We start from the raw sequence: 57,553 nt of genomic DNA on the forward strand, positions 1-57,553 counted from the left end.
GCCGGTCCACCGTCGAGAATCAGACAGAGCCGTCGGCATACCTGTACCTGCTCGGCCTCTACCTGGGCGACGGACATCTCGCCTCGGCCTGCTCGGCATCGCCTGGCGAATGAACCGGCGCAACTGGCTTCGGTGGCGCGGCGAGGAGCTGTCGCCACACTGGACCGGCACGTGGGCCCGAAGTCCTGACGGCCGCTCCCTACCTCGGTGCTCAGGTCGGCCGTGACAGCCTGGTTGCGGTGCGGCGGGACAGCCGGTGGCGAGTTACGACAGGGGTGGGAACTGATGCGAGTGGTCATCTTCGGTGCGACCGGCATGGTCGGCCAGGGCGTGCTGCGCGAGTGCCTGCTCGCCGACGACGTGCGGGAGGTGGTGACGGTCGGCCGGAGGCCGACCGGTCAGACGGATCCGAAGCTACGTGAGCTGACGGTCGCGGACGTGGGCGAGTTGGACTCGCTGCGATCCGAGTTGACCGGTGTCGACGCCTGTTTCTACTGCCTGGGCGTCTCCTCGTTGGGAATGGACGAGGCCGCGTACACCCGGATCAGCTACGACTATCCGCTCGCGGCGGCGCGGTTGTTGGCCGAGGTGAGCCCGAGCGTCACGTTCATCTACGTCTCCGGCGTCGGCACCGACTCGACCGGGCAGGGCCGGGTGATGTGGGCCCGGGTCAAGGGTCGTACCGAGAACGCCGTCATCGAGCTGCTGCCCAACGGCTTCGCGGCGCGGCCCGGGTACATCCAGCCGACATACGGGGCGGTTTCGCGGACCCGCGCATATCGGATCGGGTACGCGATCACCCGTCCACTCTTTCCGGTTCTGCGCCGGCTGCTGCCGAACCAGGTGACCACGACCGACGGGATCGGCCGGGCGATGTTGCGGGTGGCCCGGCAGGGCTCACCCACCCGGGTGCTGGGCAATCGCGACCTGAGCTGACCAGGCGTCCGTCAGGCGATCGTGTCGAGCGCGCGGGCGAGGTCGGCGCGCAGGTCTTCGGGATCCTCCAGGCCGACCGAGATGCGCAGCAGCGCGCCGACGGGCTTCGCGTCGCCCTCGACGGGTCGGTGGGTGAGCGAGGCGGGGTGCTGGATCAGGGTGTCCACGCCGCCGAGGGACACCGCGTGGGTGATCAGTTGGCAGGCGCCGGCGACGGCGGCCGCGGCGGTTGCGCCGCCGCGTACCTCGAAGGCGAGCAGGCTGCCGGGTCCGGCCATCTGGCGGCCGACCAGCGCCGCCGGGTCGTGCACCGAGGGGTGGTGCACCCGGTGTACGGCGGGGTGCTCGGCGAGCCAGCCGGCGAGTTTCTCGGCGCTGGCCTGCTGGGCGCGGACCCGCAGCGGCAGGGTCTGCAGGCCGCGGTGCAGCAGGTAGCCGCCGAGCGGGTGCAGGATCGCACCGGTGACCGCGCGGACCTGGCGTAGCCGGGCGCCCCAGTTGGCGTCGCAGGCGACGACGCCGGCGAGCACGTCGCCGTGCCCGCCGATGCTCTTGGTGGCGCTGTGCAGCACGAGGGCGGCGCCGTGCCGGGCCGGCTGTTGCAGGACGGGGGTGGCGACGGTGTTGTCGACCAGCAGCGGGATGTCGCCGGCCGCGGCGGCGAGTGCGGCGATGTCGACCAGGTCGAGGGTGGGGTTGGCGGGCGTCTCGACGATGACCAGTGCGGTGTCGGGGCGGATGGCGGCGGCGACCTCGTCGGGGCGCGCCCAGGTGACGGTGGTGCCGAGCAGGCCGGTGGCGAGCACGTGGTCGGTTCCGCCGTAGAGGGGTCGGACGGCGACGACGTGCCGGCGGTCGTCGCGGGCGGCGGCGAGCAGGGTGGCGGTGAGGGCGGCCATGCCGCTGGCGAAGGCGACCGCCTGCTCGGTGCCTTCAAGCTCCGCGAGAGCGGTCTCGAAGCGTGCCACGGTGGGGTTCCACAGCCGCTGGTAGACCGAGCCACCCTCGGCTGGGCGGAGGCCGCCGGTGGCGAGCTGCTCGTAGGCGTTCCCGCCGTCCTCGACCGAGGGCAGGGGGTTGGTGGTGGACAGGTCGATCGGCGGTACGTGCACGCCGAGCGTCCGCAGGTCGTCGCGGCCGGCGTGCACGGCCCGGGTGTCCACCGTTGTCATGGCGGTAGCGTCGAACATCCGCCGGCGACGAGGCAATAGGATGGAAGATAATTCTGGCCTGCGGGCTGGTTTTGCTGACGGATTCGGACGAGGATGGCGGGATGCGCCCTGAGCCGAACGATGTGCGGTCCCACCCGGCCCTGGACGAGGTGGACCGCGCGATCCTGACCGAGTTGGCCGCGGACGGTCGCCTGCCCAACAACGCCCTCGCCGACCGGGTGGGGGTGGCGCCGTCGACGTGCCTGACCCGCACCCGGGCCTTGCGCGAGCGTGGCGCGATCCGCGGTTTTCATGCCGAGGTGGATCCGGCCGCGCTCGGTCTGCCGTTGCAGGCGCTGGTGTCGGTACGGCTGACCGCGCACGAGCGGGCGGCGGTGGACGCGTTCCGGGCCCGATCGGTGCGGCTGCCCGGGGTGGTGTCGGTGTTCCACGTGGCGGGTGCGGAGGATTACGTGCTGCACGTGCGGGCGGCGTCCGGTGACGCGTTGCGCGACTTCGTGCTGGACCATCTCGCCGTCGATCCGGTGGTGCAGCACACCCAGACCAGCCTGATCTTCGAACAGGCCCGCGGGATGGGCTGAGCAGCGGGTGAACTGGCCAACCAATGACCACATCGCGGAACAAAACCGGCCGTCGACGGGTTGGCAAAGCGTGTGATTACCGTACCGTTGTCTGTTCTTGATCTTGCCCCGGTCGCCAAGGGCACCACTGTCGGCGCGGCCCTGGAAGCCACCACCGAGTTGGCCCGGCGCACCGAGGAGCTGGGCTACCACCGATTCTGGGTGGCCGAGCACCACAACATGCCGGCGATCGCCAGCTCCGCCCCCGCGGTGCTGCTGGCGCACCTGGCCGCGAACACGTCAACGATCCGCCTCGGGTCGGGCGGGGTGATGCTGCCCAACCACGCGCCGCTGGTCGTGGCGGAGCAGTTCGGCACCCTGGAGGCGCTGCACCCAGGCCGGATCGACCTGGGCATCGGGCGGGCGCCGGGCACCGACCAGGTGACCGCGCTGGCGTTGCGCCGCACCATGGAGGGCCTGTCGGCGGAGGGCTTCCCGCGCGAACTGGACGACCTGATGAACTACTTCAGCGGGGAACGGCCGGGGCAGATCATCGCCACGCCGGGTCGCGGTGAGCAGCCGGCCGTGTGGCTGCTGGGCTCCAGCGGTTTCAGCGCCCAACTGGCCGGCCTGCTCGGTCTGCCGTTCTCCTTCGCGCACCACTTCAGCTCGGCCAACACCCTGCCGGCGTTGGCCCTGTACCGGCAGAACTTCCGGCCGTCGCAGTGGCTGGACAAGCCGTACGCGATGGTGGCGGTCAACGCGGTGTGCGCGGAGACCGACGAGCGTGCCGAATGGCTGACGGGGCCGAGCGCCTTGTCGTTCCTGAAGCTGCGCTCCGGCCGGCCGGAGCCGCTGTCGACGCCCGACGAGGCGGCGGCGTACCCGTACTCCGAGATCGAGCGGGAGTTTGTGCTGCAGCGCCGCGACGGTCAGGCGATGGGCTCACCGGAGACGGTGCGCCGGCAGCTGACCGATCTGGTGGAGCGCACCGGCGCGGACGAGCTGATGCTGACCACGCTGGTGTACGACGTGAAGGACCGGGTGCGGTCGTACGAGCTGATCGCCGAGCAGGTGGCGGGCGGTCTACACCGGGCGGCGTGAAACACGATCTTCACGTCGGCGTCACCCCCGCGACCCGCGGGGTGCCTAATGTTGGTGCCGGTGGTGGTACGGCATTCCCGATCGGGACGGGTCGGGAATGCCGCGGTGTGGCGCACCGGGCCGGAGCTGAGCGGATTCCGCGGCTGCGGCCCGGTGCCTGCCACCCTAGGCGACCCCGCTCGGGCCCGCCAGAGTCAGATCAGCGTAGGTAGATGTTCGGGGTGGGTGGGCTGGCCATCTGATCGCCGATGAAGAACCCCGGGTGCGGCGGCTGGTTGTAGGCGGTGTTCTGCCACGCGATCGCCACCCGGTACTGCGGGTCGTGCATCAGGGTGTGGATCCGGGTGCTGGTCGGTGTGGGTGTGCTGTAGATGCGCAGCGCCCGACTGTCGGTGGTTCGCCAGATCACCTCCTCGCGCCAGTCGCCCAGGATGTCTCCGGAGAGCGCCGGCGTGGACTTGGTTCCGTTGTTGGAGGCCACGTCGCTGCCGGTGAGCAGCCGGGTCTCGCCGCCGGTGCCGTACTTGTCGATCTTGGTGCCGTCGAGCAGTTCCCGTACCGGGTCGCCGTCCCACCAGGCGAGGAAGTTGGCCGACGACGGCTTGCGGCCGATGTTCTGCCCTCTGGTGTTGGCCAGTCCGGCGACCGCTGACGACCACGACTCCGCACCGGGGCTGCCCGCCCAGATGTCCGCCGAGACGCCCCGGCCGTTGTCTCCGGAGGCAGGCGTGGACCAGAGGATCTGACCGGTACGGGCGTCAGCGAACCAGGAGCTGGGCTTGCTGCCATCCTCGTCGACCTTGAACACCTCCAGGCCGGCGCGGCCCGGGTCGAGGTCCCCGACGTGCAGGGCGTCGCCGTGCCCGTTGCCCGTCGAGTAGAGCAGCCGACCGTTGTCGTCGATGGTGGCGGCGCCGTAGACGATCTCCTGACGGCCGTCACCGTCGACGTCGGCGACGGAGAGCTGATGGTTGCCCTGACCGGCGGCGGCGCCGTTGCCGGAGGCGTTCGAGTCGAACGTCCAGCGCTTGCGCAGCGTGCCGTCGCGGAAGTCCCAGGCCGCGATGACCGCCCGGGTGTAGTAGCCCCGGGCCATGATCAGCGAGGGGCGCTGCCCGTCCAGGTACGCGGTGCCGGCGAGGAACCGGTCCACCCGGTTGCCGTACGAGTCACCCCAGGAGGAGACGGTGCCGCGCGGCGGGTCGTAGTTGACGGTGGAGAGCACCGCGCCGGTGCGTCCGTCGAACATGGTCAGGTACTCCGGCCCGGCCAGCACGTAGCCGCTGGAGTTGCGGTGGTCCGCCGACGACGACCCGATGAGCTGACCGGTGCCCGAGCGGGTGCCGTCGGCGGTCTTCATGGCCACCTCGGCGCGCCCGTCGCCGTCGTAGTCGTACACCTGGAATTGGGTGTAGTGGGCGCCGGCCCGGATGTTGCGGCCCAGGTCGACCCGCCACAACCGGGTGCCGGTGAGGGTGTACACGTCGACGTAAACGGGGCCGGTGTAGCCGGACTGGGAGTTGTCCTTGGCGTTCGACGGCTCCCACTTGAGCACGATCTCGTAGCTGCCGTCGCCGTTGAGGTCACCGACGGAGGCATCGCTGGCGCTGTAGGTGTAGCTCTCGCCGCTGGGAGTGCTGCCGCCGGCCGGGACCTGCAACGGCACGTCCAGGTAGCCCGCGCCGAACTGCAGGGCCGGCGCCGACGCCGCCTGCTCGGCACCGCCCACCACCGCCCGCACGGTGTACGCCGAGCCGGCCGCCGCACCGCTGTCGAGGTAATTGGTGGCACCGGTGATCGGGCTGGCGTTGACCCTGGTCGACCCCCGGTACAGGTTGAACGCCACCCCGGACGTCTCGGTGCCGAGCAGCCGCCAGGAGACCAGGTTGCCGCTGCCGGAGCGGACGCTGATGAGCCCTCGGTCCAGGTCCTCCATCTGCATCCCACCCCCGGTGGGCGGTGGGGTGGTCGGCGGTGGGGTGGTCGGCGGGGGCGTGGTCGGGGGCGGCGTGGTGGGCGGTGGGGTGGTCGGTCCGTTGGTGGGTGGGGCGCCGGTGCAGGTGACGCCGTTGAGCGCGAAGCTGGTTGGCGCCGTGTTGCTGCTGGTCCACGATGCGTTGAAGCCGAACGTGGCGGTGCCGTTGGTGGCGATGGTGGCGTTGTAGTCGACGTTGCGTGCGGTGACCTGGGCACCGGACTGGGTGACGACGGCGTTCCACGCCTGGGTCACCTGTTGGCCCGCGGCGTACGACCAGGTGAGGGCCCACCCGGTGACCGGGTCGCCGAGGTTGGTGACGGTGACGTTGGCGCCGAAGCCGCCCTGCCACTGGTTGGTGACCTGATAGTCGACCCGGCAGCCGACGGCGGCGGCCGAGGCGACCACCGTGCCGAGGGTGCCGGCCACGACGGCGGCCACCGTCGTACCTGCGAGCAGGATCAGCCGATGTCTGGACGAGTGCATGGACTGCCTCCGGGGATCCGGTGGTGATCGCCGCGACCCACCGGCCATGCCCGGAAAGCACAGTGGACGCATCCTGCCGCGACGGCGGCGGACGGCGATCTGATCGGGGGGTGAACGCCCTGGAACTCACGGATCCGACTCACCGCGCATCGTATGGCAAGCGCTTTCCACGGCGCAACATCGATGACCGTTGTTTGCTCTCGACAAAGCCGACGACCACGCCTGGTCTTGCCCCGATGATCGATGCCTGATCAACTCGTTCGGTGAACGCTCCCCACATGGACCCCGCCGAGTTCCGCCGGGCCGGCCACACCGTCGTCGACTGGATCGCCGACTACTGGGCGACGGTGGAGCAACGACCGGTCGCCCCGGCCCATCCTCCGGGCACGGTGGCCGCCGCTCTCCCCACCGCGCCGCCCACCGCCGGCGGCGAACCGGTCGAGGCGGTCCTCGCCGACCTGGACTCGATCGTCGTACCAGGGCTGACCCACTGGCAGCACCCGGGCTTCTTCGGGTACTTCCCGGCCAACACCTCCGGCCCGAGCGTGCTCGGCGACCTGGTCAGCTCCGGGCTCGGTGTGCAGGGCATGTTGTGGGCCACCAGCCCGGCCTGCACCGAGCTGGAGACGGTGATGATGGACTGGCTGGCCCAACTGCTGGACCTTCCGCAGCGGTTCCGCTCGACCGGCCCCGGCGGCGGGGTCATCCAGGACTCGGCCTCCTCGGCGACCCTGGTGGCAACCCTGGCCGCACTGCACCGGGCGAGCGGGGGCCGCTGGCGCGACAGCGGCATCGACCGACGCTACCGCGCGTACACCTCCGTCCACGGGCACTCCTCCATCGAGAAGGCCGTCCGGATCGCCGGGCTGGGCACCGACGGGGTCCGGCCGATCGAGGTCGACCCGGACACGCAGGCGATGCTGCCGGGTGCCCTACGCGCGGCGATCGAGGCCGACCTGGCCACCGGAGACGTTCCCGCCATCGTGGTGGCCACCATCGGCACCACCTCCACCACCGCCATCGACCCGCTGCCGGAGATCGGGGCGATCTGCGCCGAGTACGGGATCTGGCTGCACGTGGACGCCGCGTACGCGGGCGCTGCCGCCGTCTGCCCCGAGCTGCGGTGGTCGCATGCCGGCCTGGAGTACGCCGACTCGTACTGCTTCGACCCGCACAAGTGGCTGCTCACCGGCTTCGACTGCGACGCGTTCTGGGTGGCCGACCGCGCCGAGCTGATCGAGGCGCTGACCGTGCTGCCGGAGTTCCTGCGCAACGCGGCCTCCGAGTCCGGCGCGGTGATCGACTACCGGGACTGGCAGGTTCCCCTGGGCCGGCGGTTCCGGGCCCTGAAGCTGTGGTTCGTGCTGCGCTGGTACGGCGTCGAAGGGCTGCGGGCGCACATCCGCTCCGGGGTGGCGCTGGCCGCCCGGTTCGCCGAGCGGGTCCGCTCCGACGACCGGTTCGAGGTGGTGGCGGCGCACCCGTTCTCGCTGGTCTGCTTCCGACTGCGCGCCGACGACGACGCCAACGCGGCACTGCTGGCCGCGGTGAACGACACCGGGCGGGTGCACCTGACGCACACCCGGGTCGCCGGCCGCTACACGCTGCGGTTGGCGATCGGCTCGCCGCAGAGCACCGAAGCGCACGTGGACGAGGCGTGGCGGCTGCTGACCGACAAGGCCAACACCCTGCCAAGCCCCTGAGGCCCCGCGCCGCGCGGCCCGCGCCCCCGCGGCAAGATCGTGCTCGATCCAGGAAGTAGTGGCATCCGCGCGCCACGCAAGCCACTACATCCATGTTCGTGCGCGATCTTGCGGCGCGATGAGGCTCTCGGCGTCACGGGGACCGGCGTCACGGGGAGCGGGATCACGGGGACCGGGGTGGTGGGGACCGGGGGCGACGAGGGTGAGGCCCTCAGGGCTAGCGCGGGTTGGACGTACCCGTTGCGGCCAAATCAGCCGGGATCGCGTCGGCGGGAGCGGCGGGGGAAGCGGGAGCGGCGGGGGAAGCGGGAGCGGCGGGGGAAGCGGGAGCGGCGGGGGAAGCGGGAGCGGCGGGGGAAGCGGGAGCGGCGGGGGAAGCGGGAGCGGCGGCGGTGGCGCGGGCCCGGCGGGTACGACGCAGAGCCCGCACGGCCAGCACCAGCGCGGCCAACCAGCCGACGGCGAGCAGGGCATACACGGCGGGACGGACCGGGCCGTCCAGCTCTGCGGAGCGGAGCAGGGTGCGGGCGTTGGTCAGCACGATCACGCCGCCGACCGCCGCGCCGAGCAGTTGGGCGGGCACGATACGCACCAGCCAGGCGGCCAGCGGGGCGGCGATGAGCCCGCCGATCAGCAGCGCGGCGACCGTGGGCAGCAGGAACCCCTCGGTGCCGAGCCCGATCAGGAAGCCGACGCTGGCCGCACCGGCAACCACGAACTCGGCGGTGTCCACCGAGCCGATCACCTTGCGTGGCTCCAGGCGACCGGAGACCAGCAGGGCCGGGGTGGCCACCGGGCCCCACCCGCCGCCGCCGGTCGCGTCGACGAAACCGGCGACCAGACCCAACGGGCCCAGGAAGCGACCGCGTAGCCGCCCGCCGATGCGATCGGTCCGCAGCGGTCGGGCGAAGCGGACCAGCAGGTACGCGCCGAGCGTGAAGAGGATGCCGGCCATCCACGGCGCGGCCGCCTCGGTGGAGATCGAGCTGAGCAGGGTGGCGCCGGCGAAGGCGCCGATCGCGCCGGGCAGGGCGATGCGGGTCACCACTCGCCAGTCGACGTTGCCGAACCGCCAGTGCGCGACCCCGGCGGCGAGCGTGGTGCCGATCTCGGCCAGGTGCACCGAGGCCGAGGCGGCGGCCGGGGCGACCCCGGCGACCACCAGCAGAGTGGACGAGGTCAGCCCGTACGCCATGCCGAGCGAACCGTCGATCAACTGCGCGACGAGCCCGACCAGAGCGAGGACCAGCAGCTTGCGCACGAGCGCCCCCTTGCTTTTCGGCATCTCCTATCGACTTGGTCGACAATGCGGCACGGGGCTGCCGGGGTCAAGCCCCCGATCGGTGGATGGGACGCCTTGCCCCGGCCGGCAACGGCTGCACGGCGAAGCCGGCAACGGCTGCACGGCGAAGAACGCGCGGGTGACGCGGGGCCCGAGAGCGGGCCGGCGCTCAGATCCAGGCGCGCGGGTCGGCGACCAGCTCGGTGACGCGCGCGGGCAGGGTGCCCGCGGCCACGTCGGCGACGCTGACCAGCTCCAGGATCTCCCGCTCGCTCGCCCGCAGCGCGATCCAGACCTCCTGGAGTGCGCGTGCCGGGCCGTGGTAACCGAGCTGCTCCGGGCGTTGCCCGCGTACGTGGGCGAGCGGCCCGTCGATCACTCGGATCACCTCCGCGAGGGAGATCTCCTCGGCGGGGCGGGCCAGCCAGTAGCCACCCTCCGGGCCGCGTTGGGCGTGCACGATGCCGCCCCGGCGCAGCTGAAGCAGGATGCTCTCCAGGAATTTCGGTGGGATCTCCTGGGCGCGGGCGATCTGGTCGGCCGTGACCGGCCGGCCGCGCCCAGGGCCGCTGGCCGTCGCGGCGAGTTCGGCGGCCGCACGGAGGGCGTAGTCGACCCGAGCGGAGAGGCGCATGACGGCAAGGTTAGCCGCTGGTCAGCCGGCCGGGCGGGCGACCCTCGGCCGATCGGTCACGCATCGATGGGAACGCTCGCCATTCGCGCCCGTTCCGGCGGCCGGCACGAAGTAGTGAAGTGCGTCATGATCCACCGTCCGGTGGGGGCGGAAAAGCCGTTCTGGAGCGTCCTTATGCTGGGCGGGAGTACGAATGTCTGACCGTTGACGCGGCCTCCAGCAGCATATTGATAAACACCCGAGTTCGCTCGGGGGGAAGGCAAGACGATGACCGATATCGCCACACGCACCTGGGATGGCCTGACCATCCCGGTCGCCGGCACCTATCTTCTCGATCAGGCGCACAAGCGGATCGGTTTCCTGTCCCGACACATGATGGTGAGCCCGGTGCGCGGCGAGTTCGCCGAAGCCACGGCGCAGATTGTCGTGGCGGAGGACCCGCTGCTCTCCTCGGTGACGGCGACCATCGTGTCGGCGAGCATCACCACTGGGAGCGTCGACCGGGACACGCATCTGAAGAGTGCCGACTTCCTCGACGTGGAGAGCTACCCCACCCTCGAATATCGAAGCACCGGCATCAAATGGCAGGGCAACGAGGAAGACCCGATCTTCCAGTGGGCCCGGCTACGCAGCCATCGGCTCGGCGGACGAGGCCGGAGTCACATTCTCCCGCCGCAGTCCGACGGTGCACCCGGACGATTCACGCTCACCGGCGAGTTGACGGTGAAGGGAATCACCCGAGCTGTCGATCTGGAGGTGAATTTCGGTGGCGCTCGCCCTGATCCATACGGGCAGAACATCTTCGGATTCAGCGCGACGGCCGAAATGAACCGCGAGGACTACGGCCTACTATGGAACGTCATCCTCGAAAGCGGTGGGGTGCTGGTTGGAAAGACGGTGCAGATCGAAATCGCCGGCGAGGCCATCTACCAGACCTGACACGCTTCATCCCCGCCACGACGCATCCGGTACGGGTGCGTCCCTGGCGGGGATGATCGACAGCCCTCAGGCACCGACGCGGCGCAGCAGACCCTCCTGGACGGCGCTGGCGATCTGCTGGCCGTCCGTGGTGAACATCCGGCCGGTGGCCAGCCCACGCGCGCCGGACGCCGACGGGCTCAAGCAGTCGTAGAGGAACCACTCGTCGGCACGGAACGGCCGGTGGAACCACAGCGCGTGGTCCAGGCTCGCGCCGACCAGCCCACCCGGCCCCCACACCTCGCCGTGCGCGGAGAGCACCGAGTCCAGCAGGGTGAGGTCCGAGGCGTAGGTGAGCGCGCAGGCGTGCAACAGCGGATCGTCCGGCAGTTTGCCGTCGATGCGCATCCAGACGCGCTGGTGCGGGTCGGCAGGACGGTCGCCGGGACGGACCCAGCCGGGCTCGCCGACGTAGCGCACGTCCATCGGACGGGGGATCTGACCCCAGATGCCCAGCCGCTCCGGGTAGCGCGAGAGCCGGTCCGTCATCGTCGGCACGTCCTGCGGCAGCGGGACGTCCAGCGGGGCCGAGGCCTGGTGGTCCAGACCCTCCTCGGCTCGCTGGAACGACGCCGACATGAAGAAGATCGGCTTGCCGTGCTGGAGGGCGACCGCTCGGCGGACCGAGAAGGACCGGCCGTCGCGGATGTTCTCCACCTGGTACTCGATCGGCTCGACCGGGTCGCCGGGGCGGACGAAGTAACCGTGCAGCGAGTGGACGAACCGCTCCGGGTCGACCGTGCGGCCGGCGGCGACCAGGGCCTGACCGGCAACCTGGCCGCCGTACACCCGCTGTGGGCCGACCGGGGGGCTCATCCCCCGGAAGGTCATCTCCCCGGTCGAGTCGAGGTCCAGCACCTCCAGCAGCTGGTCCACCGCCGCCTGGCCGACCGCGACCCGACCGTCGCTCACTGCAGCGCCCGCGCCGACGCCGCGTCGACCAGCGAGCCGAGCTGGTGGACGCGCAGCGTGTTGGTCGAGCCGGGGGTGCCGGGCGGGCTGCCCGCGACGATCACCACGTAGTCGCCCGGGTTGGCCCGGTTGAGACCGAGCAGCGCCTGGTCGACCTGACGGAACATGTCATCAGTGTGCTGCACGAACGGCATCAGGAAGGTCTCCACGCCCCAGGTCAGGGCGAGCTGGTCGCGCACCTCGGGCACCGGGGTGAAGGCCAGCAGCGGCAGGTCGCAGTGCAGGCGGGACAGCCGGCGGACGGTGTCACCGGTCTGGGAGAAGGCAACCAGCGCCTTGGCGTTGATGGCCCGGGCGATCGACGAGGCGGCCACGGTGAGCGCGCCACCGTGGGTACGCGGGTCGTGCTGCAGCCGGGGCACCCCGATCGAGCCGGCCTCGGTGGTCGTCACGATCTTTGCCATGGTGCTGACGGTCAGCACCGGGTACTTGCCGACGCTGGTCTCGCCAGAGAGCATGACCGCGTCGGCGCCGTCGAGCACCGCGTTGGCGACGTCGGAGGCCTCCGCCCGCGTCGGGCGGGAATTTTCGATCATGGAGTCGAGCATCTGGGTGGCCACGATGACCGGCTTGGCGTTCTCCCGGCACAGCTGCACAGCGCGCTTCTGCACCAGCGGGACCTCGTCCAGCGGCATCTCGACACCGAGGTCACCCCGGGCGACCATGACGCCGTCGAAGGCCAGCACGATGGCCTCGAGGTGGTCCACCGCCTCCGGCTTCTCGACCTTGGCCAGCACCGGCCGGAACACACCCTCCTCGGCCATGATGGTGTGGACGAGCTTGATGTCCTCGGCCGAGCGGACGAAGGACAGCGCGACCAGGTCGACACCGAGGCCCAGGGAGAAACGCAGGTCCTCGGCGTCCTTCTCCGACATGGCGGGCACGCTGACCGCCACGTTGGGCAGCGAGACGCCCTTGTTGTTGGAGACCGGGCCGCCCTCGGTGACCAGGCAGCGGATGTCGTTGCCGGTGATGTCGGTGACCTCGACGGCGACCCGGCCGTCGTCGATCAACAGCCGGTCACCGGGCTTCACCTCCTGCGGCAACTTGCGGTACGTGCAGGAGACCCGCTCCTTGGTGCCGATGATGTCGTCACCGGTGATCACGACCGAGTCACCGGTGCGCCACTCGTGGGGGCCGTCGGCGAACCGGCCGAGCCGGATCTTGGGGCCCTGCAGGTCGGCGAGGACGGCCACCGGCTTACCTGCCGCCGCGGACGCCTCCCGGACCAGTCGGTAGACCGCCTCGTGGTCGGCGTGGCTGCCGTGGCTGAAGTTGAGCCTCGCTACGTTCATGCCCGCCTCGACGAGACCCCGGATGCGCTCTGGGGACGAGGTGGCGGGACCAAGAGTGCAGACGATCTTAACGCGGCGTGTCACGCCCATCAGGCTAGTCTCTCCTTCAGGTCGGACTCGGGGCCGACCCCTTGCAGGCAGCGGAACATGTGTCCAACGACGCGCGGTGCGCGTCGGGCCGGCGGGCGGAACCACACCGGGAACGTTGTGGCGACGGGCATCAGCGACCGCGCGCCGGGAATCGTACGCCTCCGCTGGCACGCGTCGTCGGGGTGCTCCCGGCGGCGGCTCACCATCAGTGCCCCGACGGCGGCAGGGTGGGCACTGCGGTGATCAGGTCACGGGGGTCGTAGTGGCGCTTGGCCCGGCGCAGCCGCGCCCAGTTCGCGCCATAGGCGAGGCGGACCCGGTCGGTCTCCTCCGGGGCGAGCAGGTTGGGGTAGCCACCGGGCAGGGCGAGCGGGGCGAGCGCTGCCGAGGTGCGGTCTGCCCACTCCCGGTGCGGCCCGGCCGGCTCGCCGGGCGCCCAGGCCGCGATGATCTCGGTCATCAGGTGGTCGGTGCGCAGGCCGAACGCCGTGTCGGCGAGCCGGACCCGGGTGGCCGCGCCGTGGAAGTGGTGCACGGCCACCGCGGAGAACGGCGAGCTGACCTGCCGGGCCGCGGCGACGAGCGTGTCGACCGCGCCGTCGGTGAGAGCGGGCAGCCAGCGGGTACGCAGCAGGTAGTGGTTGCCGTCGACCATCCCGCCGTCGAACATCCGCATCGCGTCCGCGTACGGCATCGGGTTGATCTGGTCGACCAGCGGGGTGCCCAGCGCGCGTAGCCGGTCCATCCACGGCAAGCCGGCGTCCAGGTCCGGGCCGCTGTAGAACGGGCAGATGAAGATCACCGGCTCGCCGGCCGGGCCGGGCAGGAAGCCGGTCATCACGGTCAGCTCGTCCGGGGCCTCGGCGACCAGGGCGCCGTAGCCCCGCAGCACGGCCGGCGCCTCGGCCAGCGCGAACATGATCATGCCGGCCAGCACGCCGGGCAGCCGGTGCGCCCGGTAGCGCAGCTCGGTGACCACGCCGACGTTGCCGCCGCCACCGCGCAGCGCCCAGTACAGCTCGGCGTCGTGCCGGGCATCGGCGGTGACCCGGCGGCCGTCGGCGAGGACCACCTCCGCGCCGAGCAGGTTGTCCAGGGTCAGACCGAACCGGCCGCACAGCGGGCCGTACCCACCGGCGAGGGTGAGCCCGGCAATGCCCACGTCGCCGACCGTGCCGGTGGGCACCACCAGGTCGTACGGGCGGGCGGCGGCGAGCATCTCGGCCGCCGTGGCGCCGCCACCGATGGTCACCGTGGCCGCGTCCGGATCGACCCGGACGGCGCGCATCCCGGTCAGGTCGAGCACCAGACCACCCTCGCGCAACGCCCGCCCGGCCCAGTCGTGCCCTCCGGAGCGGACCGACAGGGGCAGGTGACACCGGGCCGCGATCCGGACCGCGTCGGCCACCTCGTCGGCGTTCAGACAGGGGGCGACCAGCGCGGGCGTGCGCTCCACCGCACCGTTCCAGAGCCGGGTGGTGGTGGCGAAACCGGAATCGCCCGGCTCGTGGAGCCGATCGCCGAGCAGGGCGCGCAGCCGGGCGACGGCCGTCGCGACATCGGGGGTGGCGGCGGAGATCATGGCGACTCCTCGACCGGGGCCGACCGATGGCGCCGGGTGCGCCCCGGCGGCGGCCCTCGCAGGGCGCGACGGTAGCACCGGCATGCGGCCGAGCGCCGTCGCCATCACGACAGCCGCCGATGCGCCGGCCGCTCAGCTCTCGGTCTTGACCAGTGGAAACTCCAGGGACCCGGCCGGGCAGAGGAAGGTCAGCACGTCGATCCGGTAGAGCCCGGCCTGCACCGCCGGGTCGGCCTCCAGCACGCTGCGTACGTCGTCGACGCTGCCGGTGCGGGCGAGCCCGAAGCCGATCGGCGGCTCCGGGTTGCTGGTCGTCCCGTCGATCGAGCCGGCGACCAGGATGATGCCGCGTCGCTGCAACGCCTGCATGTGCTCGGCGTGCTCCGCCTGCAACCGCTGCACGGTTTCGGCGGGCAGGACCCGTCCGGCCGCGCCGGGATAGATCACGATGCACTCGTACGTGTCGAGCGCGAAGTTGACCTGCGGCACTCCCGCCATGGGTGCTCCCTCCGCCGTCGCGCCGGACGCACCGGCCCCGGTCAGCGTCGCACGTACGCGCGGGCCGTACCGGGCGCTTCCGGGCAACTGCCCTGGGCGGGCGGGTGACGTGTCCACACACACAGTCGGCCGACGAGCGGCATGACGGTCGAGTTCGGGGGGATGATCTACCCGGTGGCGGGTGGTCTTTTCCACGCCCGTCACGACGAGACGATGGGGGATCCGGCAATGGCGACCAATATCAGTGAGCAGCCCGCGAAGGCGTCCGGCACGTACCAGATCGGTGGCGACGTCACCGTCAACCGGCTCGGCTACGGGGCGATGCAGATCACCGGCCCGGGCGTCTGGGGTGATCCGAAGGACCCGGCGGAGGCGGTGCGGGTGCTGCGCCGGGCGGTCGAGCTGGGCGTGACGTTCATCGACACCGCCGACTCGTACGGGCCGTTCGTCTCGGAGTTGCTGATCCGCGAGGCCCTGCACCCGTACGCCGATGATCTGGTCATCGCCACCAAGGCCGGGCTGAGCCGCTCCGGCCCTGGCGACTGGCGTGCGCTGGGCCGCCCGGAGTACCTGCGCCAGCAGTGTGAGCTGAGCCTGCGCCACCTCGGCCTGGACAGCATCCCGCTGTACCAGCTGCACCGGATCGACCCGCAGGTGCCGCTCGCCGATCAGCTGGGTGAGCTGGCGCTGCTGCGGCAGGAGGGCAAGATCCAGCACATCGGGCTGTCCGAGGTGAGCGTCGCGCAGATCGAGGAGTCCCGCGCGATCACCACGATCGCGTCCGTGCAGAACCTGTACAACCTCGCCAACCGCAGCGCCGAGGACGTGCTGGAGTTCTGCGAGCGAAACGACCTCGCGTTCATCCCGTGGTTCCCGATCGCGACCGGTGAGCTGGCCCGCCCGGGCGGCCCGCTGGACGCCATCTCCACCGCACACGGCGCGTCGCCCGCGCAGCTCGCGCTGGCCTGGCTGCTGCGCCGCTCGCCGGTGATGCTGCCGATCCCCGGCACGTCGTCGGTGGCGCACCTCGAGGAGAACGTGAGCGCGGCCGACGTGCGGCTCACCGACGACGAGTTCGAGGCGCTCGCCAAAGCGAGCTGACCCACCGGTGCGGACGCCGTCGGTTCAGCCGGCGGCGTCCGAACCGGACTCCCGGGCGGCCCGCAGCGCCTCGGTCGCCTGGGCGAGCAGGCGGGCCGAGTCGGTACGCCCGGAAACCTGAAGTTCCACCTCGGTGTCTCCGGCCTGGATCCGGATGCTGGCCTCGGTGCGCTGCTGGTCGACCCAGGACTGCAACAGGTTGAACAGCCCCGGAAGCAGCCCCTGGGCCAGCACCGCGATGATCACCGCGTCGCTGAAGCCCGGCCGGCCCCCGCCGCCACCGCCGGCCTGGCGGACCACCGGGCGGTATTCCGGGCGGCGGTGGATCCAGGCCAGCAGCTCGACCGACGGGGGCTGCCGCTGCCGGGGGTTGATGGTCAGCCGGACGGGCAGCCGGGCTGCGGCGTCGCCGTCGGTCACGATTCCTCCCGGTCAGTTGGCGGCGGGGCGGAAGGCGACATTGTCGCCGTCGGCGGTGGCGACGCCCGCGACGGTGAACGCGTCCTCCTCGGTGAACGGTGAGCTGGTGCCGAAGTACGTGGTGGTCCCGCTGACCTGCACCTTGCCCTGGGTCTCGTATGGGGTGGCGACCTCGGCGCTGGCCGGGCCGGTCAGTTCGACGGCGAGTTTCGGGTACTCCAGGATCTTCCAGGTGACCTTCTGCGCGGAGCCGCCGTAGTAGCGGAACGGGCAGCCAGGTGGCGCGGCGACCGTCTGCTTGGCGCACTCGTCCAGCCAGGTCCGCACCCGGGCCTCGACGGCCTCGATTGCCGCCGGCTTGAGCACCGGAACCAGTTGCAGGGTGGCCGCACTCTGCCCCGGGCCGACCGTCACGGTCTCGGTGGGCGTCTCGCTGAGCGCGCTGGACGGGCCGATCGCGGTGTAACGGCCGGGCAGCAGCACCAGCGCAGGACCCTCGGTGGCGGCGGGCAGCTCCACCCCGTTGAGCCGCACCCCGGGGCCGGCGACCGGGGCGTCGAGTGGGATCAGCCCGCCGCTCAGCTGCCAGCCGTGGAACAGCCCGGCGGTGGCGTCGTCGTCGCGGCGCAGGGTGAGGGTGGCGGTGTTCCGCTCGCCGGCCAGCCGGTACGCCACGGTGGCGGTGGCGCTGTCGCCGTCGCGCTCCAACGCACTGATCTCGACGTCGGTCGGTGGTTGGTAGCCCTTGCCGCGCAGCAGTTGGGCGAGCAGCTTGCGATCAGTGACGCTGCTCTGATCGCTCAGGAAGCCGAGCGCGGCGTCGCTGTCCCGGTCGGCGAGCGCGGAAAAATACCCGCCGACCGCCGCCTGGGGGCGGAAGAACGCCCACTGCGCCACGCCGAGCCCGCCGGTGCCGACGCAGGCCACCAGCACGAGGGCGCCGACCAGCAGCCAGGTGCGTCGAGTGCCGACCGGGCCGGTGTGGCCAAACAGCCGCTCGACGGTCACGGGCTCGCTCACGCCGGCGGGCACGCCGGCCACCGTCGCCCGCTCCAGCACGTCGAGCCGGAGTTCGTGCGGCGGGTGAGTGGCGCAGACCGCCTCGTCCCAGCCGCTGCGTCCACTCTCGAACGACAGCCGCCGCTCCAGGATGCGCCGCATCCCGTCGACGTGCCCGGTGAGTACGGCGCCGAGGTCGGCCCGGTACTCCGCCGCGCGCACGTCGCGGGCGTGCAGGGGCAGCACCACGTACCGCATGGTGAGCAGCACCGGCCAGAAGAACAGGAAGACCACGAGGTTGGTGGCCGGGTGCGGGAAGGTCCGCATCAGCCAGGTCGGCAGCGCGTGCGCGAGGGTCAGCGGCAGACCGACACCGCGGACGAAGGCGCTGGTGATCTCGTCCCCGGTACGCCAGTGCACCAGCTCGTGGCTGAGCAGCGCGGCGATCTCGTCCTCCGGTTCGCTCAGCACGGCGGTGGTGACCACCACGTGCCGGGCGTACGTCCGGGCGTTGCTCAGGACGGGGTCGTCCTCCATGAGGAGCCGTGGCACGCTGGGCAGGCCGAGCCGTCGGGCGCAGTCGTCCAGCACGGGGCGCAGGCGCGCGTCCTCGCGGCGGCTGGGCTGGCGCGCACCGGACACCACCAGCAGGCGCGGTTCGAGCAGCACCCGGTAGAGCGTGTAGAGCACTCCGATCAGCGCCGCCGCGACGACCGTCCCGACCAGCCCGGTGACCAACGCGAGCGGCTCGTCGGCCGTGCCCAGCCAGGGCAGCACCAGCACGGTCAGGAAACCAACCAGGAACCCGACGACGAAGCCGACCACACCGCCGAGCACCCCGCCGGAGCGGGTCAGGAACGCCTCCAGCAGCGGGCCGATCAGCGGAGCGTCGCGTAGCACCTGGGGCACCTGGTCGTCGGCGCCGAACCCGCCGGCGAAGAGACCGAAGGCGGCGAAGCTGAGGCCACCCCAGAACGCCAGCAGCAGCGCGATCGGCAGGTAGAACCAGGTGGCGGCGAAGGCCCCGAGCACGCCCCGCCAGTCCCGCAGGATCCCGGCGCGCAGCCAGACCAGGGCGCTGGGATAGCCGGGTGGCCGGTCGGCGAACCCCCCGGTGGGCGGCGGTGTGTCGGCTACCGGCGGTTCGGCGGCCCGGACGTCGAGCTGCGGCACGGTCGGCGGAGTGCCCTCCGGCGACACGGGATGCGGCTCGGTCATGGGCGCGGCTCCTTCGGGGAGAGTTTCTGTCCCGAATGGACAGCCGGAGCAGGCTATCGAGAACATCTGATGCCTGCCACACCGTTTCGCCGCACCGTCGCCCAACCGACACTCACCGTCGCGCCCGTGGAGGTGGTCCCGCCGGGACCACCTCCACGGACCGGGTCAGAGCGCGAGGCAGTTGGGTCGTACCTGGCCGTCGACCAGGGCGCCGCGCACGATGGTGTACGCCGTACCGTCGAGCACCAGGCCGAGGTGCCCCACCACCCGCAGCGGGCAGTACGCCTGGATCAGCACGTTGGTCGCGCCGTCGTTGACGGTGGCGTTCCCGGTCGGCCGGACCAGCTCGTCCTGCAGCGTGCGGACGGTGGTGTAGCGCACCGCGCCCGGGGTGTCGTCGCCGTCGTTGAGGTCGGCGAGGAACGTCGAGCCGATGGTCATCTGTTGGCAGGCCACGATGCCGGCGCAGCTGCCCAGGCCCAGGAACGCCACGATGTTGGCGACGTAGGTGCCGTACTGCGGTGTGCCCAGGCTGACGTACCGGCCGACGGTGGCGGTGCCGCCGAGCCGCTTGAGGTAGTAGCGGCTGACCAGGCCGCCTTCGGAGTGGGCCACGACGTCCACGGTCGCCGCGCCGGTGCTGGCGCGCACCTGGTTGACGTAGGTGGCGAACGCGCGAGCCGAGGTGGGGATGTCACCGAGGCCCAGCCCGGGCAGTTGGTAGATGAAGGTGCGGTAGCCGTCACCGCGCAGCCGGGCGGCGATCGGCTCGTACGCGACGGCGACACCGCTGAGCCCACCGACCACGATCACGGGGTTGGCCGCGGCAACGGTGGCGGCCGGGGCCGGGGCGGGATCGGCGGGGGCGGCGGTCGCCGTGGCGGTGGACGCGAGCAGGGCGACGGTGGCGAGGGCCAGGACGAGGGCGGTCTTTCGGAGCAGCATGGCTGCACCTCCGGGGGGAGGCACCCGGCGAACCGGGCAGGTGGGTGGGGTGTCCGGTCGACCGTGCGACGATGATGCGCGCAACAATTTAGAAACGTCAATGACTTGTTACGCGTCGGTAACCCGTTGTTCCGGCGAGTGTGCAAACGGGCATACCGCCGCGCTCCATATCGGACACCAGCGGTGACTGGCATGCTGTGGCCGTGGCTGTCGACAAACCCACCGAGCACCACCTGCGGGTGATGCCGTGGTGGCTGGTCCTGATTGGCCTGCTGGTCGCCGCCGCCCTGGGCTGGCTGGTGCTGGACCTGCTGCTCACCGAGGCCGACCGGGCCAGCCAGCCGGACACCCGCGCCGCACTGCGCATCGACGCGATCCGTACCGGCCTGACCGTGGTCGCCGGCACCGGTGGCGGCCTGGCGCTGCTGCTGGCCGCCCGCCGGCAGTGGATCACCGAGCGCGCGCAGCGGCACCAGGAGAGCGTCGCCACGCGGGATCAGGCACACCGGAACCGGGTGCAGGCGCACGCCGAGTCGGTGGCCGAGGCCGCGCAGCGCCACCAGGATCGGCAGTCCGGAGCCGCGGAGCACGACGCGGCGGAGCGTCGGCTGACCGAGCTCTACACCCGGGCGGTCGAGTTGCTCGGCAACGACAGCGCGGCGGTACGCCTCGGCGGCCTGCACGCGTTGGAGCGCCTCGGTCAGGACAACCCGGGGCAGCGCCCGACGATCGGGGCGGTGCTCTGCGCGTACCTGCGGATGCCGGCACCCGACGACGAACCGCGCGAGACGGAGGTCCGGCGCACCGCGCAGCGCGTGCTCACCCGGCACCTGCGCGCGGACGACGCGGCCCACTGGCCGGAGGTCACGCTGGACCTGGCCGGTGCCCGGCTGATCGACTTCGACGCCGCCGGCTGCACGCTGGTCGACGCGGACTTCACCGGCGCGGTGTTCGCCGGCGCCACCAGTTTCGCGGGTGCGAGCGCGCGCGGGCGGCTCCTGCTCGGGGCGGTCTTCGGCGACGTCGTCCTCGACGACCTGAGCGCCGACGACGAGGTCGTGCTCGACGGCGCCCACGTCGGCGGGGAGGCAAGCCTGGATCGGGCCGCGTTCCACGGCGGCCTGGCCTGCCGGCGCGCGAGCTTCGACGGCCCGGTGTCGTTCCACGGGGCACGCTTCGGCCAGCCGGCCAACTTCGACGCGACACGCTTCGCGGACGCGGCGACCTTCGGCGAGGCCACCTTCCTCAGCGGCCTGTCGATGCAGCACACCGAGTTCGCCGGGCGCGCCGGGTTCCGCGCGGCACGCTTCGCGGACATCACGCACTTTCGCTGGACGGTGTTCGGCGCGGAGGCGGTGTTCGACCGGGCCCGACTGGAGGGCCCGACGAACTTCGGGCGGGCGCGCTTCTGCGGCCCGGCCAGCTTCGACGGCGCCTGGTTCAGTCAGCCGCCGCAGGTCGACCAGGCGCGCGCGACAACCGAGGGCGGGCACGTGTGGCCGTCCGGTGCGACCGTGCGGCCACTCGACGACGAGTGGCTGCTGCTGGTCGACCCCTGACCGCGATTCGGCAGGCCGCCGTGGCGTCGGCGGCGTGGGGGCACGCCACCCCCGCCTTCAGCAGCCCCGAGGCGCGGGCCGTCAGCGGGCGGCTCCGGCGCGCAGGCCGTCGAGGGCCACGCCGAGCACCCGGTCGCGCTGCTCGGGTGACGGGAACTGGGCCATGGTGAGACCGCTGATCAGCCGCACCACGTCGTCGAAGCCGATGTCGTCGCGGACCGCACCGGCGGCCTGGGCGCGTTCCATGAGCGGCTGGCCGGCGGCGTAGATCTCCGTCCGGCAGCTCTGGAAGATCTCGGAGTCGTGCAGCAACTGCTCGGCCAGGGCCCGCTTGGTGGCGACGTACGCGACGAACCGGTGCAGCCAGGCGACGAGGGCGTCCCACGGGGGCAACTCGGCCAGGTCCTCCGCGGAGCGGCTCAGCGCCCGGACCTCCTCGACGTACACGGCCTCGAACAGGTGCCGCCGGCTCGGGAAATTGCGGTAGAGGGTGCCGATGCCCACCCCGGCCCGCCGGGCCACGTCCTCCAGGGAGGCGGCGGCGCCGTTCTCGGCGAACGCGTCGCGAGCCGCAGCGACCAGGGCGTCGTAGTTGCGCCGCGCATCGGCCCGCTTGGGCCGCTGCGTGAAGACCTCGGGCATCCCCGCGCTGGTCATGACGTGCGTCACCTCACCCTGGTTGCATCCGGAGGCACCCCTCCGCTAGCTTAGTGGAGGCACCCCTCCAGAATCCCGGAGGCCTGCCTCCGGTTAGCTTACCTCGGGACCCGCCCGATCGCCGCCTGGCCACCCGATCGCCCGGACCCGACAGACCAGCCCATCGCAGACGACGGGCGACAAGCCTTCTTCCGTACGTCATCAGGAGTTTTCTCTCGTGGCAGTGACCTCCCGACGCAGCTCGCGTCGACTCACCTTCACCGTGCTCGCGGCCGGCGCCGGGTTCTTCGCGATGCTCCAGTCGCTGATCACCCCGGTGCTACCGACCATCCAGCAGGACCTGCACACCTCCCAGAACACCGTGACCTGGGTCCTGACCGCCTACCTGCTCTCCGCGTCGATCTTCACGCCGATCCTCGGACGCGTCGGCGACATGGTGGGCAAGGAGCGGATGCTGGTCGTCTCGCTCGCCGCGCTCGCCCTCGGCTGCCTGCTGGCCGCCATCGCGCCGAACATCGGCGTCCTCATCATCGCCCGGGTCGTGCAGGGCATCGGCGGCGCGGTCTTCCCGCTGTCGTTCGGCATCATCCGCGACGAGTTCCCGGCCGCGCGGGTCGGCTCCGCCGTCGCCGCCATCTCGGCGATCGTCGCCGTCGGCGGTGGCCTGGGCATCGTGCTGGCCGGCCCGATCGTCACCGCGCTGGACTACCGGTGGCTGTTCTGGATCCCCATGGTCGTGGTCGGGCTGACCGCTGTCGCCGCCCACCTCTTCGTCCCCGAGTCGCCAGTCCGTACCCCCGGACGCATCGACTGGCGGGCCACCCTGCTGCTCTCCAGCTGGCTGGTCGCGCTGCTGCTGCCGATCAGTCAGGGCGCGACCTGGGGCTGGACCTCCCCACGGGTGCTCGGCCTGCTGGCGCTCGCCGTGGTGCTCCTGGTCGGCTGGCTGGTCGCCGAGGTCCGCTCGACCAACCCGCTGATCGACATGCGGATGATGCGCCTGCCCGGCGTCTGGACCACCAACCTGGTCGCCCTGCTCTACGGCGCGTCGATGTTCTCCGTCTACGCGTTCCTGCCGCAGTTCGTGCAGACCCCGACCGTCGCCGGATACGGCTTCGGCGCCAGCATCAGCCAGGCCGGTCTGCTCATGCTGCCGATGCTCGTCGCGATGTTCGTCGCCGGCCTCGCCGCCGGCCGGCTGCAGGCCGTCTTCAGCGCCAAGGCGCAGCTCGCCACCGGTGCCGCGTTCAACGTGGCCGCCGCCGCGATGCTCACCGCCGCGCACGACACCCGCTGGGAGGTCGCCCTCGCCGGTGGCCTGGTCGGCCTCGGCATCGGTCTGGCCTTCGCGTCGATGGCCAACCTGATCGTCAGCAGCGTGCCCGCCAGCCAGACCGGCGCGGCGACCGGCATGAACGCCAACATCCGCACCATCGGCGGCGCGATCGGCGCGGCCGTGGTCAGCGGTGTGATCACCGCGAACCCGCAGGCCAACGGGTTGCCCCGGGAGGCCGGCTTCACGATGGGGTTTCTCGTCCTCACCGCGATCGCACTGGCCGCCGCACTCGCGGCCCTCGCCGTCCCGTCCGCCCGGCGGGCGTCGGCCGGTCGCCGGCCGTCCACCGCGACGATCGTCGAGTCGGAGCTAGCCGGCGAGTTCGCCACCATGCCCGCGACCCGCTGAGGGTTCGTGTCGAAGCCCGGGCGGTTCGCCGCCCGGGCTTCGGCACACCCGGGAGTACGCTGACCACTCCCCCACCCACCGTTCGTCGTCTTCAGGATGCGCCCATGTCCGAGTTGCTGACCGCCGACCGCATCGAAGAGATCGGCGCCCTGGGGTCCGAGAGCCCGGACCCGGCCGCGCTGGTCGCCGAACTGGTGGGTGCCGTCGACGAGGGACGCGTCGCCGATCCCGACGACACCGCGTACGCGCTGCTGGTCGCCGCGGACATCCTTGAGCAGGCAGGCGACCTGGCCGACGCGCTCGCGCTGGCCACCCGCGCCATCGCCGAACAGCCCGACGAGGACACGTACGCCCGGTCGGTGCGAGGCGGCCTGCTGCTGCGCCTCGGCCGCGAGGACGAGGGCCTGGCCGAGCTGACCGAGTTGCGCCCGCTGCTGGAGACCAACCCCGCCGCCACGTACCTCGTCGACGAGCTGGCCGAATCCGGCCACGCGGAGACGGCGCTGGAATGGCTCACCGGGGCACTCGACGCGATCCTGGAACGGACCCGCACCCAACAGCACGAGTCCGAGGACGCGCAGGACGAGGCCGCCGCGATGATCTTCGGTCTGACCCAGCGGCGACACAACCTGCGCGAGGAGCTGGGCCTACCGCACGACGAGTACGACAACCTCGCCGACCGGCTGCGCGCCGCGAGCAACCACGCGCTCGACGCGCTCGACGACGCCCCGGCGACGCTGCTGTACTGGTCGCAGGCGGAGTTCAACGCGCTGATGATGCGCTGGCCCACGCTCGTCGACAGCTACCCGGCCACCTGGGATGAGCACCGCGCCCAGATCGAGCGGGCCCTCGTCGAGGCCTCCCGGCTGGGCAGCGCGGACCTGGGCGTGGTCGCCGGCTCCGTCGATGGGCTGGCCGCCTTCGCCGAACGGGAGGACCGCGATCCCACCGACGAGGAAACCCAGGACGAGTACGCCGACTCGCTCACCGGCCCCGACCTCCGATCCTGGCCGCCCGGCCGCAACGACGCCTGCTGGTGCGGGTCGGGTAGCAAGTACAAGAAGTGCTGCCTGCCGCGCTCGCGCGCCTGACCCGTTCCGTACAGGGCAACACAGGCGTTCCCGCGCCGCTAGGCTCGTCGCATGACGGCGGCGGGACAGCGCGAGACGATTGAGGACAGTCCGGTCGGCTGGGTCGCCAGCCACATCCGGCGATACGTCGAGACCGACGGCGCCGACGGCGGCACCTTCCACGGCATACCCTCGCTGCTGCTCACCACGCGCGGACGCCGATCGGGCAAACTGCGTCGCACCGCGCTGATGTACGGCCGCGACGGCGACAACCACCTGCTGGTGGCATCCAACGGGGGCGCGGGCACACACCCTGCCTGGTATCTGAACCTGAGCGCCGACCCGACGGTGGAGATCCAGGTCGGCGCGGAGCGGTTCGCCGCTCGGGCCCGGACGGCGACGGCCGAGGAACGGGTCCGGCTGTGGCCGGTGATGACGAAGGTCTTCCCGACGTATGCCCGCTACCAGAAGGGCACCGACCGCGAGATCCCCCTCATCGTCATCGAACGGGCACCCCAGGAAGAATCCACGATCGATTGATTTCCGTCAGTGTCGGGCAGGGTTACGGTGACCGCAGGTAAGCACCCACTCCGGCAAGGAGGATCTTGTGCGCCGCATCATCACCACCATCGCACTGCTCGGCCTGTCACTCTTCGTGGTGCTGGCGCCAACGCCAGCGAGCGCGGCAAGTAGCGTCGAGGCCACGTCCGGGGCCCTGGTCGCGCGAGGCGTCGCCGTCGACCTCACCCTCACCGTCGTCTGCCAGGCCGGCATGTCCGGCATCTCGAACCTCACCCTTCGCCAGCGGTCGGGTGACCGGGTGGCGCACGGGACGGGCTCGGCGCCGCTCCGCTGTTCCGGTGAACCCCAGGTCGTGACGGGGCGGGTGTTCGCGGATGCGGGCGGCTTCGCCTTCAACAAGGGCGTAGCGCTCGCCAGCGGGCACTTCGAGCTGTGCGAGCAGGAATACTGCGATTTCCTGGACTTCAACAACACGGTCCGCATCACTCGCTGACCCTGGCGGGCGCCCGGCCGTCGAGGTCCACGGTGATCAGGTGATGAGAAGTAGGTCAGAAATGCTCCTGGCACCTGTTTCTCATCACCTGATCACTGCCGGCCTCTGACCGTGGCATGAGAGCTCGACCTGGCGTGGGCACGAAACTCCACACCTCAACGGACGAGCGAGCTCGGCGAGGGTGCGCAGTTGGTCGCCGGTGGTCGCGGCTGCGCCGCCGGTCCCCGCGGAGCACGTGCACTCGCACGTCGACCCGATGGCCGTCCTCGACCTGGCGCTCCCCGACTCGACTGGCTGACGCTCCTGCGAGTTGTGGGCGGCAGCGCCTCCCGATCCTCTCGGTTCCGCGCCTCGCGTCGCCCGTCGGGGTTGCGCAGCACCGGCTCCAATCTCAGAACAGCGCAAGTCGCAAGGTGATCTCGGCTCCCGCGGGTGGCTGGTGGGTTGCCGCTGCCACCACCCGTGGTCAGTTTCCCAGCGCTCGTACCTTGGCGATCGTCTCCTGCACGTGCTGCTTGGCCGGGTCGCCACCCTGCGACGCCTGCGCGAGCGCCTGGCGGTAAGCGTCGATCATGCCGACCAGCGGGCCGGCGGCCACGCCCTCCAGAGCACCGGCGACGAGCGCCCGCGCCTCGGCCGCATCCTGTGCTGCCGCTGCGGTCTTGGCCTTCGCCTCGTCCAGCTTCTGCGACGCCGCTGCCAACCTCGCGATGATCTGTGCTGCGCTCACGCGCACCTCCCCGTGGTCGACCATCTCCTCCACCACCACACCGGCGGAGACCACATGGGAGCGTACGAGATCCGCGCACCCAGCGCGACCACGCGATCGCTCAAGACCTTGAGGGCAGTGGATCCGGGAATGAAACACCGTGGACGGCAACTGGTTCCCCGGGCCGAAGCGTCAGCGAGGCAGCCCGATGACAGCTGCGCCTGCCCCGTCTTCAGCCCTTCGAGTAGCGGCGCCGAGCAGGTAGTCAGCGACACCGGACGCCTCACCTACCACACGGAGTAGCCGAGGCGTCCTACCGCGGCGGCAGGAAGATCCGGCCCCGGGCCGACTCCCGCGCGGTCCGCGACGCCACAGTCAGCCAGGCGACGACCAGCAGCACGTAGCCGGCCACCGCCGCCCACCGGAAGAACACGGCGTCGGTCCGCAGCGCGAGCCCACTCGTGCCGGTGACGACCGTGCCGAATGGGAAGGTGAAACTCCACCAGGTCAGCGAGAACGGCAGGTGGGCCCGCGCGGTGCGGACCGTCACCGCGGCGGCGATCGCCAGCCACATCATGGCGAATCCCCAGGTTGGCAGGCCGTAGAAGAGGGCGAGGGCCTGCGCGGCCGAACCGTAGGGCGCGGGCAGCGCGAGCGGCGCGGCGTTGCCGAGCAGGTTGGCGGCGGTCACCGACTGCCCCAGTGGCCCGAGGACGATCCAGAGCGTGGGCACCATCGCGGCGGGGCCGATGCCGTGGTGGACGAGCCGCTGCCAGATCTGGCCGACGATGATCACGGTGGCGAAGAGGCTGATGCCGAACATCGCGTAGCAGGTGAGCAGCAGAGTGAGCCGGATCTGGCCCGCCGGGGCGTACGGGACGAGCAGCGCTCCGGTCGCGGCGGACACCATCGGCGGCACCACCGGCATCAGCCAGCCGCCGAACGCGGCGTCCGGCGCGATGCGGTGGCTGGTCATCATCTTGTACGGGATCCAGGCACTGGTGACCAGGCCCAGGAGGGTGCCCCCGACCCACAGCACGACGTCCACGGCGAGCGCGGCGGACAGCCCGATCCAGTCTCGGCCCAGGATGAGGGTGCCCGCACCGACCGTCAGGAGCGCCATCGCGGGAGCACCCCAGAAGTGGGCCAGCACCGGGTTCTCCGCGTGGCCCCGCGCCGTCGCGGGGTAGCGTATCCAGTGCACCGCCCAGGCCGCCGTCAGCGCGACGAGCAGGAGGGCGGCCAGTGCCCACACCACGGTGGCGGCGACCCGCAGCCCCGCGATGTGCACCGGCAGCGTGGCGGCGGCATTCGCCACGATGCCGGTTCCCATGATCGAGGCGTACCAGTTCGGGCCCGGATTGCGGAACACCTGCGACGGGCGGTCCAGGTCGCGGAGCAGCCCCCAGATCAGGCGTACCGGGGCGGGGCCGGCGGCCGGGATGGCATCCGGTGGAGCGGGGAGGAGCGCGGTCATGTCACCACACTCACTCCGGCAAGGATGATCAACCAGGGGTTATCTCCTGATACATCCATAGACTCGGCCTATGCCCCTTCCGAGTCGGGTCGCCGACCTCGCCGCGTTCGACCTGCTGTTGTCCGTGGCGCAGCTGGGAAGTGTCGGTGCCGCCGCCCGCACACACCACATCAGCCAGCCGTCCGCCAGCGCCCGCATCCGCGGCCTGGAAAGCCGGCTGGGAGTCGCCCTGTTGCAGCGCTCCGCGCGTGGCTCGCAGCTCACCCGCGAAGGGGCTCTGGTGGCGGAGTGGGCGCGTACCGCGGTGGACGCCGCCGCCGCCCTGGAAGCGGGGATCACCTCCCTGCGCGTCGCACGCGACAGTCTGCTCCCGGTGGCGGCCAGCCTCACCATCGCCGAATACCTGCTGCCCCGGTGGCTCGCCACCCTGCACAGCACCGCGCCCGCCGTCTCAGTCTCGTTGACCACCGGAAACTCCGACGAGGTCGCCGCCGCGGTGCTGAGCGGCGCGGCTCAGCTCGGCTTCATCGAGAGTCCGGAGGTCCCCCGTGGGTTGCAGAGCCGCACGGTGGCCCGGGACACGCTGACCGTCATCGTCGTCGGCCGCCATCCGTGGGCCCGCCGCCGTTCGGGAATCACCCCGATGGAGCTGGCCACCGCATCCCTGGTCAGCCGGGAAGAGGGCTCGGGCACCCGGCGCTACCTTGAGCACGCCCTGTCGCGGCAGGCCGGCCTCACCCTCGCGCCCCCGGTGCTGCAACTGTCGTCCACCACCGCCATCAAGGCTGCCGTCCTGGAAGGCGTCGCTCCGGCGGTGCTCAGCTCACTGGTGGTGGCCAGCGAGATCGCGGCGGGAGCGCTGCACCCGGTGCCGGTCATCGATCTCGACCTGAACCGGACCCTGCGGCTCGTCTGTCCCCAGGGCCGCCCTCTGACCGGGCCGGCACAAGACCTCGCCACGATCGCCACCCGGCTCGCCGATTCCGAAACCGTCCCCCGGCCCGGCGTCGGCGCCCGCCCAGGCCAGGGCGACGGTCAGTAGAAGGACCTGGCTACCGGATGACCGCCGGGCGGCAACGCCGGGCGGATCCGTTGACCGCGCAACACGCCTAACCGTCTGCGGCGTCCGACGCCAACGTCTGTCGCCGACGACTGGACGCGATGAGGATTTCCTTGTGGATTGAGGCCATTGCGTGGTCTCCGCTTCCTGATGGCGATGTAGCGGGAGCCGGGACGGTCAGTCGCTGCCGATGAGGCAGAACAGATGCCCTTGCGGATCGGCGAGTACCACCCACTCGTCCCCGCCTGGCTGGAACTCGGGCATCGTCGCGCCGATTGCAAGCAACTCCTTGACTGCACTCCCCAGGTCAGTGATCGTGAAATCGAGATGGGCCTGCTTGGCCGGGTCGGGCCAACTCGGCGGCCGGTAGCCCTCCACTCGCTGGAGACCGAGCTGGATCGGGCCACCATTGCCCAGGTGCACGCAGTGCTCGTCGCGGTAGGTGACCTCCCAGCCGGTCACTTTCCGGTAGAAGTCGGTGAGCTGGTCTGGGTCGGCACAGTCGAGGACGATCGTGGTGAACTCCGCCAGTGCGGGCATGTCGCTAACTCCTTGAAGTCGTTCGGGCTCATGGAGCAGCCTGCCCGCGCGCGCTGCCCCCGTCTTGAAGATCCTTGCGCTGGTTGTCGGACCTCGGCCGTAGCTTCGAGACATGCGCTCGTTCGCTGTTCTCGCCGCCCGGCCGGAATTCACCGTGACGGCGGTGTCCTGCAGGGACGACCACAAGGGGTGGTCGGAGGCCGAGTCGCAGGACGACTATCGGGTGGTGCTCGTTCGCCGTGGCCGATTCCGCAGGAGGATCGCCGGCGTCCCCGCAGAGGTCGACCCGACCCTCGCCTACGTTGGCCTGCCCGGGGAGGAGGAGCATTTCGCCCATCCCTCAGGCGGAGATGTGTGTACGGCGGTGAGCCTGACACCGGCACTGTGGCGGGTCCTGGCAGGTGACGCGGCGCGGGTAGCCAGGTCGACCGTGTACATCGACTCCCGGCTCGACCTCACCCACCGCCGAGTCCTCGCCGCCGCTGGCGCCGGGGACCTTGACTACGCCCTCATCGAGCGACTGATGGACCTGCTCAACCGCGTCGTCGAGCAGGTCGTCGCCGGCCCGACACCTGGGGGTGCGAGCCCCGCCAGGGCCGATCACGCGCTTGTCGCGGCGGCACGTGCCGCGGTCGGCGAGGGCCATCCGGCCGCGACGGGGCTGCTCCCGCTCGCCGAGTTGCTGGGGGTGTCGCCGTACCGGCTGAGTCGGGCGTTCACCCGGGATCTGGGGGTGTCGCTGACCCGCTACCGGAATCGGGTCCGCGTCAGCCGGGCGCTGGACCGGCTGGAAGACGGGGAGTCCCACCTCGGCGTGCTCGCCGCGGATCTGGGCTTCGCCGATCAGGCGCACATGTCTCGCACCATCCGGGAGCACCTGGGCCGCACGCCGACGGCGCTGCGTCGCCTCCTGTCCGAGCCGCATCGAGGCGTTCGGTGATGCGGCGACCGGTCGCCTCCTGAGTTGATGCCGTGGGTGGGGCAGGGATGCCTCAGGGTGCTGCGTCGGGTTTCAGCGGACGGCGTCAGTGAGTCGGGTGGCGAGGTCTCGGACGTGTGTGATCAGTTCGGGTGGTTCGTGGATCTGGAAGCGAAAGCCGAACGATGCGACGTAGACGGCGATCTCGTTGAGGGAATTGGATCCGGTGTGCAGGAGACAGGTGCGCGGGTCGACGGCTTCGATGACACCGACGGTGGGCGGGATCCGTTCGGTGGCGGTCTCCGCAGACACGTACAGGGTGATTCGGGCCCGATAGCGGTAGGCGGCGGTCGAGACACCGTGCGTCAGGTAGCCGGCGAGGTCGACGTCGGGTGCCGCCCTGGGGGTGAAGCGGGGGCCGGTCGGGATACGGGGGTGGATTCGGTCGACCCGGTAGGTGCGCCAGTCGCGCCGGTCGGTGTCCCAGCCCACCAGATACCAGCGCCGGCCCGTATGGATCAGCCGGTGGGGTTCGGTGTCGCGCACCGAGTCGGTGCCCTCGTGGCTGCGGTAGTCGAAGCGGAGCCGCTGGTGGTCGCGGCAGACGGCGGCGAGGACGGTCAGCACGTCCGGGTCCACGGTAGGGCCGGCGGCAGGGACCGTGACGGTGACCGAGTGCAGCAGGTTGAGCCGGTGGCGTACTCGCGATGGCAGTACCTGTTCGAGTTTGGCCAGCGCGCGGAGCGAGGTCTCCTCGATGCCGGTGACCGTGCCGCTGGCGGCGGTACGCAATCCGATGGCGACGGCGACAGCCTCCTCGTCGTCGAGCAGTAGCGGCGGGAGCTTCGTTCCGGCGCCGAGCCGGTAGCCGGCCGCACCGGGGACGGCGTGCACCGGGTAGCCGAGGTCACGCAGTTTCTGGATGTCACGCCGCACGGTCCGCACGTCCACCTCAAGGCGTTGTGCGAGGTTGGCCCCGGTCCAGTCGCGGGGAGTCTGCAGCAGCGAGAGCAGACGCAGCAGTCGGGCGGAGGTTTCCAGCATGCCGCAAGTCTGTCAGCAAGCTAGGGCCGAACCTGTCCTAGCCTGCCCATAGCGTGGTTGTCATGAGCGAACAGATCATCCCGTTCCGGATCGATATTCCGCAGGACCGCCTCGACGACCTGCGCCAGCGGCTCGCCAACACCCGCTGGCCAGACGAGGTGGCCGGCGGCTGGGAGGCCGGAGTGCCGCTGGACTACCTGAAAGGCCTGGTCCACTACTGGCGCACCACGTACGACTGGCGCGCCCACGAGGCACAGCTGAACGAATTTCCCCAGTTCACCACCAGCATCGACGAGCAGGCCGTTCATTTCCTGCACGTGCGTTCGCCCGAGCCGGACGCGCTGCCGCTCATCCTCACCCACGGCTGGCCCGGCTCGATCGTGGAGTTCATGCAGATCATCGGACCACTGACCGATCCCGCCCGGCACGGCGGCGACCCCGCTGACGCCTTTCACGTCGTGGCACCGTCGCTTCCCGGTTTCGGCTTCTCCAGCCCGCTCGCCGCCCCGGGCTGGAACACCAGCCGGGTAGCCCGCGCCTGGGCCGAACTGATGAACCGCCTCGGCTACGACCGCTACGGCGCGCAGGGCGGCGACACCGGAGCGATCGTCTCCCCCGAACTCGGCCGTGTCGACCCCGATCATGTGATCGGTGTGCACGTCAACAACCTGGGCAGCTTCCCCTCCGGCGATCCGGCTGAGCTGGTCGGCCTCAACGAGGCCGACCAGGCCCGCCTCGCACTGATGACGACCTGGGGTCGAGACATGAGCGGATACGCCATCGTCCAGGCAACCCGGCCGCAGACGATCTCCTACGCCCTCACCGACTCACCCGTCGGGCAGCTCGCCTGGATCGTCGAGAAGTTCAAGGAATGGACCGATCCGGCCGCCGAGCTGCCTGAAGACGCCATCGACCGCGACAAGATCCTCACCGACGTCTCGGTCTACTGGCTGACCGGCACAGCCGGATCCGCCGCCCGCATCTACTACGAGGACGCCCAGACCTGGGGCCAGGCACAGCCACGCTCACCGGTACCGACCGGGGTCGCGGTGTTCCCCAACGACATCACCATCCGGCCCTTGGCCGAACGCGACCACAACGTCGTGCAGTGGACCGAATTCAGCCGCGGCGGCCATTTCCCGGCCCTGGAGGCACCCGACCTCCTCGTCGACGACGTGCGCGAATTCTTCCGCAAGCTCCGCTGACGGCACAGGTCCGCGTCGCCGGTCGAAGATCGACACGACATCGCCGATGTTGCGGTATCCCGCAGCCCGCATACCGCAACATCGGCGATATCGAGTGGATCATGCCCGGCTGGGCCGCCACCTCGGCGCGCGGATGCCGAACACGACGAATCAGCGCAGGCCGCGGACCAGCAGCAGGTAGGCGCAGTAGGCCATCGGCACCAGCAGGAAGCAGATCAGGAACCCGAGCGGCAGGTAACGCGGCGGGGTGCCGGCGACCATGGCGGGCCTCCCCCACCGGCCCAGCACCAGGTACCCCCCGAAGAACGCCACCGCCGGCAGCCCCGCACAGATCCACGCACCAAGGGTGAACCCGTCCACCAGGCCAACCCCGGAGGCGAGCACCAGGGCCAGCATGAGCACCCCGGCGGCGGCCCCGCACCCGGCGTAGACGGCAACCGACCGGGCCAGCGGTGACCACGTCGGCAGGAGCGCCGGCCGCTGGGCCAGTAGCTCCGCCTGCTGCCCGTGCCGGTCGGCCTCGTCGGCCATCCGCCGGGCCAACTCCAGCTCCACCGCCGGGTCGACCGCCGCCGCACGCTGCGCCGGCACCCCGGCACCCGCCGGGCTCACCGCCGTCGGCAGCGCCAGCCGCGCCTCGCCTGCCGGCAACTCGGGGTACGCCCCGACCCCCGCCCGCCCCGACGCGCCGGCTGCGCCGTCGAATCCCCCGTCCCCCGTTCCGGGTGCGGTGGAAGGGCCGGACCCGGCAGCGGAGGCCCACTCTGCTCCGGACGGCGGCCCAGACCCGGCAGCGGAGGCCCACTCGCCTCCGGACGGTGGCCCGGACCCGGCAGCGGAGGCCCACTCGCCTCCGGACGGCGGCCCGGGCCAAGCGGCAGTCTCGCCCGGACGCCCTGGCTCGGGGGCAGGGCCGGCGGGCGGCTGGTCGATGCCGATCGCCCGGCCGAGCTGGTCGAGGCGTTGCCCCTGGGCGGCCAGCCTCTGCTGCAGGTACTCGACGGCGGCGTGCAGGTCACGGCGGCGCGCGGAGTCGGCGGCGGCGTGCTGCTCGCCGACGCGGTGCTGCTCGGTGAGCTGTCGGGCCAGCGCCGCGTACTCCTCGAAGGACACTGTCACCGCTCCCCGTCCGGCTCGTGCCCGTCGCCGACGAACGGGACGATCAACCGTGTGCGCTGGTCGTGCCGGTCGATCAGCAGCGCCCGGTCGGCGCGGGGCGTGTAGGCCAGGTCGTGCGCCCCGAGGTGCAGGGCCAGCTCGGCCCCGGGCACGTTGAGCGCTACCAGGCAGGCGACGTCGTCGCGGTTCTGGGTGCCGCCGAGGTCGTCGGCGAGCCGCCGCAGCCCACGCCACCAACCGAGCAGGTGCACCCCGTGCCCGGGGCCCTGGCGCAGAAGGGTGCGCAGATCGTCCAGGCCGGAGCGGAACGTGCCCGGGTCGGCGACCCCGAGGACCGGCGCGGCGACGTCCATGCCGAACACCACCAGGTATTCGCGGCCAGCGGGCTCGGCGGCCAGCGTGGCGATGCGGTCGCGCAGCCCGACCGCGTCGAGGCGCCGCACCGGGTGGCCGGCGGCCCGCAGCGCGGTCTCGGTCTCGTCGGCGACCGGGTCAGCGGCGCTGACCAGGGAGGCCAGCTGGAACCGGGCGTCGCCGGGGGTGTGCTGACGGGCCAGGCTCAGCGTCGCGGCGCGCAGCACGTCCGCGCCCGTCGGTGCGGTGCCCACCACGGCGAGGTGTCGGCCGGGGGTGGTGTCCATCAGGAACAGTGCGGTGGTGCCGTCCACGTCGACCGTTCGGCCGACCAGGGCCATCGGACGCCGGCCACCGGGGCGCAGACCGGCGAAGGTGGAGTCGTCCTCGACCCGTGCGGCCTCGTACCCCTTGAAGACCGCCGGCGCCCGCGAACCCGGCGGGCGGGCCTGCCACAGCTCGTGGCGCAGCGCGGCGAGATCCGCCGCGGCCCGGTGCGCGTCGGGAAAACGCAGGACGGTGTCGGCGCCGACCGCACCGGCGGCGGTGTTGACCACGGCGGAGCCGATCGGCAGGGCCGCGGCGGCGTCGTTGAGCGGATCGAGCACCCCGCCGCCACCGGGCAGCGCCACCCGCAGCGCGAACTGCCCGAAGATCGCCTCGGCCCGCCCGTAGAGGGCCTCGATGCCGGTCATGCTCTGGCTGGCGAGCACCAGGTGGATGCCGTACGAGCGGCCCTTGCGGGCCAACTCCTCCAGCAGGTCGACGGATTCGCGGGCCAGCGCGTCGTTGCCGGCGAGCAGCACGTGGAACTCGTCGATGACCGCCACGACGCGCGGCAGCGGATTGTCCCGCGGCAGGTCGGCGAGCTTCGTGACGCCGTGCCGCTTGAGCGCGCTGGCCCGGCGTTGCGCCTCCCGGCGTAGCTCGCGCAGCACGGCGAGGCCGTACTCGCGGTCGGATTCGATACCGACGGCGCGGGCGTGCGGCAGCCAGGACGGGTCGCGACCGGTGGGCACGAACTCGGTGAAGCTGACGCCCTCCTTGAAGTCGAGCAGGTAGAGCTGCAGCTCGGCCGGTGAGTAACGGGCGGCCAGCCCGTAGAGGACGTCGAGGAGGAAGACGGTCTTGCCGGCGCCGGTGCGCCCGCCCACCAGCCAGTGCGGGGTGGCGTCGTCGAAGGCCACGGTCAGCGGGGCGCCGCCGGCCCGGCCGATCACCGTACGCAGGCCGTCGCCGGCGGACTCGGCCCAGCGCCGCTCGGGCAGCAGCTCGGTGAAGGGCAGCGCGTCGGCGCGGCGGGCGGCAGCGCCGAGGTGCTCGGCGAGCGCGCGTACCGAAGCGGGCGGCGGGTCGCCGTCGAGCAGGACGGGTGCGGCGAGCCCGCTGCCGTCGGCGCTGAACGGGGTGCCCGGCGGGTCGCCGACGTGCGCGTACCCCTGGTCGAGCCGGACCGCGGTGGTGCCGCCCAGCGGCGGCGCGGTTTCGCCGGGCAGCCGGGACGGGTGGCCGGCGAGCAGCACGCAGACGGCGGCGGCGGGGCCGGCATGGGTGAGAGCGGCGAGCCGGGCCAACTCGCGTGGCGGTGGCGCGGCCGTGGCGACCACCACCAGCAGGTGCCGGGCGGCGGGCTGGCCGTGCTGCGCGGCACGGGCATGCTGCTCGACGGCGTCCAGCAACGTGGCCACCTCGGCCTCGCCGGTGGCCGGCGGGTCGAGCACCCCGGCGTCGAGCAGGGGGCGCAACGGGCCGAAGGTGGCGCCCAGCGCAGCGGTGTCGATGCCGGCCACCCGGACCTGACCGGGCGGTGCGGTGGCGACGAGCCGCAGCACCAACGCCCGCAGCAGCCCGGCGACCTGCGGGTCGCGGGCGTCGGTGTCCAGGGCCAGGTGGTGGCCGCCGCCGAGCGGGACCAGCACCGGGAAGCCGCCGTCCGAGGTGGACGCCTCGCCGATCCGCACCGCGGCCGGCGAGTCGGTCAGCGGCGTGGCGCCCGGGGTGGGCGTGGCCAGGGCGCCGCCGAGGCGGGCCAGTCGGGCCACCAGCTCATTGGCGCCGACCGGCGTGGCGGCAGCCGGTGCCGTGCCGAGCGCTCCCCGGGCGGTGTCCAGGTGCGCCCGGGCCGCCCGGTGGGAGTTGACCGCCTGCCCGTACGTCGACGCGAGCCTGCCCAACCTCTGCCCCCAACGCCAACGGCCGCCTGGTCCCAGGAACCCTAACGGACACCCGTGGCACCCGGACAGTCCTGCGAGGACGTGTCACGCGGGGCCTGTCACGCCGGGCCTGTCACGCCGGGCCGCAGGCCGCCGGGCCCGCCGTGTCGGCCACCCCGCAGCGGAACACCTCCACCGGCGCCGCCGCGACGTTGGGCACCTGCTCCACCCGCATCAGAGCCAGCCGTTTGTCGACCGGCTCCCCCGAGTCGGGGGTGAACCGGATCAGCCCGGCCACCCCCGGGTAGCCCTGGCCGGCGTTCTGCCGAAGCACCTCCGCGTGCACACCCACCGGGTTGACCGAGGTCGGCTCCCAACGTTGCCGAGGATCGGCGTGGTGCAGCCGGGCGGCGAGGCTCTCCACCGACCGGACCATCATCATCGCCGCGTCGTAGGCGAGGCTGACCCGCTCGCCGACCTGACGGCCGGAGTCCGGGCGGCAGCGTGGCGGGTCGAGCAGGTCGTCGGCCTGGATCCAGGACAGGAAGCTGGCTCGGGCGTCGTCGCGCCGATCCTCAGCGGCACGCAGCGCGTCGCAGGTAGCCAGGGATGCCTTGGAGACGTACGTGACCGGTAGGTTGCCGGGCGCGGCGGCGCGCAGCCCCGGGTTGGCCATGTAACGGTTGGCTGAGTCGTCGGCGACGAGATGCCGGGGCGGGTTGCCGCCACACTCGCGCAGCGCCCGCAGGAAACCGTCGAACTCCGTCCACCGACCCGCGTAGAAGAGCAGACCGGGGTAGCCGCACTCGCCGGTCAGCCGCTGCCCGGTGCGCCACTCGTCGAGGCGCGTGATCCGGGCACCGAACCGCTGCCGGAGCCCGTCGACGAGGGTGCCCACGTAGAGGTCCTCGGTCAGCGAGCTGCCCTCCAACGTCGTGTAGTAGACGTGCGCCTCGTCGACCTTCAGCACCTGTCGGGCGTACGCGTCGACCATCTTCACCTGATCGGCGTTCGGCGCGGAGATCTGCAGGTAGAGGCGGGAGTTGGCGTCCATCCGGTCGGCGGAGAGCGTGGGTGCCAGCACCGGCAGCCCGACCTGGTTCAGCTCGCGCAGCGCTCGGGCGGTGCTGGTCCGGCTCTCCACCAGCCCGACCACCCCGAGCACCGTGGGATCGTCCCGGGCCAGCTCGGCCAGCATCGCCACGGCCCGGTCGGCGTAGATCATCTGCCGGCCACCGTTGGCCACCACGATCCGCAGCAGCGCGGCACCGTCGGCGCCAGCCGACTCCTTCAGCAACGCGTACTGGGCGGTGGCCATGCCTTCGAGCTCCTCCCGCTCGGAGACGTACGACTCCTCGTCGGCGCGGGTCCGGTTACCGGTCAGGGTGCCCAGGTAGACCAGGGTGAGGAATGGCCGGCGTCGGTCGCTGCGCTGCCAGACCTCCTCGGCGGCGCGGTTCTGCGCGAAGATGCGCTGCTGGATGGTCCGCAGCCCGTCCTGGCCGGGATCGTTGTTGAACACCTGCGCATCGCTGTCGCTGTAGCCGACGCACTCGCCGCTGGCGACCACCTCGACCGAGACCCGGCCGCCGGTGAGTGAGGGGTGGCAGCCCGGTCCCCACCGGCTGCCCGCCCACGCGCCCGCCGCGGCCAGCAGCACCAGGCAGAGCACGGCCGGCAGGAAGCGCCGCGACCACCAGGGCGGGTCGGGCGCGGAGAACGGCCGCACGCCGCCACGCGACGGCGGGCCGGTGTCGGTGTCGTCGGGGCGCAACGCCACGAGCCAGGCGGCCGGGCGGCGCAGCCGCCGCATCTCCGGCAGCGCCTCGGCCCACTCGTCGTACGCCTCGTCGGCCTCGGTCAACGGGTGTGGCTCGGGCAGCTCCGGCGGGGGTTGCCCGCCGGAGGCGACGATGAGCAGCGGGTCGTTGCGGCCGGTCTCGGTGCGGACGTCGCCGATGAGGCGAACCAGTTCGGCGCCGACGTTGCCGGGGGCGACGTGGTCGAGCAGCAGCGCCGGGTACGCGGTGCGCCGCCAGTCCGATGGGCGCCACGGCCGACGCCGGTACGCCTGCCGCAGGTCCTCCAGGAACGCGTGCAGCAACAGCTTGTTGACCTGGTCGGGTTGTTCGCCGTCGCGCCAGCCGGCGGTGAGGCGCTCGGCGAAGCCGAGGAAGGTGACCGACTGCCGGGGCGCGAGGTACTGCTGGCGCATGAACCAGTTGTAGTGCCGCCCGAGCACCGGCACCCGGCCGGAGACGGCGGCCCGGAACACCACCCCCGGCACGGCGCGGCGGACCAGCCAGAGCAGCACCTGCGAGACGATGCTGACCGCGTCACCGCCAGAGGGCAGCGCCTCGGGCGTACGCGGGCCCCGGCGGTCCCGCAGCCGGCGCACCAGGGCCGCGCGGGTGTCGTCGGCGTCGATGCCGAAGCTGAGGCTCTGGTGCATCAGCCAGTCGGCGAGCGGGTAGTGCCGGAAGCGCAGCCGGGCGGCGCCGAACGCCTCCAGGGAGAGCTACCGGTGCAACTCGCGCAGCAGGGAAGGCACGTCCCCGGCCCCCGGCGGCGCGTCGGCGTCCAGCACGGCGTGCGGCACCCGCCGCCGGGGGCCCTGGCCGAGGAATCGGCGCAGCGGCACCATCAGATCCGGGGTATCGGAGCGGACCAGCCAGAGCAACGGCAGCCGGCGGTCACCGCGACGGGGTCGCCGCAGCAGCCGTGCGAGCAGCGCGAAGAACTCCAGCCCGCCTGCCGGCAGCCGGTCCCGACCCGCAACCGACTGCCTCTGGCCGATCAACTCCTGCTTGGGGACCTCGGACCGTCGCACGCGTCACCTCCGATTCCACTCAGTGTGACGCATCGGGTACAGACGCGATGCCGGCCAGCGGCCGAGCGCCCACAGGGGACGCTCGGCCGCCGGCCGGTGCGGGTACGAGTACGGATCCGGTGGTGCCGGTCCGATTAGCCGGTGACCGCGTTCAGCGCCGGCAGGTAGCCGTAGCGGTAGCCGTCGGCGTCCGGGTGGTACGCCTCGATGATCCCGGAGATGTCGTTGATCCACGGGTCGCCGGCGCAGACGCCGTGCCCGGCGAAGTAGCGCCGGGTGTCGGCGAAGGTGGCGCCGGCCGCGTTGGCCCGGGCAGCCGTGACCGAGGCGAGCGCGTCGGCGGCCTCGTTGAGGATGGTGCGCTTGTAGGTGCTCATCGCCAGCCAACCGCAGGAGGTCGTCTCGAACAGTCGCGGGTAGCCGAGGACGATCAGCCGGGCATTCGGTGCCCGGTTGCGGATGGCCGCGTAGGTGGCGTCCAGCCGCGCGGGCAGCGTCGTGGTGGCGAAGGTCTTGGCCGTGTTGACGGCGTTGGTGCAGGACGAGGTGCTACCGAACCGGCAACTGGTGATGACGTTGACGAAGCCGGCGTCGTTGCCACCGATGGTGATGGTGACCAGGGTGGTGCTGGCGCTGAGCGCGCTGACCTGGTCGCTGAGCACGTCGGCGGTGACCGCACCGCCGCAGGCCTTGAAGTTGAAGCTGGTCACGCCGTGGGCGGCCGCCCAGAGCGGGGCGTACGACTTCTGACTGCGGAGGCAGCCGGACAGGTCGTACGGGCCGGCGCCGACGCCGGAGGAGTACGAGTCGCCGAGCGCGACGTAGTTGACGGCGGCGGCCTGCGCGGTGCCGGGCACGAGCACGGCGCCGAGGGCGGCCGTGAAGATGGCGATCAGCGCAGCCAGGGCGCGGGCCAGCGGACGGTGGGGCATGACGGACCTCCACAGAACAGGGGTGGTGGGATCCTGCGACCGCGCGCGTGGCCAGGGGTGGAACGGTTGTTACCAGGCGGTAATGCTATCGAAACATCTACATCAATGGAATAGCGCGGCCACACCGCGCGGCGGGCCGGCGAGGTTCACATTTGTCGATTAGGTTGGCGGAGCGAACACCCCGATGGAGGGAGTCCACCTCGTGCGACGAGTCCTCACGGCGGCCACCGCCGCCCTGACCCTCACCACCGCCGGCACCATGCTCGCCGGCACCCCCGGCCAGGCCGCCCCGACAGGCTGGGGCCGGCCCATCGTCACCGCCGCGCCGCAACCCGGCGCACCCGGGCTGGGCGACAGCTACTTCCCCGACTACGGCAATGGCGGCTACGACGTCGAGCACTATGACGTCCGGCTGCGCTACGACCCGGCGACCGACCTGCTCACCGGCACCACCACCATCCTCGCCACCGCCACACAGGACCTCTCCCGGTTCAATCTGGACTTCCTGCTCGACGTCGAGTCGGTGCGGGTCAACGGCTGGGCGGCGAGCACCAGCACGGCGGGCGCGCACGAGCTGGTGGTCAGCCCGGCCCGCACGGTGACCCGGGGCCAGCAGCTCACCATCGTGGTGCGCTACGGCGGTATCCCGTCGGAGACCCTGGTCGGCGGCTACACCGGCTGGACGCGTACCGACGACGGGGCGCTCGCGGTCAACGAGCCCGAGTCGGCGTGGTGGTGGTTCCCGAGCAACGACCACCCACTGGACAAGGCCACCTTCGACATCTCCGTGTCGGTGCCCACCGGCGTCGAGGTGATCAGCAACGGCGTGCAGCCACGGCCCCCGCTGGCCGAGGCCGGCAACCGCACCCGCTGGATCTGGCGGACCACCTCCCCCACCGCGCCCTACCTGGCCTTCATGGCCATCGGCCAGTACGACATCGTCACCGACACCACCCCGGGCGGCCAGCCGGTGATCAACGCGTACAGCACCTCGCTGGGCGCGCTCGGGCCGGCCGCACGGGCCAGCATCGAACGCACCGCCGAGATCGTCGACTGGGAGAGCGGGATCTTCGGCCCGTACCCGTTCGAGGCGCAGGGTGGCGTGGCCGGGCCGGTGGACGGCATCGGCTTCGCGCTGGAGACGCAGACCCGACCGGTGTACGGCCCCGGCTTCTGGCGGCGCGGCGCCAACACCTACGTGGTGGCGCACGAGAACGCCCACCAGTGGTTCGGCGACTCGGTCTCGGTGGCCGACTGGCGCAACATCTGGCTCAACGAGGGCTTCGCCTCGTACGCCGAGTGGCTCTGGTCGGAGGAGCAGGGCGAGGGCACCGCAAAGGAGCTGTTCGACTTCACCTACGCCAGCTACCCGGCCGATTCGGAGTTCTGGCAGGTGCTGCCCGGCGACCCGGGTGCCGACCGGGTCTTCGACGACGCCGTCTACGACCGGGGCGCGATGACACTGCACCAGCTGCGGCTGGCGGTTGGCGACGACGCGTTCTTCGAGATCCTGCCGGCCTGGACCGCCGAGCACCGGCACGGCAACGGCACCATCGCGCAGTTCCAGGCACTGGCCGAGCGGGTCTCCGGTCTGGACCTGGACGACCTGTTCACCACCTGGCTGTTCACCGCCGGCCAACCCGACGTGGCCACCGCCGCACGCAAGGCCGCCCCGCCGACCGAGCCGAAGTCCTGGGCCAAGATCCGCGAGGCGCACGAGCTCATCCAGCGTTGAGCCAGACGTTCGGCCGGGGGCGCGGGGGCGCCCCCGGCCGAACCCGGCACCCCAGCCGACAAGCGACGGGCCACCCCGTTCGAGGCGGGACGGATGGGGTCGCCGACCCAGATATGGGGCAGCTCGACAGGCACGGACGAGCACCAGCCCCGCGCATCCTCCGGCCGGCTCGCACACCTCGCGGAGGCCGGGCGGTCGCGCAGCTCAGAGAGTCTGCGCTGAGGATCCACCCACCGGCACTGGCATGTCACCCGACTGCCCGGCCGTGCGCGCTTCGATGGCGCGGATGTGCCGGTAGGCGAACCAGAGCGGTGGGAACGCCCCGACCGCGAACGAGAGGTCGATGAGCGTCCAGAACCAAGGGATGTCCCGGATTGGGCCGCAGATCAGCGCCAGCGGGACGATGCCCGCGCAGGCGATCATGCCGACCTGCACCACCCAGACGTTGCGTACCGGGTCGCGCAGCGGCCCCCAGAACGCCACCGCCAGCACCAGATGAGCGAAGGCCAACCAGTCGGTGCCGTAGAGCAGGAACGGATAGTCCTCGCCGGCAGTCACGAGCCCGGTGTGCACCCGCTGGATCCAGTCGACCAGCGCCGGCAGGTGACCGGCGAGCGGATCCAGTGCGCGCAGCAGCCAGCGCGCCTCGATCTCCAGCGGAAACGCGGTGACACCGCTCAGGAAGAGCCCGATCAGCACGATCCACAGCCAGCGACGGGTTCGCCGTAGCCGCTCCTCGATATCCATCACCGCAGCGTAACGATGATCTTCGTATCGTCCTGCCCCGTGAGCGGGCCGCAGGGAGTGACCGCTGTCTCAGCGGCAACACGCGTCCCAGCGCCGGCCCGCACCCCGGGGCGGGCCGGCGTCTGGTGACGCCCTCAGATCAGCGAGCGGCGAGGGCCTGCGCGGCCGGGCCGACCGGGGCCGGCAGCGCGCCGGCACCACCCAGATAGCCGTGGATGGCGGCGGCCGCCGCACGCCCCTCGGCGATGGCCCAGACGATCAGCGAGGCACCCCGGTGCATGTCACCGGCGACGAACACCCCGTCGGCGTCGGTCTGCCAATCGTCACGGGCGTCGACGGCTCCCCGGGCATTACGGGTCACGCCGAACTGGGCCAGCAGCGGCTGCTGCTCGGTGCCCTCGAAGCCGATCGCCAGCAGCACCAGGTCGGCCGGTAACTCCCGCTCCGAGCCCGGAACCACGGTGACGAACCGCCGGCCGTCGCGCTTCTCCACGGTCACCTCGGCGATCCGCACCGCCCGCACCTGGCCGGTGCCGTCGTCCACGAACTCCTGCACCGCCACGGCGAAGACCCGCTCGCCACCCTCCTCGTGCGCCGGGTAGCTACGCAGGATCCACGGCCAGGTCGGCCACGGATCCCGTGCCTCGTCGCGCGCCTGGGGCGGCTGCGGGTACAGGTCGAGCTGGTGCACGCCCGCCGCGCCCTGCCGATGGGCGACGCCGAGGCAGTCGGCCGCGGTGTCACCACCACCGATGATCACCACGTGCTTGCCGGCCGCGTCGATCGGGGTGCCGTCCGGCAGCACCGCGCGGGCCGCCCGACCTTCGCCGGTGACCGCGACGCCCGGCTGATCGGTGGCCGCCGTGGCGACCGCGCGATTCGCCGCGACCAGATGCGCCATTGCCTGGTGTACGCCCCGCAGCGCCCGACCCGGGGTTTCCGGGGTTTCCCGGCCCTGCAACGCGCCGCAGGCCAACAGCACCGCGTCGTGTTCGACGCGCAACTGCTCGGCGGTGACGTCCACGCCGACGTTCACGCCGGTGCGGAAGCGCACCCCCTCGGCGGTCAGCTGGGCCAGACGGGCGTCGACGTGCCGCTTCTCCAGCTTGAAGTCGGGAATGCCGTACCGGAGCAGGCCACCGATCGCGTCGTCACGCTCGTACACCGTCACCAGGTGACCGGCGCGGGCCAACTGCTGGGCGGCGGCCAGGCCGGCGGGCCCGGAACCGACGACGGCGACCGACCGCCCGGACGGCGCCGGCACCGGGCGGGGGGTGAGACCGCGCGCCGCGGCGGCGTCGGCGATCTCCACCTCGATCTGCTTGATGGTCACCGGCTGGCCGCCGGCGATGCCCAGCACGCAGGCCGCTTCGCAGGGTGCCGGGCAGAGCCGACCGGTGAACTCCGGGAAGTTGTTGGTGGCGTGCAGCGACTCCACCGCGGCGTCCCAGTTGCCGGTGCGGACCAGGTCGTTCCAGTCCGGGATCCGGTTGCCCAGTGGGCAGCCGGCCGTGTCGCTGTGGCAGAACGGGATGCCGCAGTCCATGCAGCGGGTTGCCTGCTCGCGGACCAGTTCCTCGCCGGCCGGCGGGTACACCTCACGCCAGTCGCTGATCCGCACCGGCACCGGGCGGCGGGCCGGCAGCCGCCGGTCGTAGCGCAGGAAACCGTTCGGGTCAGGCACGTGCCACCTCCTGGGCAGCCACCCGCGGGGCGGGCGGCACCGGCATCGCCGGCTCAGTGGGCGGTGTCAGTTCTTTCATCACCGCGTCGTCGACGTCGCGGCCGGCGGCTTCGGCGGCCCGCATGATCTCCAGCACCCGGCGGTAGTCGCGGGGCACCACCGCGGTGAACTCGGCCACCGCCTCCGGCCAGCGCTTGAGCAGTTCCTCAGCGACCGCCGACCCGGTCTCGGCCACGTGCCGCTGGACCAGCTCGTGCAGCAGCGTCTGCTCCTGCTCGCCCAGCGGCGCCAGGTCGACCAGCTCCGCGTTGACCCGTGCGCGATCCAGGTGGTGCACGAACGCCGTGCCGCCGGACATGCCGGCCGCGAAGTTACGGCCGGTCGCGCCGAGCACCACCACCGTGCCGCCGGTCATGTACTCGCAGCCGTGGTCACCGACGCCCTCGACCACGGCGATCGCGCCGGAGTTGCGCACCGCGAACCGCTCCCCCACCCGACCACGCAGGAAGATCTCGCCCGCGGTGGCCCCGTACAGGATGGTGTTGCCAGCGATGATCTGATCCTCGGCCCGCTGCCCCGGCTCGGCGTCGGCGTCGAGGAACGGCGCGGCCGCGTCCGGACGCACGATGATCCGCCCGCCGGAGAGGCCCTTGCCCACGTAGTCGTTGGCGTCACCGTGCAACCGCAGGGTCACCCCGCGCGGCAGGAAGGCGCCGAACGACTGCCCGGCCGTGCCGTGCAGCACGAACTCGATGGTGTCCTCGGGAAGGCCGGCACCGCCGAAACGGCGGGTCACCTCGCCGCCGAGCATCGCGCCGACGCTGCGGTGCTCGTTGCGCACCGCCACCTCGACCCGCGTCGGCGAGCCACCGGAGAGCGCCGAACGGGCGAGCGCGATCAGCTCGTTGTCCAGTGCCTGATCAAGGCCGTGATCCTGGGCGCGGACACCACGTCGGGCAGCGCCGGCGGGCAGCTCCGGCAGGTGCAGGACAGGCGCGAGGTCCAACCCGTGCGCCTTCCAGTGCGTCACCGCCGTGGCCACGTCGAGCAGCTCGGACTGCCCGATCGCCTCCTCGATCGACCGGAAGCCCAGCTCGGCAAGATATCCCCGGACCTCCTCGGCGAGGAAGAGGAAGAAGTTCTCCACGAACTCCGGGGTGCCCGTGAAGCGCTCCCGCAGCACAGGGTTCTGGGTGGCGATGCCGACCGGGCAGGTGTCCAGGTGACACACCCGCATCATCACGCAGCCGGCGACGATCAGCGGCGCGGTCGCGAAGCCGAACTCCTCCGCGCCGAGCAGCGCCGCGATCAGCACGTCCCGGCCGGTCTTGAGTTGGCCGTCGACCTGCACGGTGACCCGGTCGCGCAGCTTGTTGAGCAGCAGCGTCTGCTGCGCCTCGGCCAGCCCCAGCTCCCAGGGGGTGCCGGCGTGCTTCAGCGAGTTCATCGGGGAAGCGCCCGTGCCGCCGTCGTGACCGGAGATCAGGATGACGTCCGCCTTGAGCTTCGCCACCCCGGCGGCGACAGTGCCGACGCCGACCTCACTGACCAGCTTGACGTGCACCCGGGCAGCCGGATTGACGCACTTCAGGTCGTGCACCAGCTGGGCGAGGTCCTCGATGGAGTAGATGTCGTGGTGCGGCGGCGGGGAGATCAGACCCACGCCCGGCGTGGCGTGCCGGGTCCGGGCGATCCAGGGCCAGACCTTGTTGCCGGGGAGCTGACCGCCCTCGCCCGGCTTGGCGCCCTGCGCCATCTTGATCTGGAGGTCGTCGGCGTTGACCAGGTATTCGCTGGTCACACCGAACCGGCCACTGGCGATCTGCTTGACCGCCGAGCGGCGGGCCGGGTCGTGCAACCGGTCGACGTCCTCGCCGCCCTCGCCGGTGTTCGACTTGCCGCCGAGGCGGTTCATCGCGATGGCGAGCGTCTCGTGCGCCTCCGCGGAGATCGACCCGTACGACATGGCGCCGGTGGCGAACCGCTTGACGATCTCGGTGGCCGGCTCGACCTCTTCGATCGGCACCGCCGGGCGGACCCCGGTACGCAGGGTGAACAGCCCGCGCAGCGAGCCGGCCTGCGCGGCGAGCGCGTCGACCTTCGCCGTGTACTGCCGGAAGACGTCGTACTGCCGGCTGCGGGTGGCGTGCTGGAGCAGGAAGACCGTCTCCGGGTTGAACAGGTGCAGCTCACCCTCGCGGCGCCACTGGTACTCGCCGCCGACCTCCAACCGGTCGGAGGCCGCAGCGCCCGCCGGGGGCCAGGCCAGCGCGTGCCGGGCAGCCACCTCGGCGTGCACGCCCGCCAGCCCCACCCCGCCGATGCGGCTGGGGGTGCCCCGGAAGTAGCGCTCGACCAGCCGGGTGTCCAGGCCGACCGCCTCGAAGACCTGCGCCCCGCAGTACGAGGAGACCGTCGAGATGCCCATCTTCGACATGATCTTCAGGACGCCCTTGCCGAGCGCCTTGGCGTAGTTGCGGACCGCGGCAGCGGGTTCGACGCCGGCCAGCACGCCGGTGGAGATCAGGTCCTCCACCGACTCGAACGCCAGGTACGGGTTGACCGCAGCAGCGCCGTAGCCGATCAGGACCGCCGCGTGGTGCACCTCCCGGCAGTCGCCGGACTCCACGATCAGCGCCGCCTGCGTACGCGTCTGCTCACGCACCAGGTGCTGGTGCACGGCGGCGGTGAGCAGCAGCGACGGGATCGGCGCCAGGTCGGCGTTGGAGTCCCGGTCGGAGAGCACCAGGATGCGTACGCCGTCCTCGATCGCCTCGGAGACGTGTCGGCAGATCTCGGTCAGCCGTGCCTTGATCCCGGCGGCGCCCTCTCGGATGCGGTACAGACCGGAGACCCGGACCGCCTTGAAGCCGGGCAGGTCGCCGTCATCGTCGATGGAGAGGATCTTCGCCAGCTCGTCGTTGTCGATGATCGGGTGCGGCAGCACGATCTGCCGGCAGCTCGCCGCACCCGGGTCGAGCAGGTTGCCCTCCGGCCCGATCGTCGACGCCAGGCTGGTCACCAACTCCTCGCGGATGGCGTCCAGCGGCGGGTTGGTGACCTGGGCGAAGAGCTGGTGGAAGTAGTCGTAGAGCAGCCGCGGTCGGGTGGACAGCGGCGAGATCGGGGTGTCCGTGCCCATCGAACCGAGCGGCTCGGCGCCGGTGCGGGCCATCGGCCCGAGCAGGATCTTCAGCTCCTCCTGCGTGTAGCCGAAGGTCTGCTGGCGGCGACGGACCGAGTCGTGGGTGTAGACGGTGTGCTCACGGGCGGGCAGGTCGTTCAGCTCGATCAGCCCGGCGTGCAGCCACTCGCCGTACGGCTGCGCGGCGGCCAACTCGGACTTGATCTCCTCGTCGTGCACGATCCGACCGGCGACGGTGTCGACCAGGAACATCTTGCCCGGCTGGAGCCGCCCCTTCGCGACCACGTGGGCCGGGTCGAGGTCGAGCACGCCCGCCTCGGAGCCGAGCACCACGAGCCCGTCGTCGGTCTGCCACCAGCGCCCCGGGCGCAGCCCGTTGCGGTCCAGCACCGCGCCGACGATGTCGCCGTCGGTGAAGGCCACCGACGCGGGGCCGTCCCACGGCTCCATGAGGCTGGCGTGGAAGCGGTAGAAGGCTCGTTTGGCCGGCTCCATGCCGGGGTCGTTCTCCCACGCCTCGGGGATCATCATGAGCACCGCGTGCGGCAGGCTCCGCCCGGCCAGGTGCAGCAGCTCCAGGACCTCGTCGAAGTTCGCCGAGTCGGAGGCGCCGGGGGTGCAGACCGGGAAGACCCGCCGGATGTTGCCTGGCACGTTCGGTGAGCGCAGCAGCGCCTCGCGGGCCTGCATCCAGTTGCGGTTGCCACGAATCGTGTTGATCTCGCCGTTGTGGGCGATGAACCGGTACGGGTGCGCCAGCGGCCAGGACGGGAAGGTGTTGGTGGAGAAGCGGGAGTGCACCAGCGCGATCGCGCTGTCCACCCGCTCGTCGCGCAGGTCGGGGTAGAACGCCGGCAGCTGGTCGGGGGTGAGCATTCCCTTGTAGACCATGGTCCGGCTGGACAGCGACGGGAAGTACGCCGGCACGCCCCGCTCGGCGGTTTCCCGTTCGGCCTGCTTGCGCAGGCAGAACGCCACCCGGTCCAGCTCGGTGCCCCGCAGGGCGGAACCGGCCGGCCCATCGGGCGAGTCGGTGAGCCGGTGCGCGGCCAGGAAGAGCTGCCGGACCCGGGGCATCGCCGCCACGGCGGTCTCGCCGAGCTCACTCGGGTCGATCGGCACGTCCCGCCAGCCGAGCACGTCGGCCCCCTCGACCAGCGCGTACTTCTCGACCACCCGTCGGGCACGCGCCTCGGCGGCATCGCTGTCGGGGAGGAAGACAAGCCCAGTGGCGTATTCGCCCGCCGGGGGAAGCGCGACGTCGGCCACCGCGCGCAGGAACGCGTCGGGCACCTGGATCATGATGCCCGCGCCGTCTCCGGTGTTCGGCTCCGCGCCACGCGCGCCCCGATGATCCAGCCGGCAGAGCGCGCCGAGCCCGTTGGCGACGACCGCGTGCGAACGCCGGCCGTGCAGGTCCGCTACGAAGGCCACACCGCAGGCGTCGTGCTCCTGCGCCGGGTCGTAGAGGCCCTGGGCGGGCGGACGGGAGCCGGGCGTGGGGGACGGCTGCGGGCTGTGCGGGTACGGCTGTGACTTGTGCGGGTACGGCGGAGCCACCGGGCCTCCTGTCGTCACTCAGGTTGGATCATGGTGGGGACGACGTCGGCCCGTGGGTCTATTGAGTCTACGTTAGGGTCCGGGTCGCACGGCCACCTGAGATTGATCACACCGTCCATAGTCTGGGACGTGTAGTCTCGCGCGGTGGATCCGCTACACAAGGACATCTTCGACCGGTTGGAGCACTTCTACGACGCGGTGCCCCGCGACGTAGTCGGTGTGGAGGAGCATGGCGGGCTGGTGCTGTTCGTCCGAGAGGGCGCCGGCTGGCCGTTCTACGCCCGCCCTCGGATCGACGCCACCGAGCCGCCCTCGCTGGCCGACGTGACCTCGGTCCGCGAGCGGCAGCGGAAGCTGGGCCTGCCGGAAGCCTTCGAGTGGGTGCACGAGACGACTCCCGAACTGTTGGCGGTGGCCCGCTCGGCGGGGCTGAACGTGCTGGAAGCGCCGCTGATGGTGCTCGACCCGACCGCGCTGCCCGACCCGGCGACGCTGTCCGACGTGGCGGTGCGGGTGCTGGCGGCGGACTCTCCCGGCTTCGCCGCCGACGTCGCCGCCCGGCGTGCGGTGGCAGCCGTGTCGTTCGCCGCAGCCGGCACCGCGCCCGGCGGGGCCGGCCCGGCCGAGCGGGACGCCGCCGTCACCGAACTCGAGCTGGCCGCGCTCGACGAGGAGCGCGCCCGGATCGTCGACGGTCGACGGATCTCCGCGCTGGCCGGTACGCCGACCGAGGGCGCGCTGGCCAGCGGCATGGCCATGCGTGTGGGCGACGTCGCGGAGATCGCCGGGGTGGCCACCCTGCCGGCCGCCCGGCGACGAGGGCTGGGCGCCGCGCTCACCGCCACCCTTGCCCGGGAGCTGGTTGCGGCCGGCACCGACCTGATCTTCCTCTCCGCGGGCAGCGAGGAGATCGCCCGGGTCTACCTGCGGGTCGGCTTCCGCCGCATCGGCACCGCCTGCATCGCCGAACCCGCCGCCCTCATCCCCTGACCCCTCCCGCGACCGAGGTCAGGCCGGGGGACGCCACTGGGCGGCGGAGGCTGCGGCACTGGAGAGCAGCCGCGGATTGATTCTGCCGAGTGCGGCGTCCCGGGCACGCAACGCCAACCGGCCCCGGGTCTGGAGCACCGCCGACATGCGTCGGGTCTGCCGGACCACCGTCGCGGCCCTGGGACGGCGCACCCGGTCGTACGCCTGAACGGCATCGGGCAGTCGAGCCTCGCGCAGCAGAGAGGCGAGCGTGGCGGCGTCCTCGAAAGCGAGGCAGGCGCCCTGCCCGAGGTGCGGCGGCATGGCGTGCGCCGCGTCGCCGAGCAGCACCACCCCGCCCGGCCCGACCGGAAAGCCGTACGCACGGGGCAGCGGACGCAGCTCGCGGACCTCCTGCTGGACCAGGTCGGCCGGATCGGTGGCGTCGAGCAGTGCGCCAATGGGGGCCGGCCAGCCCGCGTACCAGCGCCGAAGCAGGGCGAGCTGGGTTTCCGGCGGCTCCGGGCGGGGGGCGCCGGCGGCAGTGGCCACCCAATAGATGCCGCCCCGGGTGGACCCACCCGAGGAGCCGCGCTCGCCCAGCGACGCGGCCACGAATCGGTAACCCGCGCCGAGGACCTCGCCGGCCAGCGGCTGGTCGTCGGGTAGCCGAGGTGCCTGGTACCAGGGGATCACGGCCCGCCATGCGGCGCATCCGGAGCTGACCACCCGGGACTCGGGGGCGAGTTGGCGGCGGATGCCGCTGTCCGTGCCGTCGGCGGCGACCACCAGGTCCGCCTCGATGGTGTGCCGTCCGTCGCTCACCGCCGGTCGCTCGCCCGGCTCGACCCGGACGTGTCGCACGGTCACTCCGGTACGCAGCTCGACCCGGTCGCCGAGGCCGGCGATCAGCGTGTCGTGCAGGTCCTCGCGGTGCACCACCACCGGCATCCGGTCGGCCGGGATGGGCCGGGGCTGCACGAGCCAGTGCCCGTCCGGGCGACGGACGCCACCGTCGGGTAACGGGGTGGCGATGGCAGCCAGGCCCGCGCCGAGGCCGAGGACCTGCAGCGCGCGGACTCCGTTGGGCCAGAGCACCACGGCGGTCGGCTCGGGGCGCACCCGTTCGGCGCGTTCCAGCAGGGTGACCTGCCAGCCGGAGCGGGCCAGCGCGCCGGCCACCGCGAGGCCACCGACCCCTGCGCCGACCACCACCGCGCTTCGCATCGGTGCCGCCTCCGCTCAGCTGTCCCGGTCGGCGGGCCGCGCGGTGGCCGCGTCGGCCCGGTCCGCGCGGGAGGCCGACGGGTCGTCCGCCGGCTCGTCGTCGGTCGACGGGCGGTCGACGGGTGCCGCCTCATCGAGCGGCTCGCTGCCGCCCGGCCGGGAGTCCTCGTCGGTGGCCGGATCGGGCGGCATGACGCCGGTGTCCTGCCAGGCGGCGTACTGCTCCTCGCTGACCACTCGGTAGCCCTCCGGCGCGGCGGCCCGCGCGGCGGTCTCTCGCTCGGAGAGATCGACCTGGGACAGGTCGGACGTAGTGGGCGGGGTCGGCGTCGCCGCCGCGCCGAGCGGGATCAGGTAGTCCCGGGGGCCACGCACCCGTACGAAGTAGATCAACGCGCCGAGGAAGACCAGGCCGGCGGTCCAGACGTTGAGCCGGACACCGAGGATCTGGTTGGCCTCGTCGGTGCGCATCAGCTCGATCCAGAACCGGCCGACGGTGTAGCCCATCACGTAGAGCGCGAACGCCCGGCCCCGGCCCAGCTTCAGCCGTCGGTCCAGGATGAGGACCAGGGCGACCACGCCAAGGTTCCACAGCGCCTCGTAGAGGAAGGTCGGCTGGTACAGGCCCGGTTCGAGGATCGGCTGCCCGGCGTCGTCACGCAGCGCGTGCCCCGGATTGTCCGGGTCCATCCGGTGGATCTCCAGGCCCCACGGCAGGGTGGTCCGGCCGCCGAAGAGCTCGTTGTTGAACCAGTTGCCGAGCCGACCGACCGCCTGGGCCAGCGGCAGCCCGGGTGCCAGCGCGTCGGCCACCACGCCGAACGGGATGCCGAGTTGCCGGGCCGCGATCCAGGCACCGAGTGCGCCACCGGCGACCGCGCCCCAGATGCCGAGACCGCCCTCCCAGATGGCGAACGCCTTCATCGGCTCACCGCCGGCGCCGAAGTATTTCTCCGGTGAGGTGATCACGTGGTAGATCCGGGCGCCGATGATGCCCGCGGGCACCGCCCACACGGCGATGTCGAGCACCGCGCCGGGCGCGACGCCGCGCTGCCGCAGCCGACGCTCCGTCACCCAGCAGGCCAGCACGATGCCGGCGATGATGCAGAGCGCGTACGCCCGGATCGGCACCGGCCCGAGCTGCCAGACCGCGGTGCTGGGACTGGGAAGGGCCGCCTGGGGGGACAGCGAGACGAGGGTCACGGGTGCACACGCTACCGCTGCACACCCCCGCAGCGGCACCCCGGGCCACTGGAGCGCGCATCTCGGTGACTTCTGGTTTGCGCCGCCGTACGCTCTTTGTCCATGAGTGCGCTCACCTGGGCGGTCGCCGCAGTCGTCACCGACGACACCGGCCGGGTTCTGCTCTGCCAGCAGGGCCGGGGCGAGCGCCGCTACGCGCTACCCGGCGGGCGACTGCGCCCCGCCGAGAGCCCGGTGCGGGCGGCCCTGCGGGACATCCGCGCCGAGATTGGCTGGGACATCGAGCTGGTCGACCTGATCGGCGTCTACCACCTGACCGGCCCCACGGGGAGAACGCCGGCCGGAGGCGCCGGGCCGCTACCGGACGTCCTCGTGCACGTGTTCCGGGCCCGCGCCGCCGATTGCCGACCGACGGCCGACCCGCCGCCGGGCTGCCGGTTGTCCTGGCACGCCCCCGCCGCGCTGCCCGAGTCGGTCACCCCGCTCACCCGGGCCGCCGTCACCGACGCGATCGCCGGTCGCTCCGGCGTGCTCCGCGACACGAGGTGGACACCCGGGACCATCAACCCCGCGCCGCCGCCGGCAGCGCGCCTCGCCGTGAAGACCAGTCCTCCGACCGGCCACGACGGGCAGGCGAGGACGGGCCACGACGGGCAGTCGGATGGGGGGCAGCCACCGGAGCAACGGGCCGAGGCAGACGTACCAGGACGTTCGCCGGCCCTGGACCACCCATCACCCGTTCCCGGACGCCCCCCGCCGGCCGGGCATCCATCCGGTTGAGCGCTATACCGGTGAGGCATAGATATGACTCACAGGTATAACGCTCACCGGACAGACAGGCCCCGACGCGCACAGCGCCGAAGCACACGGCGGCCGAAGGGCTCAGCGCGTGGGGGTGCGGACGCCTTCGGCGAGTTCGGCGCTGAGGGTCCGCAGGGCGGCCAGCCCCTCCGCCTCGGTGGGCGCGTCGAGCATGCACCGGACCAGCGCGCTGCCCACGATCACCCCGTCGGCGTACCCGGCGACGGTACCGGCCTGCGCACCGGTGCCCACGCCAAGACCGACACCGATCGGCAGGTCGGTGACCGCCCGGGCCCGGGAGACCAGCGTCGGCGCGGCGTCGGAGGTACGCGCCCGGGCGCCGGTCACACCCATGACTGCGGTCGCGTAGACGAAGCCGCGGCAGTGCTCCACGGTCATCGCGAGCCGGGCATCGGTGGACGACGGCGAAACCAGGAACGTGCGGTCCAGTCCGTGCGCGTCCGAGGCGGCCAGCCACTCGTCGGCCTCGTCAGGGATGAGGTCGGGGGTGATCAGACCGGTGCCACCGGCAGCGGCGAGATCACGGGCGAACACGTCCACGCCGTAACGCTCGACCGGGTTCCAGTAGGTCATGGTGACCACCGGCGCTCCGGTGGCCGCCACCGCCTCGATGATGCGCAGCGTGTCCGCCGTGCGTACGCCCCCGGCCAGCGCGATGTCGCTGGCCTTCTGGATGACCGGCCCGTCCATCACCGGGTCGGAGTAGGGGATCTCCACCTCGATGACGTCGACGCCGGCCTTGACCATGGCGATCATCGCGGCGATGCTGCCCTCGACGGTCGGGAAACCAGCCGGCATGCAGCCGACCAGCAGTGCCCGTCCGTCGGCGCGGGCCTTGTCGAAGGCCACCCCGATCCGGCTCATTTCACCGCTCCTTGTCGAGGATGCCGAAGTAGTCGCCGGCGGTGTGCACGTCCTTGTCGCCCCGCCCGGACAGGTTGACCACGATGGTGGGCTCCCGGCCCAACTCGGCGGCGAGCTTCGGGGCCAGCGTCAAAGTGCCGGCGAGCGCGTGCGCGCTCTCGATCGCCGGGATGATCCCCTCGGTGCGGCAGAGCAGCTCGAACGCGGCCATCGCCTCGTCGTCGGTGACCGGCAGGTAGTTGGCCCGGCCGGTGTCGTGCAGCCAGGCGTGCTCGGGCCCGACGCCCGGGTAGTCCAGGCCTGCGGAGATCGAGTGCGACTCCAGGGTCTGCCCGTCGGCGTCCTGCAACACGTAGGTGCGGGCGCCGTGCAGCACGCCCGCCGACCCGCCGGTGATGCTGGCCGCGTGCCGGCTGGTGGTCACCCCGTCGCCGCCGGCCTCGAAGCCGTACAGCCGCACGTCCTCATCGCCGACGAAGGCGTGGAAGATGCCCAGGGCGTTGGAGCCGCCGCCGACGCAGGCGGTGACCGCGTCCGGCAGCGCGCCGGTGAGGTCGAGGCACTGCTGGCGGGCCTCGTCACCGATGCCCCGGACGAAGTCGCGGACCATCGCCGGGAACGGGTGCGGGCCGGCGGCGGTGCCGATCAGGTAGTGCGTCTCGTCGACGTTGGCCACCCAGTCGCGCATCGCCTCGTTCATCGCGTCCTTGAGGGTGCGCGAACCGTTGGTGACCGGGACGACGGTGGCGCCGAGCATCCGCATCCGGGCCACGTTGAGCGCCTGCCGCTCGGTGTCGACCTGGCCCATGTAGACCACGCATTCCAGGTCGAACAGGGCGGCGGCGGTCGCGGTGGCCACACCGTGCTGGCCGGCACCGGTCTCCGCGATCACCCGGGTCTTGCCCATCCGCTTGGTGAGCAGCGCCTGACCGAGCACGTTGCGCACCTTGTGCGCCCCGGTGTGGTTGAGGTCCTCGCGCTTGAGCAGCACCCGCGCGCCGACCTTCGCCGAGAACCGCCGAGCCTCGTAGAGCAGCGACGGCGTGCCCGCGTAGTCGCGCAGCAGCGCGGCGAACTCCGCCCGGAAGGACTCGTCCGTCATCGCCGTGCGCCACGCCCCGTCGAGCTCGTCCAGCGCGGCCACCAGGGCCTCGGGGACGAACCGACCGCCAAAGCGGCCGAAGTGGCCGGCGGAGTCGGGCTGCGGGCCGGCCACCTGGGCCAGCGCGTCGGCGCTCATCGGAAATCCTCTCGGTGGGACGTCACACCGGCGCGGGTCAGCGCACCGGCCGGGGCGTTGCCGGGTGATTACCGGCGTTGACCAGCTCAGCGACCGCCTCGCGAGGGCTCTTCTGGGTGACGAGGCCCTCGCCCACGAGGACCGCGTCGGCGCCCGCGGAGGCGTACCGGATCAGGTCGTGCGGGCCGCGAACGCCAGATTCGGCGATCTTGACGACGCTGCTGGGCAGGCCGGGCGCGATCCGCTCGAACACCGACCGGTCGACCTCCAGGGTACGCAGGTCACGGGCGTTGACCCCGATCACCTGCGCGCCGGCCTCCAGAGCGCGATCGGCCTCTTCCTCGTCGTGCACCTCGACCAGCGCGGTCATGCCCAGCGACTCGATTCGCTCCAGCAGGCCCATCAGCACGTTCTGCTCGAGCGCGGCGACGATCAGCAGGACCAGGTCGGCGCCATGCGCACGCGCCTCGTGCACCTGGTAGCTGGAGACCACGAAGTCCTTGCGCAACACCGGCACGGTGACCGCGGCCCGGACGGCCGCCAGGTCGTCCAGTGAGCCGCCGAACCAGCGCCCCTCGGTCAGCACGCTGATCGCCCGCGCCCCACCGGCCGCGTAGTCGGCGGCGAGATCGGCCGGATCGGCGATCTCGGCCAGCCGGCCCTTGGACGGCGACGAGCGCTTCACCTCGGCGATCACGGCCACGCCGGGCTTGCGCAGCGCCGCGTACGCGTCCAGCGGCGGCGGCGCCGCCGCTGCCAGTTCACGGATCCGCTCCAGCGGAACCTCCTCCTGGCGACGGGCGACGTCCTCACGCACGCCAGCCAGGATCTCGTCGAGCACGCTTACGGACGCTGCCTGACCGGCGTCGTCCCCCTCCGCGTGCGCATGCTCAGCAGTCACCAACGGACTCCCCTCTCCGGGCGTCATGGGCCGATGCTAGGGGCAGCCGACCGACGCCGGGCGGCGGGGGTATGGCGCTGCTCACGAATAGGGCTGCGGCATAATGGCCGACTTGCCGTGAACGGTATGTCACGCAGCGCCACCTCCGGTATCGACCAACGTCACGCGGTAGGAGCCTGGCGGCCCCGGCCAGACCGGGCCGATCCATCGATCATGCCATCAGTTCCTGGCCGGCGCGCGGTGACAGCGACAACGATCGATGCTGTGAGCAAGCTCAAGGCCGAACGGACGGTCCCTGGCCACGGCCGAGGCGAGACAGTTGACCGGGCGGTCATGACGGCGAAACGTCAGCAGGCCAGCATCGTCCTCGGGCAGACTCGATGGCGCGCCTGCCCCGACCGTCGCAACTCCTCGTGCGAGGTGACCATGAGCATTACCGAGCCCCACCCGAACATCGGGCTGACCACCATCTCGCGGACGGTGGCGTCGCTCGCCGTCGGGGTGGTGCACACGTTGGAGCGAGCCGTGGTGGGCGAGGAACGGATGCGGACCGCGCGCGGCAACGCCTGGGAGGCGGTCTGCGCCGACCGGGCCCGCGCCGACCAGCGCGCCGAGCTGAACCGCCTGGTGGCCGAGCTGACCGCCGCCCGCGCCGCCAGTCGCAGCCTCCAGCGGGAGCGTCAGCCAGTCGGCTGACACCCCGTCGGCGGCACTGATCGTCGCGTCAGTCCTCCGTCGGGTCCTCGCCCCGGTCCAGCGCGTTCCATGCCTCGGTGGTCCGCCGCCCGGCCATCGGGGCCGGCGGTCCCGCCGGATCGACCGGTGCCGACGCGGGCTCCTGAGCGGTCCGCACCGGCCGCTCGTACCGGGCGCCCATCGCCGGCCAGCCGCCGCCGCGCAGCGCGGTCCACAAGCCGCCCGCGGCGGCCAACAGACCGCCGAGCAGGCAGAGCGCCGGCCACTGCCGACTCACCGAGCCGTCGACGTCGGCAACCAGCCCGTACCCACCGCCGGCCGCCACGGCCAGACCGAACGCGCCGAGCAGTACGCCGAGCACCCGCCGCGGTCGGCCCCGGGTGGCCAGCACCGCGCCACCGCCGGCCAGGGTCACCAGGGCCAACGCCGGCAGCCAGGGCAGCAGGGCGGCACCGCTACGGGTGTCCCGCACCGGCGGCAGCG

48 protein-coding genes (1 of these 48 running past the window's edge) are annotated in these 57,553 nt (G+C 72.1%); 18 read left to right on the top strand and 30 right to left on the bottom strand.

Annotated elements, in window-relative coordinates; translation table 11 throughout:
* The first annotated feature begins 285 nt into the window (after positions 1-285).
* Complete coding sequence (locus tag ABZS37_RS19100; RefSeq protein WP_355170605.1) at positions 286-936, top strand: NAD-dependent epimerase/dehydratase family protein; 651 nt, start codon at positions 286-288, stop codon at positions 934-936.
* A gap of 11 nt (positions 937-947) precedes the next feature.
* Here ABZS37_RS19100 and ABZS37_RS19105 read toward each other — a convergent pair whose 3' ends face one another.
* A complete protein-coding gene (locus ABZS37_RS19105) occupies positions 948-2,126 on the bottom strand; it encodes an aminotransferase class I/II-fold pyridoxal phosphate-dependent enzyme (RefSeq protein ID WP_355170607.1) in 1,179 nt (392 codons plus the stop codon).
* An 83-nt stretch (positions 2,127-2,209) separates the two neighbouring features.
* Between ABZS37_RS19105 and ABZS37_RS19110 the strand changes: the two genes are divergently transcribed.
* A complete protein-coding gene (locus ABZS37_RS19110; RefSeq protein WP_355170609.1) occupies positions 2,210-2,689 on the top strand; it encodes an Lrp/AsnC family transcriptional regulator in 480 nt (159 codons plus the stop codon).
* Between the two features lie 60 nt (positions 2,690-2,749).
* Complete coding sequence (locus ABZS37_RS19115; protein WP_355170611.1) at positions 2,750-3,772, top strand: LLM class flavin-dependent oxidoreductase; 1,023 nt, start codon at positions 2,750-2,752, stop codon at positions 3,770-3,772.
* Positions 3,773-3,971: 199 nt separating this feature from the next.
* On the opposite strand, the gene ABZS37_RS19120 is transcribed toward ABZS37_RS19115, so the two are convergent.
* Entirely contained in the window at positions 3,972-6,233 is a 2,262-nt protein-coding gene (locus tag ABZS37_RS19120) for a cellulose binding domain-containing protein (RefSeq protein ID WP_355170613.1), read from the bottom strand.
* 263 nt (positions 6,234-6,496) lie between these two features.
* On the opposite strand from ABZS37_RS19120, the gene ABZS37_RS19125 reads away from it, so the two are divergent.
* A complete protein-coding gene (locus ABZS37_RS19125) occupies positions 6,497-7,936 on the top strand; it encodes a pyridoxal-dependent decarboxylase (protein ID WP_355170615.1) in 1,440 nt (479 codons plus the stop codon).
* A 217-nt stretch (positions 7,937-8,153) separates the two neighbouring features.
* Here the strand turns inward: ABZS37_RS19125 and ABZS37_RS19130 are convergent, their stop codons facing one another.
* Together ABZS37_RS19130 and ABZS37_RS19135 are read right to left on the bottom strand one after the other, a co-directional pair.
* Positions 8,154-9,197, bottom strand: coding sequence for a sulfite exporter TauE/SafE family protein (locus ABZS37_RS19130; RefSeq protein WP_355170697.1), 1,044 nt, complete (start codon positions 9,195-9,197; stop codon positions 8,154-8,156).
* Positions 9,198-9,387: 190 nt separating this feature from the next.
* Entirely contained in the window at positions 9,388-9,852 is a 465-nt protein-coding gene (locus tag ABZS37_RS19135; RefSeq protein ID WP_238647043.1) for an Rrf2 family transcriptional regulator, read from the bottom strand.
* A gap of 267 nt (positions 9,853-10,119) precedes the next feature.
* Between ABZS37_RS19135 and ABZS37_RS19140 the strand changes: the two genes are divergently transcribed.
* The gene (locus ABZS37_RS19140) at positions 10,120-10,791 is read left to right on the top strand and encodes a YceI family protein (RefSeq protein WP_355170617.1); all 672 of its coding nucleotides are present in this window, start codon (positions 10,120-10,122) and stop codon (positions 10,789-10,791) included.
* Positions 10,792-10,857: 66 nt separating this feature from the next.
* Here the strand turns inward: ABZS37_RS19140 and ABZS37_RS19145 are convergent, their stop codons facing one another.
* From ABZS37_RS19145 to ABZS37_RS19160, 4 genes are all read right to left on the bottom strand, one after another.
* The gene (locus ABZS37_RS19145; RefSeq protein WP_355170619.1) at positions 10,858-11,742 is read right to left on the bottom strand and encodes an acyl-CoA thioesterase II; all 885 of its coding nucleotides are present in this window, start codon (positions 11,740-11,742) and stop codon (positions 10,858-10,860) included.
* On the bottom strand, positions 11,739-13,187 hold the full coding sequence (pyk, locus tag ABZS37_RS19150) for a pyruvate kinase (protein WP_355170621.1): 1,449 nt from the start codon (positions 13,185-13,187) through the stop codon (positions 11,739-11,741). Before pyk ends, ABZS37_RS19145 begins: the two co-directional genes overlap by 4 nt.
* Positions 13,188-13,392: 205 nt before the next feature.
* Positions 13,393-14,769, bottom strand: a complete 1,377-nt coding sequence (locus tag ABZS37_RS19155) for an FAD-binding oxidoreductase (protein ID WP_355170623.1) — start codon at positions 14,767-14,769, stop codon at positions 13,393-13,395.
* A gap of 132 nt (positions 14,770-14,901) precedes the next feature.
* Positions 14,902-15,267 carry a YciI family protein gene (locus ABZS37_RS19160; protein ID WP_354994774.1) on the bottom strand — a complete coding sequence of 122 codons (366 nt, stop codon included), beginning with the start codon at positions 15,265-15,267 and terminating at the stop codon, positions 14,902-14,904.
* 228 nt (positions 15,268-15,495) lie between these two features.
* On the opposite strand from ABZS37_RS19160, the gene ABZS37_RS19165 reads away from it, so the two are divergent.
* Positions 15,496-16,368: an aldo/keto reductase gene (locus ABZS37_RS19165; protein WP_355170699.1), complete on the top strand. Its 873-nt coding sequence runs from the start codon at positions 15,496-15,498 to the stop codon at positions 16,366-16,368.
* Positions 16,369-16,392: 24 nt separating this feature from the next.
* Here ABZS37_RS19165 and ABZS37_RS19170 read toward each other — a convergent pair whose 3' ends face one another.
* The 3 genes from ABZS37_RS19170 to ABZS37_RS19180 form a co-directional block, all read right to left on the bottom strand.
* Complete coding sequence (locus ABZS37_RS19170; protein ID WP_355170625.1) at positions 16,393-16,788, bottom strand: hypothetical protein; 396 nt, start codon at positions 16,786-16,788, stop codon at positions 16,393-16,395.
* A gap of 12 nt (positions 16,789-16,800) precedes the next feature.
* Positions 16,801-19,005 carry a M48 family metalloprotease gene (locus tag ABZS37_RS19175; protein WP_355170627.1) on the bottom strand — a complete coding sequence of 735 codons (2,205 nt, stop codon included), beginning with the start codon at positions 19,003-19,005 and terminating at the stop codon, positions 16,801-16,803.
* A gap of 165 nt (positions 19,006-19,170) precedes the next feature.
* A complete protein-coding gene (locus tag ABZS37_RS19180; protein WP_355170629.1) occupies positions 19,171-19,950 on the bottom strand; it encodes an alpha/beta fold hydrolase in 780 nt (259 codons plus the stop codon).
* 203 nt (positions 19,951-20,153) lie between these two features.
* Here ABZS37_RS19180 and ABZS37_RS19185 point away from each other — a divergent pair, with 203 nt between their 5' ends.
* Positions 20,154-21,509: a pentapeptide repeat-containing protein gene (locus ABZS37_RS19185; protein ID WP_355170631.1), complete on the top strand. Its 1,356-nt coding sequence runs from the start codon at positions 20,154-20,156 to the stop codon at positions 21,507-21,509.
* A gap of 81 nt (positions 21,510-21,590) precedes the next feature.
* On the opposite strand, the gene ABZS37_RS19190 is transcribed toward ABZS37_RS19185, so the two are convergent.
* Positions 21,591-22,166 (bottom strand): helix-turn-helix domain-containing protein, encoded by a 576-nt coding sequence (locus tag ABZS37_RS19190; protein ID WP_355170633.1) that lies wholly within the window; start codon positions 22,164-22,166, stop codon positions 21,591-21,593.
* Positions 22,167-22,383: 217 nt separating this feature from the next.
* Between ABZS37_RS19190 and ABZS37_RS19195 the strand changes: the two genes are divergently transcribed.
* The 4 genes from ABZS37_RS19195 (at position 22,384) to ABZS37_RS19210 (ending at position 25,935) form a co-directional block, all read left to right on the top strand.
* The gene (locus ABZS37_RS19195; RefSeq protein ID WP_355170635.1) at positions 22,384-23,850 is read left to right on the top strand and encodes an MFS transporter; all 1,467 of its coding nucleotides are present in this window, start codon (positions 22,384-22,386) and stop codon (positions 23,848-23,850) included.
* 104 nt (positions 23,851-23,954) lie between these two features.
* The gene (locus tag ABZS37_RS19200) at positions 23,955-24,941 is read left to right on the top strand and encodes an SEC-C domain-containing protein (protein ID WP_355170637.1); all 987 of its coding nucleotides are present in this window, start codon (positions 23,955-23,957) and stop codon (positions 24,939-24,941) included.
* Positions 24,942-24,992: 51 nt separating this feature from the next.
* The gene (locus tag ABZS37_RS19205) at positions 24,993-25,460 is read left to right on the top strand and encodes a nitroreductase family deazaflavin-dependent oxidoreductase (RefSeq protein WP_355170639.1); all 468 of its coding nucleotides are present in this window, start codon (positions 24,993-24,995) and stop codon (positions 25,458-25,460) included.
* 67 nt (positions 25,461-25,527) lie between these two features.
* Positions 25,528-25,935: a hypothetical protein gene (locus tag ABZS37_RS19210; RefSeq protein WP_355170641.1), complete on the top strand. Its 408-nt coding sequence runs from the start codon at positions 25,528-25,530 to the stop codon at positions 25,933-25,935.
* A gap of 466 nt (positions 25,936-26,401) precedes the next feature.
* Here the strand turns inward: ABZS37_RS19210 and ABZS37_RS19215 are convergent, their stop codons facing one another.
* Positions 26,402-26,689 carry a DUF6244 family protein gene (locus tag ABZS37_RS19215; protein WP_355170701.1) on the bottom strand — a complete coding sequence of 96 codons (288 nt, stop codon included), beginning with the start codon at positions 26,687-26,689 and terminating at the stop codon, positions 26,402-26,404.
* Between the two features lie 268 nt (positions 26,690-26,957).
* On the bottom strand, positions 26,958-28,121 hold the full coding sequence (locus tag ABZS37_RS19220) for a TDT family transporter (protein ID WP_355170643.1): 1,164 nt from the start codon (positions 28,119-28,121) through the stop codon (positions 26,958-26,960).
* A gap of 70 nt (positions 28,122-28,191) precedes the next feature.
* Here ABZS37_RS19220 and ABZS37_RS19225 point away from each other — a divergent pair, with 70 nt between their 5' ends.
* The gene (locus tag ABZS37_RS19225) at positions 28,192-29,163 is read left to right on the top strand and encodes a LysR family transcriptional regulator (protein WP_355170645.1); all 972 of its coding nucleotides are present in this window, start codon (positions 28,192-28,194) and stop codon (positions 29,161-29,163) included.
* Positions 29,164-29,358: 195 nt separating this feature from the next.
* On the opposite strand, the gene ABZS37_RS19230 is transcribed toward ABZS37_RS19225, so the two are convergent.
* A complete protein-coding gene (locus ABZS37_RS19230; protein ID WP_355170647.1) occupies positions 29,359-29,721 on the bottom strand; it encodes a VOC family protein in 363 nt (120 codons plus the stop codon).
* A gap of 112 nt (positions 29,722-29,833) precedes the next feature.
* On the opposite strand from ABZS37_RS19230, the gene ABZS37_RS19235 reads away from it, so the two are divergent.
* The gene (locus tag ABZS37_RS19235; RefSeq protein WP_355170649.1) at positions 29,834-30,661 is read left to right on the top strand and encodes a helix-turn-helix transcriptional regulator; all 828 of its coding nucleotides are present in this window, start codon (positions 29,834-29,836) and stop codon (positions 30,659-30,661) included.
* A gap of 72 nt (positions 30,662-30,733) precedes the next feature.
* Here ABZS37_RS19235 and ABZS37_RS19240 read toward each other — a convergent pair whose 3' ends face one another.
* Positions 30,734-31,684 carry a YafY family protein gene (locus tag ABZS37_RS19240; protein WP_355170651.1) on the bottom strand — a complete coding sequence of 317 codons (951 nt, stop codon included), beginning with the start codon at positions 31,682-31,684 and terminating at the stop codon, positions 30,734-30,736.
* Between the two features lie 74 nt (positions 31,685-31,758).
* On the opposite strand from ABZS37_RS19240, the gene ABZS37_RS19245 reads away from it, so the two are divergent.
* Positions 31,759-32,889, top strand: a complete 1,131-nt coding sequence (locus tag ABZS37_RS19245; protein WP_355170703.1) for an epoxide hydrolase family protein — start codon at positions 31,759-31,761, stop codon at positions 32,887-32,889.
* A gap of 150 nt (positions 32,890-33,039) precedes the next feature.
* Here ABZS37_RS19245 and ABZS37_RS19250 read toward each other — a convergent pair whose 3' ends face one another.
* The 5 genes from ABZS37_RS19250 to ABZS37_RS19270 form a co-directional block, all read right to left on the bottom strand.
* Complete coding sequence (locus tag ABZS37_RS19250) at positions 33,040-34,002, bottom strand: hypothetical protein (protein ID WP_355170653.1); 963 nt, start codon at positions 34,000-34,002, stop codon at positions 33,040-33,042.
* Between the two features lie 2 nt (positions 34,003-34,004).
* Complete coding sequence (locus ABZS37_RS19255) at positions 34,005-36,536, bottom strand: FtsK/SpoIIIE domain-containing protein (RefSeq protein WP_355170655.1); 2,532 nt, start codon at positions 36,534-36,536, stop codon at positions 34,005-34,007.
* Positions 36,537-36,648: 112 nt separating this feature from the next.
* On the bottom strand, positions 36,649-38,967 hold the full coding sequence (locus ABZS37_RS19260) for a hypothetical protein (RefSeq protein ID WP_355170657.1): 2,319 nt from the start codon (positions 38,965-38,967) through the stop codon (positions 36,649-36,651).
* Positions 38,968-39,033: 66 nt separating this feature from the next.
* Entirely contained in the window at positions 39,034-39,345 is a 312-nt protein-coding gene (locus ABZS37_RS19265; protein WP_355170659.1) for a hypothetical protein, read from the bottom strand.
* Positions 39,346-39,479: 134 nt separating this feature from the next.
* Positions 39,480-40,277, bottom strand: coding sequence for an SGNH/GDSL hydrolase family protein (locus ABZS37_RS19270; RefSeq protein WP_355170661.1), 798 nt, complete (start codon positions 40,275-40,277; stop codon positions 39,480-39,482).
* A 202-nt stretch (positions 40,278-40,479) separates the two neighbouring features.
* On the opposite strand from ABZS37_RS19270, the gene ABZS37_RS19275 reads away from it, so the two are divergent.
* The gene (locus ABZS37_RS19275) at positions 40,480-42,012 is read left to right on the top strand and encodes a M1 family metallopeptidase (protein WP_355170663.1); all 1,533 of its coding nucleotides are present in this window, start codon (positions 40,480-40,482) and stop codon (positions 42,010-42,012) included.
* A 204-nt stretch (positions 42,013-42,216) separates the two neighbouring features.
* Here the strand turns inward: ABZS37_RS19275 and ABZS37_RS19280 are convergent, their stop codons facing one another.
* The 3 genes from ABZS37_RS19280 to gltB all read right to left on the bottom strand — a co-directional run bounded on the left by ABZS37_RS19280 (position 42,217) and on the right by gltB (position 49,148).
* The gene (locus tag ABZS37_RS19280; protein WP_355170665.1) at positions 42,217-42,759 is read right to left on the bottom strand and encodes a hypothetical protein; all 543 of its coding nucleotides are present in this window, start codon (positions 42,757-42,759) and stop codon (positions 42,217-42,219) included.
* 139 nt (positions 42,760-42,898) lie between these two features.
* Positions 42,899-44,443: a glutamate synthase subunit beta gene (locus tag ABZS37_RS19285; RefSeq protein WP_355170667.1), complete on the bottom strand. Its 1,545-nt coding sequence runs from the start codon at positions 44,441-44,443 to the stop codon at positions 42,899-42,901.
* A complete protein-coding gene (gene gltB, locus ABZS37_RS19290; protein WP_355170669.1) occupies positions 44,436-49,148 on the bottom strand; it encodes a glutamate synthase large subunit in 4,713 nt (1,570 codons plus the stop codon). Before gltB ends, ABZS37_RS19285 begins: the two co-directional genes overlap by 8 nt.
* A gap of 144 nt (positions 49,149-49,292) precedes the next feature.
* Here gltB and ABZS37_RS19295 point away from each other — a divergent pair, with 144 nt between their 5' ends.
* Positions 49,293-50,138 carry a GNAT family N-acetyltransferase gene (locus ABZS37_RS19295; protein WP_355170671.1) on the top strand — a complete coding sequence of 282 codons (846 nt, stop codon included), beginning with the start codon at positions 49,293-49,295 and terminating at the stop codon, positions 50,136-50,138.
* Positions 50,139-50,156: 18 nt separating this feature from the next.
* Here the strand turns inward: ABZS37_RS19295 and ABZS37_RS19300 are convergent, their stop codons facing one another.
* Both ABZS37_RS19300 and lgt read right to left on the bottom strand, forming a co-directional pair.
* Positions 50,157-51,344 (bottom strand): NAD(P)/FAD-dependent oxidoreductase, encoded by a 1,188-nt coding sequence (locus tag ABZS37_RS19300; RefSeq protein WP_355170673.1) that lies wholly within the window; start codon positions 51,342-51,344, stop codon positions 50,157-50,159.
* Between the two features lie 15 nt (positions 51,345-51,359).
* Complete coding sequence (gene lgt, locus ABZS37_RS19305) at positions 51,360-52,547, bottom strand: prolipoprotein diacylglyceryl transferase (RefSeq protein ID WP_355170675.1); 1,188 nt, start codon at positions 52,545-52,547, stop codon at positions 51,360-51,362.
* Between the two features lie 102 nt (positions 52,548-52,649).
* Here lgt and ABZS37_RS19310 point away from each other — a divergent pair, with 102 nt between their 5' ends.
* On the top strand, positions 52,650-53,327 hold the full coding sequence (locus ABZS37_RS19310; protein ID WP_355170677.1) for an NUDIX hydrolase: 678 nt from the start codon (positions 52,650-52,652) through the stop codon (positions 53,325-53,327).
* 102 nt (positions 53,328-53,429) lie between these two features.
* On the opposite strand, the gene trpA is transcribed toward ABZS37_RS19310, so the two are convergent.
* The 3 genes from trpA to trpC are packed head-to-tail and all read right to left on the bottom strand — an operon-like array spanning position 53,430 to position 56,314.
* Positions 53,430-54,233, bottom strand: coding sequence for a tryptophan synthase subunit alpha (gene trpA, locus ABZS37_RS19315; protein WP_355170679.1), 804 nt, complete (start codon positions 54,231-54,233; stop codon positions 53,430-53,432).
* 1 nt (position 54,234) lies between these two features.
* Positions 54,235-55,473 carry a tryptophan synthase subunit beta gene (trpB, locus tag ABZS37_RS19320; protein WP_355170681.1) on the bottom strand — a complete coding sequence of 413 codons (1,239 nt, stop codon included), beginning with the start codon at positions 55,471-55,473 and terminating at the stop codon, positions 54,235-54,237.
* Positions 55,474-55,510: 37 nt separating this feature from the next.
* Positions 55,511-56,314, bottom strand: a complete 804-nt coding sequence (gene trpC / locus ABZS37_RS19325) for an indole-3-glycerol phosphate synthase TrpC (RefSeq protein WP_354994972.1) — start codon at positions 56,312-56,314, stop codon at positions 55,511-55,513.
* Positions 56,315-56,800: 486 nt separating this feature from the next.
* Here trpC and ABZS37_RS19330 point away from each other — a divergent pair, with 486 nt between their 5' ends.
* Entirely contained in the window at positions 56,801-57,070 is a 270-nt protein-coding gene (locus tag ABZS37_RS19330; protein ID WP_355170683.1) for a hypothetical protein, read from the top strand.
* A gap of 28 nt (positions 57,071-57,098) precedes the next feature.
* On the opposite strand, the gene ABZS37_RS19335 is transcribed toward ABZS37_RS19330, so the two are convergent.
* On the bottom strand, positions 57,099-57,553 hold the 3' portion of the coding sequence (locus ABZS37_RS19335) for a Trp biosynthesis-associated membrane protein (RefSeq protein WP_355170685.1). It continues 136 nt past the right edge of the window; only the last 455 of its 591 coding nucleotides appear in the window; its start codon lies off the right edge, out of view — the gene reads right to left on this strand; the stop codon is at positions 57,099-57,101.

This window comes from Micromonospora sp. NPDC005413 (genome assembly GCF_040606435.1).
Taxonomy (GTDB): Bacteria; Actinomycetota; Actinomycetes; order Mycobacteriales; family Micromonosporaceae; genus Micromonospora.

What these genes read in the sequence shown, in the direction of transcription:
- ABZS37_RS19100 (WP_355170605.1), top strand. Translation starts at nt 286, where the DNA reads ATGCGAGTGGTCATCTTCGGTGCGACCGGCATGGTCGGCCAGGGCGTG.
- ABZS37_RS19105 (WP_355170607.1), bottom strand. Translation starts at nt 2,126, where the DNA reads ATGTTCGACGCTACCGCCATGACAACGGTGGACACCCGGGCCGTGCAC.
- ABZS37_RS19110 (WP_355170609.1), top strand. Translation starts at nt 2,210, where the DNA reads ATGCGCCCTGAGCCGAACGATGTGCGGTCCCACCCGGCCCTGGACGAG.
- ABZS37_RS19120 (WP_355170613.1), bottom strand. Translation starts at nt 6,233, where the DNA reads ATGCACTCGTCCAGACATCGGCTGATCCTGCTCGCAGGTACGACGGTG.
- ABZS37_RS19135 (WP_238647043.1), bottom strand. Translation starts at nt 9,852, where the DNA reads ATGCGCCTCTCCGCTCGGGTCGACTACGCCCTCCGTGCGGCCGCCGAA.
- ABZS37_RS19140 (WP_355170617.1), top strand. Translation starts at nt 10,120, where the DNA reads ATGACCGATATCGCCACACGCACCTGGGATGGCCTGACCATCCCGGTC.
- pyk (WP_355170621.1), bottom strand. Translation starts at nt 13,187, where the DNA reads ATGGGCGTGACACGCCGCGTTAAGATCGTCTGCACTCTTGGTCCCGCC.
- ABZS37_RS19155 (WP_355170623.1), bottom strand. Translation starts at nt 14,769, where the DNA reads ATGATCTCCGCCGCCACCCCCGATGTCGCGACGGCCGTCGCCCGGCTG.
- ABZS37_RS19160 (WP_354994774.1), bottom strand. Translation starts at nt 15,267, where the DNA reads ATGGCGGGAGTGCCGCAGGTCAACTTCGCGCTCGACACGTACGAGTGC.
- ABZS37_RS19165 (WP_355170699.1), top strand. Translation starts at nt 15,496, where the DNA reads ATGGCGACCAATATCAGTGAGCAGCCCGCGAAGGCGTCCGGCACGTAC.
- ABZS37_RS19175 (WP_355170627.1), bottom strand. Translation starts at nt 19,005, where the DNA reads ATGACCGAGCCGCATCCCGTGTCGCCGGAGGGCACTCCGCCGACCGTG.
- ABZS37_RS19180 (WP_355170629.1), bottom strand. Translation starts at nt 19,950, where the DNA reads ATGCTGCTCCGAAAGACCGCCCTCGTCCTGGCCCTCGCCACCGTCGCC.
- ABZS37_RS19190 (WP_355170633.1), bottom strand. Translation starts at nt 22,166, where the DNA reads ATGACCAGCGCGGGGATGCCCGAGGTCTTCACGCAGCGGCCCAAGCGG.
- ABZS37_RS19200 (WP_355170637.1), top strand. Translation starts at nt 23,955, where the DNA reads ATGTCCGAGTTGCTGACCGCCGACCGCATCGAAGAGATCGGCGCCCTG.
- ABZS37_RS19205 (WP_355170639.1), top strand. Translation starts at nt 24,993, where the DNA reads ATGACGGCGGCGGGACAGCGCGAGACGATTGAGGACAGTCCGGTCGGC.
- ABZS37_RS19215 (WP_355170701.1), bottom strand. Translation starts at nt 26,689, where the DNA reads ATGGTCGACCACGGGGAGGTGCGCGTGAGCGCAGCACAGATCATCGCG.
- ABZS37_RS19220 (WP_355170643.1), bottom strand. Translation starts at nt 28,121, where the DNA reads ATGACCGCGCTCCTCCCCGCTCCACCGGATGCCATCCCGGCCGCCGGC.
- ABZS37_RS19225 (WP_355170645.1), top strand. Translation starts at nt 28,192, where the DNA reads ATGCCCCTTCCGAGTCGGGTCGCCGACCTCGCCGCGTTCGACCTGCTG.
- ABZS37_RS19230 (WP_355170647.1), bottom strand. Translation starts at nt 29,721, where the DNA reads ATGCCCGCACTGGCGGAGTTCACCACGATCGTCCTCGACTGTGCCGAC.
- ABZS37_RS19235 (WP_355170649.1), top strand. Translation starts at nt 29,834, where the DNA reads ATGCGCTCGTTCGCTGTTCTCGCCGCCCGGCCGGAATTCACCGTGACG.
- ABZS37_RS19240 (WP_355170651.1), bottom strand. Translation starts at nt 31,684, where the DNA reads ATGCTGGAAACCTCCGCCCGACTGCTGCGTCTGCTCTCGCTGCTGCAG.
- ABZS37_RS19260 (WP_355170657.1), bottom strand. Translation starts at nt 38,967, where the DNA reads ATGCACCAGAGCCTCAGCTTCGGCATCGACGCCGACGACACCCGCGCG.
- ABZS37_RS19270 (WP_355170661.1), bottom strand. Translation starts at nt 40,277, where the DNA reads ATGCCCCACCGTCCGCTGGCCCGCGCCCTGGCTGCGCTGATCGCCATC.
- ABZS37_RS19280 (WP_355170665.1), bottom strand. Translation starts at nt 42,759, where the DNA reads ATGGATATCGAGGAGCGGCTACGGCGAACCCGTCGCTGGCTGTGGATC.
- ABZS37_RS19300 (WP_355170673.1), bottom strand. Translation starts at nt 51,344, where the DNA reads ATGCGAAGCGCGGTGGTGGTCGGCGCAGGGGTCGGTGGCCTCGCGGTG.
- ABZS37_RS19310 (WP_355170677.1), top strand. Translation starts at nt 52,650, where the DNA reads ATGAGTGCGCTCACCTGGGCGGTCGCCGCAGTCGTCACCGACGACACC.
- trpA (WP_355170679.1), bottom strand. Translation starts at nt 54,233, where the DNA reads ATGAGCCGGATCGGGGTGGCCTTCGACAAGGCCCGCGCCGACGGACGG.
- trpB (WP_355170681.1), bottom strand. Translation starts at nt 55,473, where the DNA reads ATGAGCGCCGACGCGCTGGCCCAGGTGGCCGGCCCGCAGCCCGACTCC.
- ABZS37_RS19330 (WP_355170683.1), top strand. Translation starts at nt 56,801, where the DNA reads ATGAGCATTACCGAGCCCCACCCGAACATCGGGCTGACCACCATCTCG.